Annotated in this window: 47 protein-coding genes, 1 other RNA gene and 1 pseudogene (2 of these 49 cut by a window edge); 11 read left to right on the plus strand and 38 right to left on the minus strand. The window is 67.2% G+C overall.

Going from position 1 to position 56153, the window contains the following annotated elements; translation table 11 throughout:
- Positions 1-1132, minus strand: the 5' portion of a protein-coding gene (locus OOB33_RS08165) for a hypothetical protein (RefSeq protein WP_271008323.1). It extends 203 nt beyond the left edge of the window; only the first 1132 of its 1335 coding nucleotides appear in the window; its start codon is at positions 1130-1132; its stop codon lies beyond the left edge, outside the window.
- A 214-nt stretch (positions 1133-1346) separates the two neighbouring features.
- Here OOB33_RS08165 and OOB33_RS08170 point away from each other — a divergent pair, with 214 nt between their 5' ends.
- On the plus strand, positions 1347-2210 hold the full coding sequence (locus OOB33_RS08170; protein WP_102768054.1) for an alpha/beta hydrolase: 864 nt from the start codon (positions 1347-1349) through the stop codon (positions 2208-2210).
- Between the two features lie 50 nt (positions 2211-2260).
- Here the strand turns inward: OOB33_RS08170 and OOB33_RS08175 are convergent, their stop codons facing one another.
- The 4 genes from OOB33_RS08175 to OOB33_RS08190 form a co-directional block, all read right to left on the minus strand.
- On the minus strand, positions 2261-3259 hold the full coding sequence (locus OOB33_RS08175; RefSeq protein ID WP_271008324.1) for an AraC family transcriptional regulator: 999 nt from the start codon (positions 3257-3259) through the stop codon (positions 2261-2263).
- Positions 3260-3273: 14 nt separating this feature from the next.
- Positions 3274-3921: a UPF0149 family protein gene (locus OOB33_RS08180; RefSeq protein ID WP_102768053.1), complete on the minus strand. Its 648-nt coding sequence runs from the start codon at positions 3919-3921 to the stop codon at positions 3274-3276.
- A 59-nt stretch (positions 3922-3980) separates the two neighbouring features.
- Positions 3981-4208: a hypothetical protein gene (locus tag OOB33_RS08185; RefSeq protein ID WP_102768052.1), complete on the minus strand. Its 228-nt coding sequence runs from the start codon at positions 4206-4208 to the stop codon at positions 3981-3983.
- Positions 4209-4293: 85 nt separating this feature from the next.
- Positions 4294-5220, minus strand: a complete 927-nt coding sequence (locus tag OOB33_RS08190; protein WP_271008325.1) for a DUF808 domain-containing protein — start codon at positions 5218-5220, stop codon at positions 4294-4296.
- A gap of 108 nt (positions 5221-5328) precedes the next feature.
- Here OOB33_RS08190 and OOB33_RS08195 point away from each other — a divergent pair, with 108 nt between their 5' ends.
- Both OOB33_RS08195 and OOB33_RS08200 read left to right on the plus strand, forming a co-directional pair.
- Positions 5329-5835, plus strand: a complete 507-nt coding sequence (locus tag OOB33_RS08195; RefSeq protein ID WP_271008326.1) for a thioredoxin family protein — start codon at positions 5329-5331, stop codon at positions 5833-5835.
- 136 nt (positions 5836-5971) lie between these two features.
- Positions 5972-6910 carry an REP-associated tyrosine transposase gene (locus OOB33_RS08200; protein ID WP_271008327.1) on the plus strand — a complete coding sequence of 313 codons (939 nt, stop codon included), beginning with the start codon at positions 5972-5974 and terminating at the stop codon, positions 6908-6910.
- Between the two features lie 163 nt (positions 6911-7073).
- Here OOB33_RS08200 and OOB33_RS08205 read toward each other — a convergent pair whose 3' ends face one another.
- The 13 genes and pseudogenes from OOB33_RS08205 to OOB33_RS08265 all read right to left on the minus strand — a co-directional run bounded on the left by OOB33_RS08205 (position 7074) and on the right by OOB33_RS08265 (position 20146).
- On the minus strand, positions 7074-7613 hold the full coding sequence (locus OOB33_RS08205) for an SRPBCC family protein (RefSeq protein WP_271008328.1): 540 nt from the start codon (positions 7611-7613) through the stop codon (positions 7074-7076).
- Positions 7614-7750: 137 nt separating this feature from the next.
- Positions 7751-8221 carry a hypothetical protein gene (locus OOB33_RS08210; RefSeq protein WP_171827505.1) on the minus strand — a complete coding sequence of 157 codons (471 nt, stop codon included), beginning with the start codon at positions 8219-8221 and terminating at the stop codon, positions 7751-7753.
- Positions 8222-8360: 139 nt separating this feature from the next.
- Complete coding sequence (glmU, locus tag OOB33_RS08215; protein ID WP_271008329.1) at positions 8361-9752, minus strand: bifunctional UDP-N-acetylglucosamine diphosphorylase/glucosamine-1-phosphate N-acetyltransferase GlmU; 1392 nt, start codon at positions 9750-9752, stop codon at positions 8361-8363.
- Between the two features lie 119 nt (positions 9753-9871).
- Positions 9872-10495 carry a DUF4136 domain-containing protein gene (locus OOB33_RS08220; RefSeq protein ID WP_171827507.1) on the minus strand — a complete coding sequence of 208 codons (624 nt, stop codon included), beginning with the start codon at positions 10493-10495 and terminating at the stop codon, positions 9872-9874.
- Between the two features lie 85 nt (positions 10496-10580).
- Entirely contained in the window at positions 10581-11564 is a 984-nt protein-coding gene (gene ttcA, locus OOB33_RS08225) for a tRNA 2-thiocytidine(32) synthetase TtcA (RefSeq protein ID WP_442953040.1), read from the minus strand.
- Between the two features lie 154 nt (positions 11565-11718).
- Complete coding sequence (locus OOB33_RS08230) at positions 11719-12087, minus strand: dihydroneopterin aldolase (protein ID WP_223696736.1); 369 nt, start codon at positions 12085-12087, stop codon at positions 11719-11721.
- A 237-nt stretch (positions 12088-12324) separates the two neighbouring features.
- A pseudogene (locus OOB33_RS08235) lies at positions 12325-13074 on the minus strand (NAD(P)/FAD-dependent oxidoreductase); the annotation flags it as partial.
- 36 nt (positions 13075-13110) lie between these two features.
- Complete coding sequence (locus OOB33_RS08240) at positions 13111-13734, minus strand: sulfite oxidase heme-binding subunit YedZ (protein WP_271008331.1); 624 nt, start codon at positions 13732-13734, stop codon at positions 13111-13113.
- Between the two features lie 11 nt (positions 13735-13745).
- Positions 13746-14744 (minus strand): protein-methionine-sulfoxide reductase catalytic subunit MsrP, encoded by a 999-nt coding sequence (msrP, locus tag OOB33_RS08245; protein ID WP_271008332.1) that lies wholly within the window; start codon positions 14742-14744, stop codon positions 13746-13748.
- A 133-nt stretch (positions 14745-14877) separates the two neighbouring features.
- A complete protein-coding gene (locus OOB33_RS08250) occupies positions 14878-15612 on the minus strand; it encodes a substrate-binding periplasmic protein (RefSeq protein WP_165794572.1) in 735 nt (244 codons plus the stop codon).
- A 133-nt stretch (positions 15613-15745) separates the two neighbouring features.
- Positions 15746-17131, minus strand: a complete 1386-nt coding sequence (ccsB, locus tag OOB33_RS08255; protein WP_271008333.1) for a c-type cytochrome biogenesis protein CcsB — start codon at positions 17129-17131, stop codon at positions 15746-15748.
- Positions 17128-19233, minus strand: coding sequence for a cytochrome c biogenesis protein ResB (locus OOB33_RS08260; protein ID WP_271010023.1), 2106 nt, complete (start codon positions 19231-19233; stop codon positions 17128-17130). The genes ccsB and OOB33_RS08260 overlap by 4 nt, the downstream gene beginning before the upstream one ends.
- Before the next feature lie 283 nt (positions 19234-19516).
- Positions 19517-20146 (minus strand): c-type cytochrome, encoded by a 630-nt coding sequence (locus tag OOB33_RS08265; protein WP_102768038.1) that lies wholly within the window; start codon positions 20144-20146, stop codon positions 19517-19519.
- A gap of 71 nt (positions 20147-20217) precedes the next feature.
- On the opposite strand from OOB33_RS08265, the gene yihA reads away from it, so the two are divergent.
- A complete protein-coding gene (gene yihA, locus OOB33_RS08270) occupies positions 20218-21009 on the plus strand; it encodes a ribosome biogenesis GTP-binding protein YihA/YsxC (RefSeq protein WP_102768037.1) in 792 nt (263 codons plus the stop codon).
- An 8-nt stretch (positions 21010-21017) separates the two neighbouring features.
- Here yihA and OOB33_RS08275 read toward each other — a convergent pair.
- From OOB33_RS08275 to asd, 8 genes are all read right to left on the minus strand, one after another.
- Positions 21018-21092: non-coding RNA, sX9 sRNA (locus OOB33_RS08275), on the minus strand.
- Between the two features lie 62 nt (positions 21093-21154).
- The gene (locus OOB33_RS08280; RefSeq protein ID WP_271008334.1) at positions 21155-23404 is read right to left on the minus strand and encodes a patatin-like phospholipase family protein; all 2250 of its coding nucleotides are present in this window, start codon (positions 23402-23404) and stop codon (positions 21155-21157) included.
- Positions 23394-25412 (minus strand): DUF1631 family protein, encoded by a 2019-nt coding sequence (locus tag OOB33_RS08285; RefSeq protein WP_165794571.1) that lies wholly within the window; start codon positions 25410-25412, stop codon positions 23394-23396. The genes OOB33_RS08280 and OOB33_RS08285 overlap by 11 nt, the downstream gene beginning before the upstream one ends.
- A 260-nt stretch (positions 25413-25672) precedes the next feature.
- Positions 25673-27322 (minus strand): chaperonin GroEL, encoded by a 1650-nt coding sequence (gene groL / locus OOB33_RS08290; RefSeq protein ID WP_171827516.1) that lies wholly within the window; start codon positions 27320-27322, stop codon positions 25673-25675.
- Between the two features lie 58 nt (positions 27323-27380).
- Positions 27381-27671 carry a co-chaperone GroES gene (gene groES, locus OOB33_RS08295; RefSeq protein WP_102768033.1) on the minus strand — a complete coding sequence of 97 codons (291 nt, stop codon included), beginning with the start codon at positions 27669-27671 and terminating at the stop codon, positions 27381-27383.
- A 211-nt stretch (positions 27672-27882) separates the two neighbouring features.
- The gene (locus tag OOB33_RS08300) at positions 27883-31434 is read right to left on the minus strand and encodes an EAL domain-containing protein (RefSeq protein ID WP_271008335.1); all 3552 of its coding nucleotides are present in this window, start codon (positions 31432-31434) and stop codon (positions 27883-27885) included.
- Positions 31435-31579: 145 nt separating this feature from the next.
- Positions 31580-34354, minus strand: a complete 2775-nt coding sequence (locus OOB33_RS08305) for a TonB-dependent receptor (protein ID WP_171827518.1) — start codon at positions 34352-34354, stop codon at positions 31580-31582.
- 430 nt (positions 34355-34784) lie between these two features.
- The gene (gene asd / locus OOB33_RS08310) at positions 34785-35693 is read right to left on the minus strand and encodes an archaetidylserine decarboxylase (protein WP_271008336.1); all 909 of its coding nucleotides are present in this window, start codon (positions 35691-35693) and stop codon (positions 34785-34787) included.
- A gap of 88 nt (positions 35694-35781) precedes the next feature.
- On the opposite strand from asd, the gene OOB33_RS08315 reads away from it, so the two are divergent.
- On the plus strand, positions 35782-37431 hold the full coding sequence (locus OOB33_RS08315) for an aminotransferase class III-fold pyridoxal phosphate-dependent enzyme (protein WP_271008337.1): 1650 nt from the start codon (positions 35782-35784) through the stop codon (positions 37429-37431).
- A gap of 63 nt (positions 37432-37494) precedes the next feature.
- On the opposite strand, the gene OOB33_RS08320 is transcribed toward OOB33_RS08315, so the two are convergent.
- The gene (locus tag OOB33_RS08320) at positions 37495-38127 is read right to left on the minus strand and encodes a hypothetical protein (RefSeq protein WP_271008338.1); all 633 of its coding nucleotides are present in this window, start codon (positions 38125-38127) and stop codon (positions 37495-37497) included.
- 233 nt (positions 38128-38360) lie between these two features.
- Between OOB33_RS08320 and OOB33_RS08325 the strand changes: the two genes are divergently transcribed.
- Complete coding sequence (locus tag OOB33_RS08325; protein WP_102768028.1) at positions 38361-39620, plus strand: glycosyltransferase family 4 protein; 1260 nt, start codon at positions 38361-38363, stop codon at positions 39618-39620.
- Between the two features lie 39 nt (positions 39621-39659).
- On the opposite strand, the gene lplT is transcribed toward OOB33_RS08325, so the two are convergent.
- The 4 genes from lplT to OOB33_RS08345 form a co-directional block, all read right to left on the minus strand.
- Positions 39660-40943, minus strand: a complete 1284-nt coding sequence (gene lplT, locus OOB33_RS08330) for a lysophospholipid transporter LplT (protein WP_102768027.1) — start codon at positions 40941-40943, stop codon at positions 39660-39662.
- Between the two features lie 583 nt (positions 40944-41526).
- A complete protein-coding gene (locus OOB33_RS08335; protein WP_102768026.1) occupies positions 41527-42354 on the minus strand; it encodes a hypothetical protein in 828 nt (275 codons plus the stop codon).
- Positions 42351-43364: a Kelch repeat-containing protein gene (locus tag OOB33_RS08340; RefSeq protein ID WP_271008339.1), complete on the minus strand. Its 1014-nt coding sequence runs from the start codon at positions 43362-43364 to the stop codon at positions 42351-42353. Before OOB33_RS08340 ends, OOB33_RS08335 begins: the two co-directional genes overlap by 4 nt.
- A 185-nt stretch (positions 43365-43549) precedes the next feature.
- Complete coding sequence (locus OOB33_RS08345) at positions 43550-45817, minus strand: winged helix-turn-helix domain-containing protein (RefSeq protein ID WP_271008340.1); 2268 nt, start codon at positions 45815-45817, stop codon at positions 43550-43552.
- A 219-nt stretch (positions 45818-46036) separates the two neighbouring features.
- Here OOB33_RS08345 and OOB33_RS08350 point away from each other — a divergent pair, with 219 nt between their 5' ends.
- The gene (locus OOB33_RS08350; protein ID WP_333780321.1) at positions 46037-46915 is read left to right on the plus strand and encodes a ThiF family adenylyltransferase; all 879 of its coding nucleotides are present in this window, start codon (positions 46037-46039) and stop codon (positions 46913-46915) included.
- A gap of 108 nt (positions 46916-47023) precedes the next feature.
- On the opposite strand, the gene OOB33_RS08355 is transcribed toward OOB33_RS08350, so the two are convergent.
- Together OOB33_RS08355 and OOB33_RS08360 are read right to left on the minus strand one after the other, a co-directional pair.
- The gene (locus OOB33_RS08355) at positions 47024-47764 is read right to left on the minus strand and encodes a hypothetical protein (RefSeq protein WP_271008341.1); all 741 of its coding nucleotides are present in this window, start codon (positions 47762-47764) and stop codon (positions 47024-47026) included.
- Between the two features lie 63 nt (positions 47765-47827).
- A complete protein-coding gene (locus tag OOB33_RS08360; RefSeq protein WP_271008342.1) occupies positions 47828-48838 on the minus strand; it encodes an alpha/beta hydrolase family esterase in 1011 nt (336 codons plus the stop codon).
- Positions 48839-49163: 325 nt separating this feature from the next.
- On the opposite strand from OOB33_RS08360, the gene OOB33_RS08365 reads away from it, so the two are divergent.
- The 4 genes from OOB33_RS08365 (at position 49164) to OOB33_RS08380 (ending at position 52558) form a co-directional block, all read left to right on the plus strand.
- Positions 49164-50198, plus strand: a complete 1035-nt coding sequence (locus OOB33_RS08365; RefSeq protein WP_271008343.1) for a tetratricopeptide repeat protein — start codon at positions 49164-49166, stop codon at positions 50196-50198.
- Between the two features lie 13 nt (positions 50199-50211).
- Positions 50212-50622 carry a hypothetical protein gene (locus OOB33_RS08370; RefSeq protein WP_102768018.1) on the plus strand — a complete coding sequence of 137 codons (411 nt, stop codon included), beginning with the start codon at positions 50212-50214 and terminating at the stop codon, positions 50620-50622.
- Between the two features lie 71 nt (positions 50623-50693).
- Positions 50694-51803: a sensor histidine kinase gene (locus OOB33_RS08375; RefSeq protein ID WP_271008344.1), complete on the plus strand. Its 1110-nt coding sequence runs from the start codon at positions 50694-50696 to the stop codon at positions 51801-51803.
- Positions 51785-52558 (plus strand): LytR/AlgR family response regulator transcription factor, encoded by a 774-nt coding sequence (locus tag OOB33_RS08380; protein WP_271008345.1) that lies wholly within the window; start codon positions 51785-51787, stop codon positions 52556-52558. The genes OOB33_RS08375 and OOB33_RS08380 overlap by 19 nt, the downstream gene beginning before the upstream one ends.
- Before the next feature lie 30 nt (positions 52559-52588).
- Here the strand turns inward: OOB33_RS08380 and OOB33_RS08385 are convergent, their stop codons facing one another.
- The 5 genes from OOB33_RS08385 to OOB33_RS08405 form a co-directional block, all read right to left on the minus strand.
- Complete coding sequence (locus OOB33_RS08385; RefSeq protein ID WP_102768015.1) at positions 52589-53593, minus strand: GlxA family transcriptional regulator; 1005 nt, start codon at positions 53591-53593, stop codon at positions 52589-52591.
- Positions 53594-53621: 28 nt separating this feature from the next.
- On the minus strand, positions 53622-54200 hold the full coding sequence (locus tag OOB33_RS08390; RefSeq protein ID WP_271008346.1) for a cysteine hydrolase family protein: 579 nt from the start codon (positions 54198-54200) through the stop codon (positions 53622-53624).
- 129 nt (positions 54201-54329) lie between these two features.
- Positions 54330-54926 (minus strand): DUF1415 domain-containing protein, encoded by a 597-nt coding sequence (locus tag OOB33_RS08395; RefSeq protein WP_271008347.1) that lies wholly within the window; start codon positions 54924-54926, stop codon positions 54330-54332.
- 15 nt (positions 54927-54941) lie between these two features.
- Positions 54942-56063 (minus strand): M14 family metallopeptidase, encoded by a 1122-nt coding sequence (locus OOB33_RS08400; RefSeq protein ID WP_271008348.1) that lies wholly within the window; start codon positions 56061-56063, stop codon positions 54942-54944.
- Positions 56064-56077: 14 nt separating this feature from the next.
- Positions 56078-56153, minus strand: the 3' portion of a protein-coding gene (locus OOB33_RS08405) for a M20 aminoacylase family protein (protein WP_271008349.1). 1121 nt of this gene lie beyond the right edge of the window; 76 of the gene's 1197 nt are visible here — the last part of the coding sequence; its start codon lies off the right edge, out of view; its stop codon occupies positions 56078-56080.

Genomic DNA, 56153 nt, shown 5'->3' on the forward strand with positions numbered 1-56153 from the left:
CTTTGGCATCGGCCAGTTTGCTGAGCGCGTCAAGACGTTCGGCGTCGAAGGCAAAGGCATTGCTGGTGAAGCTGTTCTCGATCAGCTTTTGATGCAGGCGAAAGCCGCCCAGGGGGTTGCCGCCGAGCTTGGCCACGCGTTCGAACGCCCAGGCGTCGGCGCGATCAAAGACCGTGGCGCCCACGCGTGCCACGCCGGACAGCGAGCCCCGGTTGGCGGCCGCCGCCTGCAGGGCATTGACCACCTGCTGCCGGGTCAGCTTTTCGGCGGCATCGGTCAGCCCTTCGCGCAACTTCTGCGCCGCCAGACTCTTGCCTTGCTCGATCAGCTGTTGTTTGAGCACTTCGGTCACCACGTTCTGCGCCGCGCTCTTGGCGGCAGTCACGGCAGCTTCGGCCGCCATCGCCGCCCCCTTCAAACCCGAGGCCAGGGTGACCAGGTTGTAAAGCGTGCCGACGATCTTGCTGCCGTAGTGAAAGGTCTTCATGCGCGCGCCGCCCTCTTCGGACAGGCCCTGCGTCCACAGCACGGCCCAGAGCGCCTCGTCTTCGGTCAGCTGCACCTTGGGCACTTCCAGCGAATGCATGCTGAGCAGCCAGTGGTAATCCTGCACCTCGGGCGTGCTGGGCGGGGCAAAGCGCGTGTAGCCGCGGCAGACTTCGAACGGTGTGATCACATGCTGCTTGCCGGTGGACAGCACCACGGAAAAGGGCTGGCCGCGGTCGCGAATCTCGGCCAGGCCGTTGAGCATCTGTTCGGTGTCCTCGGTTCTGAGGCCGGCCAGCACCACCACCTTGTCACCCAGTTGCAAGGGCGAGCCGGGCGCCACGGCCACCACGGTCAGGCGCTCGTCCACATTGAGGGCCCGCACCCAGGCCACGCGGTCGTTCTCGGCCCAGCCGTTGCTGGTGGCCAGGGCGAAGGGCAGCTCCCATTGCTTGTCGCAGTCGGGGTCCTTGAGGGCGGCGCTGCGGGCGATGGCCGGGCGCACCGCTTGCTCGCCGGCACCAAAGGCGCGGATATTGCCGAGCAAGGTCTCATTGACCGGGCGACCATCATCCACGGTGTACTTGGGCGCCGACGCGCAGGCCGTCAGCAGCAGACAGATGAGCAGAGACAGCAGATTTCTCATCGCATCAAATCCGGGTCAAGGAGTAACAAAAGTTTGCAGTGTAGGGGGCCGAGCTGGCGTCAGAATCGGGGCCGCCCTGCCCTTGAGCCATTGTTCATCGGCCTTGGGGCGCGGACGGCATGCTCGCCGAGTTTGATGACGCTTCCCAGGTAGTTTTACCGCCCCGGGCAAGCCCTGGGGTGGCCTGCGTGGGGCCCTGCCTACACTGAGCCGCATGCGAACTCTGAGAACCGATGATGGCATCCCCCTGCACTGGCGGCAGTGGAGCAAGCTGGGCCTGGAGCCAGCCCGTGGCACCGTGCTGTTGGTCCATGGTCTGGGAGAGCATGTGGGGCGCTACGAAACTCTGGCGGCCAAGCTCAACCACTGGGGTTGGCATGTGGCCGGTTATGACCAGCGCGGTCATGGAGCTTCCGGCGGCCCGCGTGGCGATGTGCCCGATGCCGAAAGGCTGCTGCAAGACCTGGGCTTGGTGATCGACGAGCTGCGCGCCGATCGGCAACTGGGCCGCGGTCCCTTGATCCTGTTGGGACACAGCATGGGTGGCCTGGTGGCGGCGAGATTCGTCGCTGGAGGTCTTGCGGCCAGCAGCGGCGGTCAGCTGCCCATGTGGTTCCGCCCGGTGGATGCCCTGGTGCTTTCTTCGCCCGCCTTGGATCCGGGCATGTCGGCTTTCCAGCGCCTGCAACTGCTGCTGGGCGAGACCCTGGTGCCGCATCTGGCCGTGGGCAATGGGCTCAAGACCCGCTGGATTTCCCGCGATGCCGTCGTCGTGCAGGCCTATGTCGACGACCCGCTGGTGCACGACCGCCTGACGCCCACCTTGGCTCGCATGATTGTCGATGCCGGTGAATTGGTGCGTCAGCACGCCGCCGATTGGGTGGTGCCCACTTTGCTGCTCTGGGCTGGCAGCGACCGTTGCGTTGCGCCCTCCGGCAGCGCCGAGTTTGCGGCCGCGGCCCCGCCCGCCATCCTGCGCGCCCAATGCTTTGGCCCGCTCTTCCACGAAATCTTCAACGAACCTGAGCGTGAACAGGTATTCGCGGCTCTGGAGTCGTGGCTGAGCGGCCGCTTCTGAGTCGCAGACGCCCGGCGCGCTGCGGACGGCCGGGCCTCAATCCGCCGGTTTCAGGCAGCCTTCACAGGCAGGCACAGTTCGCAGCTGAAAACGCCAGTGCTGGGGTCGTACTCGGCGCCGGGCGGGTAGCGTTCAAACACGGGGCGCCCGTCAATTTGCAGGCCGCTGCCGGGCAGCCATGCGCGCAGAAGTTCGGTCCAGGCATGGCTGAAATCAGCCAAGGTGCCGCGGAACTGGGCCACGGCATAACGTCCGCCGGGCAGGTTCTGGATGCTGGCCGGGCTGCGCGGCACAAAGTCGGCGTCGACTTCGACGCAGGCGTCGTAGCGGCATTTGTCGGCCTTTGTGACGTGCGGGTCGTCATGGCCGATGCCGTAGCAGGTTCGGCCGATCAGACCCTGCGCCTGCTGCCAGGGCAGCACGGTATTCATCCAGAACTGGTGCACGCCGAGGCCGTAAGGGCCGATGTGACGCAAATAGGCAACCCGGCTTGCGGGCAGTTGTTGGAGACGGACTTGCATGGTGCTCTCTGAAGTGAAACAAGAAGAGCCTGCATCATCTTCAGCATGCGCTGTGTCGGCCTGATTGAGATTGCGCTCCCACTGATCCAGATTGCTCTGCAGCGCCGCGGGCGGTCGATGACGGCGCGTCTGCTGCTCTCTGGAGGATGCCAGGTCGCGCGCCCAGCGCTGCGGGCTGTCCAGGCGCCAGGCGCTGGGCGTCTGGCCGAAGCGCAGCTTGAAGGCGCGTGCAAACGCTTCGCTGGAGCCAAAGCCCACGGCCAGGGCGACTTCCAGCACCGAGCGCGGCTCGGGCTGGGCCAGCATCAGGGCGGCCACGTCGAGGCGGCGGCGGCGCAGGTAGTCGCCCAGGGTTTCGCCCATCCAGGCCGCGAACACGCGGTGGAAATGAAAGGGCGAGAAGTGCATGCGCTCGGCCAGGCTGCTCAGGTCCAGCGTTTGGTCGAGGTGTCGGTCGATGTGATCGAGCAGCGCGTTCATGCGCTGGGCGTGGCGCAGCCGGTGAGCGGCGCTGGAGTCGCTGGGCATGCCGAAGCGGTGGTTCAGCCCTGGCGGGCCTTGCGCAGTTCCCAGAGCTTGAGCACGTTGTCGAGCACGGCGCGGCTCAGTTCGTCCTTGTGCTTCAGGTCGGCCAGCTGGGCGCGCTGGGCCTCGCTGAGCGTGGACTCGTCGCCCCCGAGCAGGGCGATGGGCTCCAGCAGCGGGCCACTGACCGCATCCTCGAACAGCGGTGCCCAGGATTCCGGCGCCAGGTCTACCGCGGTCAGGAAGCCGATGGCCCATTCCTCGGCATCGACCAGATCACCGTCCTCGTCTTCTGCGACGCTGAAGATGGGCTCCCACAGTTCGGGCTTGGCATTGAGCTGCCATTCGATCGACTGCAGATGGCGCAGCACCAGCAGGGTCACGCGCTTGCGCTGCTTGCCGCTGACGAAAGGGTAGTTCTCGGATTTGCTGCCGGCTTCGAGGTCATCCCCGTCGCCGCCCCAAACGGTAGGCAGCCACGCGGCGCCGGGCAGGTCGGCCAGGCGCTGCGGGCTCAGCAGCAGGCCGGCCAGATAGCCGTCGAGTGCTTCGATGTTCATCGCCGCCTCGACCGGCAACTTGATCAGCATGTCGTCCAGCGTGGACAGCTCCTCGTCGTTGAGGGGCAGGTGGTCGGACTGAGGCTTGTATTGGGGATATTCCATGGCGCGATTGTCGCTGCTTCGGCTGCGCTGCGGCAGCCGGCTTCAGTGCGGGCCTGGAATCAGAAGCGGCTGCGCGCCTTCTTGCTGTCGAACTCCAGCAACTGGGCTTTGAGCAGGGCCATGAGCACGCGAGCATTGGCCTCGGTCAGGGTCAGGATGGTGCTGGGCTCGATGCCTTCGACCGGGGCCTTGGGGCTCACCAGGGCGTCGACCTTGAGCAGCATCTGGCCGTGGATGTTGTTGGAGGCGGCCTTGAATTTCTGGATTTCGATGGTGTACGTCTTCATGGGGTCGAATCCTAACCGGCGGGGCGGAAGCTGGATGATGCCAGCCTCGTACCCGCTGCGCGACCCGTGCGGTCGAGGCCGGCGATCAAGCCTGGTTTTTGGCGCTGAAGACGGCGCGCAGCCGTGTCACGACCGTCACCCCGGCCAGGCACAGCGCACCGGCCGCCAGGCCCACAGCACCATCGAACAACAAGGGGCCCAGCCAGGACAGGGCGCCCAGGCTCTGCGCCAGGGCTTCTCCGGCATGGTGCAGTGCGGGCAGGCCGTGGCTGAGAATGCCGCCGCCGACAAGGAACATGGCCACCGTGCCGGCCAGCGCCAGGCCTTTCATGAGCCATGGGGCGGCCGAGAGCAGCATGCGGCCCACGCTTTGCTGGAAGGCACCCGGCCGGCGGCTCAGGTAAAGGCCCGCGTCATCGATCTTGACGATGCCCGCGACGAGACCGTAGACCCCGGCCGTCATGGCCAGGGCAATGCCGCTGAGCACCAACACCTGTGTGCTGAAGCTGGTACCGGCCACGGTGCCCAGGGTGATGGCGATGATTTCGGCCGAGAGGATGAAATCGGTCCGGATCGCCCCCTTGATCTTGTCGCGCTCGAAAGCCACCAGGTCCTGGTCCGGGTTCAGGGCGGCTTCGCTCAATGCCTGGTGCTCCGCCTCCACCTCGGCGGCGCTGTGCAGGAACTTGTGAGCGAGCTTCTCGAAGCCCTCGAAGCAGAGGTAGGCGCCGCCCAGCATCAGCAGCGGCGTCACGGCCCAGGGCGCCCAGGCGCTGATGGCCAGGGCGGCCGGCACCAGGATGGCCTTGTTCAAGAAAGATCCCTTGGCCACGGCCCAGACCACGGGCAGTTCGCGTTCGGCCGAGACGCCGGCCACCTGCTGGGCGTTCAGCGCCAGGTCGTCGCCGAGCACGCCGGTGGTCTTCTTGGCCGCCACCTTGGACAGCAGGGCCACGTCGTCGAGGATGGTGGCGATGTCATCGATCAGTGCCAAAAGGCTGGAAGCGGCCATGGGTGCAAAGTTGCCTTGTGTTGGGTTGGGTGCAGATACGGCGAGGCCGCTTTGTACCGCATTTGCCGTGGCACACTGCGCCCTTTTCTAGCACAGGGATTGCCCACCATGAAAAAGACCGCCTTCGCCCTCGGCCTCTTGAGCAGCCTGATGTTTGCCTCGGCCGCCCATGCCCAAGCTGTGGCGCCTGCGGCCACGGCGCCAGCGCCCACCGTGGCCAAGCTGGTTTACAACGAGCTGGCCGATGCCCGCGCCGAGTTGAACCAGGCCCTGGCTGCCGCGCAGGCCCAGCGCAAGAACGTGCTGGTGGTGTTTGGCGCCAACTGGTGCGGCGACTGCCTGGCCCTGGACCGCAAGATGAGCGCCGGCAGCCTGTCCGAGCATGTGGGCAAGCGCCTGGTGGTGCTCAAGGTCAATGTCGGTCGCTTCGATCGCAATGTCGACCTGGCGGCACAGATCGGCGTGTCGCTCAAGAAGGGCATCCCGGCCGTGGCCGTGCTGGCCAACGACGGCAGCGTGATCAAGGCCACCAACGGCGGTGAGCTGGCCGACGCCCGCAATATGGGCGACGAGGCCGTGCTCAAGGTGCTGGAAGGCCTGCACAGCAAGACCTGACCCCGGCGCCTGCCGGGCGGTGGCGCGTGAGTCCGGTGGGCTGTTTTCGAAGCCAGCTCACTGGCCTGTCACCGGCTTGGGGGTCAAGCCTTGCCTGCCACCTTGTCTTCTGCACCATGCTCACCTAAGTTGATGCATGGCACGTCCTCCCCGCATCGAGCTCGCTGGCGCTGTGTACCACCTCAGCTCACGCTGCGATGCAGGCGTGCGCGCCTTCGAAGATGACGCCGACCGCCGCAGCCTGCTGGCGCTGATCGCGCAGACCATGCAGCGCTTTGATGCCCAGGTGCTGGCCTACTGCCTGCTGCCCGATCACTTCCATCTGCTGCTGTTCACCCGCCAGGCCAATCTCTCGCGCCTGATGCGCCATCTCAACGGCGTCTACACCCAGTATCACAACCGCCGTCATGGCAGCGAAGGGCCGCTGTTCCATGGCCGCTTCAAGGGCGTGCTGGTCGATCGCGAGGCGCATCTGCTGGACGCCTGTCGCTACGTCGAACTCAACCCCCTGCGCCTGGGCCTGGTTCGCGAGCTGGCCGACTGGCCCTGGTCCAGCTACCGGGCCCATGTGGGCATGGAGCCGGCACCGGCCTGGCTCGACGCCGATGGCCTGCATGCCTATGTGCTGGGCCGCGAGCTGCGCGGCGCCCTGGACCGCCGCCGCGCGGCCGACCGCTATGCCCAACTGCTGGCCAGCGAGCCCGATCTGGCTTTGTGGCCGGGTCGCTTGCGGCAGCAGATCTTTCTTGGCGATGCTGCCTTTGTGAAGCGCATGCGGGCCGCGGTTCGTGCCGCCGATCAGGCTGAGCGGGCCCAGGCGCGCGCCAAGCCTGCGTCCCAGGGGCGGGCTGATCCAGCGGCTCGACTTCCATCCACTGCGCGCTCGAGAGCCGCCACCACGGATCGGCCGCCCTGGGCCGAGGTGCTGGCGCACAGCGGCTCGCGCGAGCAAGCGCTCTACCGCGCTCACACCGAGGCCGGTTGGAGCATGAGCGCCTTGGCGGCCGAGCTGGGCTTGTCGGTCTCGCGCGTCAGCCGTTTGATTTCAGGCGTGGAGCGCGGCCTGCTGTCGTGACGGTCGCGTGGCGGCTTCCGCGCCTGATCAGACTATCCCCGCCTGCTGTGGATAAGTTCGTGGGCAAGCTGCCCATAGCCCTGCCAAGTGATTGATCTGTCAGGCGTTTCCTTGGTCTGCTTCATTTTTGAGCATGGTGCATGACGGCCGTCCGGCCGCGCGCTCAAGCGCCGGACCCGCGTTCAGCCACCTGCTTCAGCCGCGCCAGGCCGGCCTCGAAATCGGGGCCCACCATGCCATCGGCGAACAAGGCCAACCAGTGGAACAAGGGGTTCTTGCCCATGTCGCCGTCCATGGTCCAGATCAGCTCGGTGCCGCCGTTGCGAGCCTGCAGGCGCAGCTCGCCATATGAGGTGGTGCCGAAGTCGGGAAAGTAGAGCGCGTAGGCCACGCGCTGGCCGGGCTCGGCGGCCGTGAAGCTCATGGTGCCATCGCCCTCGGTCTTGCTTTTCCAGGCCCAGACCGCGCCGGCCCCGGATTCCGGGCCGCTGTACTCGATCTGCATGGCTGGGTCGCGCTGGTTCCAGACACTCCAGAGCTTCCATTGCCGCGGGCTGGCCACCAGGGCATAGACGGCGTCAGGGCTGGCCTGGATCTGCACGGTGCGGCTGACCTGGAACTTCGGCGACAGCAGCAAGCCGCCCAGCAGCAGACCGGCCAGCAGCGCGATCAGGGCGAGCGCGATGAATTTCAGGGCTTTCATGGCAGAGGCTCCTTGGCAAGCCCGATGCGGGCGGAACGAAAAAGCAAAAGGGCGCGGCACGGAAGTGCGGCGCCCTTGCGGGGGGTGTGGCGGTGCTCGCCTCAGTGGGTGACTCAGTGGATGACTCTTTGGATGACTCAGTGAGTGAGGGCCTGGCGAGGGGCCGCCAGCTCGGCATCGACCCAGGCTTCCTGGCTCAGTTCACGCGCGGCCGACAGCTGTTGGCAGAGCTCGAACACGCCCAGGTTGTCGGCGCCTTCGGCCTCGGGGACTGGGGCGCTGCTGATTTCGGCGGGCAGATCGGCCAGGGCGCCCAGCAACTGGAACAGCAGCTCCAGCGTGGGCTCGCCGTCGGCCTCCATCTGGCGCGCCAGACCGAGGCTGCGGCAGAGGTACCAGCAGGCGCTGGCGGCGTCATCGCATTTGGCTTGGTACAGGGCCTGGGTTTCCAGGGCTTCGGCACGCGCGTTCTGTTCTTCGCGCGCCTGGATCTCGTCCAGGGTCTGCCAGGAGCTGTCGATCAAGAATGCCTCTTCGCCGAGGGAACTGGCCGCGTCGGTCGAGTTGTCGGCCAGACGTCGTGCGGATGCTGCGAGATTGCGCGCCATGATGTGCCCTTTGAGACTGCTGAAGGAACCTGTTGCGAAATCCTAGGCGCTGGGCCCGGGCGGCGCGCCCCCGCAGACGGGGGTGAAGCGCCGGGCCAGGCTCGGCCTGCGTGCGATTATCACGCCCGCTCGGCCGATCTCAGCGTTTCTTGAGCGGCCGGCTCCAGCCGGCGATGGCCACCTGTTTGCCGCGCGCCACACTCAGCTCGCCGGCTGCCACCGGCTTGGTGATGGTGGAGCCGCCGCCGATGGTGGCGCCGGCACCGATCTCGACCGGCGCGATCAGCACGCAGTTGCTGCCCACATGCACATCGGCGCCGATCACGGTGCGGTGCTTGTTGGCGCCGTCGTAGTTGGCGGTGATGGAGCCGGCGCCGTAGTTGACGCGCTCGCCCACGGTGGCATCGCCGAGATAGGCCAGGTGGTTGGCCTTGGCGCCCTTGGCCAGGGTGGAGTTCTTGACCTCGACGAAATTGCCGATGTGGACCTCGTCACCGAGGTCGGCGCCGGGGCGCAGGCGGGCGAAGGGGCCGATCAGGGCGCCGGCGCCGACCTGGGCGCCGCCGGCCTTCTCGCCGTCGATGTGGGTGAACTCATGAATGCGGGTGCCGGCACCGATGCTGGCATTGCGGATCACGCAGTTGGCGCCGATGCGAACGTTGTCGCCTAGAACGACGGTGCCTTCGAACACACAGTTGACGTCGATCTCTACGTCCTGGCCGCAGCTCAAGGTGCCACGCACATCGAAGCGGCGCGGGTCGGCCAGGCGCACGCCGGCTTCCAGCAGGGTTTCGGCTTGTTCCAACTGGAAACGACGCTCCAAGTCGGCCAGCTGCACCGGGCTGTTGACGCCCAGCACCTCGGTCTCGTTCGGTGCGGCAATGCCCAGCACCGGCACGCTCTCGGCCACAGCCATGGCGACGATGTCGGTCAGGTAGTACTCGCCCTGGGCGTTTTCGTTCTTCAGCTGGCTGACCCAGCGTTTCAGCGCGCCGGTGGGGGCGGCCATCATGCCGGTGTAGCCCTCTCGGATGGCGCGCTGCTCGGCGCTCGCGTCCTTGTGCTCGACGATGGCCAGCACATTGCCGTCCGCTTGGCCACCTTGGCGCACGATGCGGCCGTAGCCGGTCGGGTCGCTCAGGTGGATGGTCAGCAGCACCAGGGCCTTGCCATCACAAGCTTGGACAAGGGCTTGGGCGGTGGCCTGTTTGATCAGGGGCACATCGCCGTTCAGGATCAGGGTCGTGCCTTCGTCCTCGGGCAGCGCCGGCACGGCCTGCTGGATGGCGTGGCCGGTGCCCAGCTGGGGCATCTGGCGCACGAACTGCACGCCGGGGCCGGCGACGGCGGCTTCTACCGCCTCGGCACCATGGCCAGTGATGACCACATTGCGCTGGGCTTGCAGGCCCTGTGTCATGTCCAGCACATGGCGCAGCAAGGAGCGGCCGGCCAGCTTGTGCAAGACCTTGGGCAAGGCCGATTTCATGCGGGTGCCCTTGCCCGCGGCCATGATGACAATGTTCAGCGCCATGTGAATGCAAGCGGGGCGGTGACCGCCCCGTGAGGTTTCAGTGAAGCGCTGATTATCAGCCGGCCTGGATGACAGCCCGCTGCGGGCTTGCCATGAGTAGTCCGGCGGGGCGACGGTGCTCAGCGGATCGCTTGCACCACCACGCGGTGCGGCTCGGGCCGCACCTTGGGGAAGTCGCTCAGCGCAGCTTCGAACAAGGCGCCGGCCAGTTCGCTGGGACCCTGGGTCATGCCTTCATTGCTGGCGCGGGCTTCGTAAAGCGGCTCGGCGGTCCGGCGGTCACGCAGCAGCACGGCGACCGAGCGGTCGTAGCGGCGATCCAGCATGTCCGAGGGGTGGTAGAAGCCGATGCGGCCCAGGCCGCCGTAGCGCCAGTGGGCATAGCTGCCCTGCCAGCGCCACCACAGCGGGTCGTCCCAGGGCGCGCGCTCTTGCGGATCCACGCGCATGCCCAGGGACACCAGCACATCGGCACTCTTGGCGTCAGCGGCTTCGGTGAATCCGGCCTTCAGCAGAGCCGCGCGCGCTGCGGCTTCGATGCGGGCCTGGGCCTCGGCCACTGCGCCCGCCTGTGCTTGCGAGGGCAGTCGCTCGAACGCAAAGCTGCCCGGCTTGCGGCTCTCGGGCCAGGTGCCGAAGCTGGAGACTTCGCTGCTGATGCTGTAGGGGCCGCTGCAGGCACTCAGGCCCAGCGCGGCCACGGCACCGAAGACAGCCAGAAGGGAACGACGAGGAATGTGCATGGCGGGCTCCTAACGTATTGTTCTGATGGCTTTGATTGTGAACCGAATCCAAGCCCGCTTTGTTGTCCTTGTGTTGTCGAAGGATTTACGTTTCTTGACGGTGGATGCTGATCACCGAGGGGCTGGCGCTGGCTTGCGGCGTGCTGCAGGCCTCGTCCTCGTCGAAGGCGATGTCGCCATTGGCGTCGGGCTTGCCATCGGCCTTGATGGTCTGGAAGGGGAAGAGGTCCCGGTCCATCATGTGCGAGGGCACGATATTGCCCATGGCGGTGAACATATTCTCGATGCGGCCCGGGTACTTCTTCTCCCACTCGTTGATCATGGCCTTGACCTGTACGCGCTGCAGGTTCTCCTGGCTGCCGCAGAGGTTGCAGGGAATGATGGGGAACTCGCGGTGCGCGGCCCAGCGCACCAGATCGGGCTCGGCCACATAGGCCAGGGGGCGGATCACCACATGCTCGCCTGAATCGCTGACCAGCTTGGGCGGCATGCCCTTCATGCGGGCGCCGAAGAACATATTCAGCAGCAGGGTGACGATGATGTCGTCGCGGTGGTGGCCCAGGGCGATCTTGGTGGCACCCAGCTCGCTGGCCACCCGGTAGAGGTTGCCGCGGCGCAGGCGCGAGCACAGGCTGCAGGTGGTCTTGCCCTCGGGCACCAGGCGCTTGACGATGGAGTAGGTGTCCTGCTCCTCGATGTGGAAGGGGATGCCGCGCGACTTCAGGTACTCGGGCAGCACATGCTCGGGGAAACCGGGCTGCTTCTGGTCGAGGTTGACGGCGACGATGTCGAACTGGATCGGCGCGCGCTTCTGCATGTTCAGCAGGATGTCCAGCAGCGAGTAGCTGTCCTTGCCGCCGGACAGGCAGACCATGACCTTGTCGCCGTTCTCGATCATGTTGTAGTCGACGATGGCCTGGCCCACCTGGCGGTGCAGGCGCTTGGACAGCTTGTTGATCTCGCGCGAGGCCTTTTTGTCTTGCGCCGCGCTTTCGTCGCTGGCCGGCGCGGCCGCTTCCAGCTGGCTGGGCAGATCGAGGTTCAGGGTGGGGGCGTCTTGGGTGTTCAGCATGATGGGGTCTGTCCTTGCTATCGCGGCAGTCTGTGTCATTGAGCGCCCCGCCAGGGGCTGCGAATCTTCGCGTGGCGCGCGTGGAGCCGGCTCTGCCGGGCCACCGGGCGCTGCCCCTTGAGGGGTGCGCGAAGCGCGTCGGGGTGGTCCACTACCACTGGCCGCATTCGGCGCTGATGGCAACCTGGCAGTCGGGGAAGATTTCGAGTTTGGTGACCTTGATGCGCACGCCGGCCACGCCGGGCAGCTTCATCAAGCGGGTGCATAGCTTGCCGAGCAAGGCTTCGAGCAGGTCGGTGTGCTCGGCCGTGCACTCGTCGATGATGATGGCGCGCACGCGGCGGTAGTCCAGCACATGGCCGATGTCGGCATCGCGCGAGACGATTTGCTGGGCACCGAGGTTGACCTCGGCATCGACCTGGATCGGTTGCGGGCCTTCGCGCTCGAAGTCCAGCACGCCGAGGTTGGCGCCAAAGCGCAGGCCGGTGATGTGGATGATCTGGCGGTTGTTGCGGCGCAGGGCCAGGCTGGGCTGACCCTCTTGCAGAGGGCGCAAAAAGGCCTCGACGGCCTTGGCCGCCACCACACCGTCGCCCAGTGCGGTCTGCACGCAGGGGTGCTGGCGGCCGCTGGCGTCGCCGGCCACGAACAGGCCCAGGGGCGCAAAGCGCGGCTCGTCGCGGAACGGGTGAGACGGTGCCGTGATGCCGGCGCGCTGCAGGGCGTCACCCACCTGCAGCCAGGCGCTGGGCTCCGCTTCGAAGCCGAGCAGCACGGCCACATGGTCAAAGCGTTCCTCGCCAAAGGCCTGAGATTGCACCGTGACACCGGCCTCGTCCGGCAGCAGCCGGCTTGGCATCGGGCTGGGCAGGCGGGTCTGGACGGCACCGGCCAGGCCCTGGATGCGTTCCACCAGCCGCTGCTGGGCGCGCCAGTCGCTGCGCGACCAGAGCGTGACCTGGTGGCCGCGTGCCTGCAGGTAGAGCGCGTTCTCGGCCGCGTTGTCACCGCCGCCGAGCAGCAGGATGCGCGCCGGCGCCAGTTGTTCGCGGCAGGCGGTCAGGCTCAGCGCATCGAGCACACGCGGGTGGGGCAAGGGCGAGGGGAAGAAGGCTTCGGGGCGCAGCGGCTTGAGGCCGGTGGCCAGCAGGAGGGCGCGGGCCTGAACGCTGCTGCCGTCCTCCAGGCGCAGGCGCCAGCCTTCGCCGGCCAGCCAGTCCAGATGGGCGCAGCTCTGGCCCAGCACCGTGTGCACCTCGCTCAGCCCCTCAACCTGTCGCGCGTACTGCTGGCCCAAGTCGGCCAGCTTTTGGCCCGGTGCCCCCAGCACCCAATCCTGGTTGAACTGCAGGCTTTGCAGGCCGGCGCAGAGCTGCGGCGCCCGCTCCACCAACAGCACGCGCAGGCCCAGCTGCTGCAGCCAAGAGGCCGCGCTGCAGCCGGCCGGCCCGCCACCAAGGATGGCGACATCGAGCTGCGGAGGGAGTGCGTTGGAGGTGTGGGGCATGGGGGGAGGCTGCGGCGCGAGGATCAAGGCGCCGGATTATCCCAGTTCACGCCTTGCGCCGCTCCGCCAGGCCCGCCACAGCCGCCAGCCCAGCAGCAGGCCGAGGATGGCGCCGTAAAGCGCCGGCTCGGCAAAGTTGTTCTTGCCCGCGCGCATCCAGATGAAGTGGGCCAGGGCGATCAGGCTGAGCACATAGACCGCGCGATGCAGGCGCTGCCAGCGCGCTGCGCCCAGGGCCTTGATGGCGCGGTTGAAGGAGGTCAGGGCCAGGGGCAGCAAGAGCAGCCAGGCGACAAAGCCCATCAGGATGAAGGGCCGCTTGAGGATGTCGCGGCCGATGTCGCCGAGCTCCAGTCCCATGTCCAGCCAGCCGTAGGCCAGCAGGTGCAGGCTGGCGTAGAAAAAGCTGAACAGGCCCAGCATGCGGCGAAAACGGGCCAGGGCCGGCTGGCCGCTGAGCACGCGCAGCGGCGTCACGGCCAGGGTCAGGCAGAGGCCGCGCAAGCTCCAGTCACCGAGGCCCCGGATCAAGGCCTCGGCCGGGTTGGCGCCGAGCCGGTCGGTGGCGGCGGCCGCGATCAGCCAGGCCAGAGGCGCCAGGCAGATCAAGAACAGCAGGGGCTTGGCCGCGGGGTGCAGCCAGAGGGAGCGGCGCGCCATGCAGGGCGGCCTCAGTAGAACTTCTTCAGGTCCATGCCGGCGTAGAGCGAGGCCACCTGCTCGGCATAGCCGTTGAACATCAGGGTGGGGCGTTTCTTGGCGAACAGGCCGTCTTCGCCGATGCGGCGCTCGCTGGCCTGGCTCCAGCGCGGGTGGTCCACCTGCGGGTTCACATTGGAATAGAAGCCGTATTCGCTGGCCGCGGCGCGGGTCCAGCTGGACACCGGTTGCTTTTCAACGAAGCGGATCTTGACGATGGACTTGGCCGATTTGAAGCCGTACTTCCAGGGCAGGACCAGTCGCACCGGTGCGCCGTTCTGGTTGGGCAGCACTTCGCCGTACATGCCGAAGGCCAGCAGGCTCAGCGGGTGCATGGCTTCATCGATGCGCAGGCCCTCGGTGTAGGGCCAGTCCAGCACGCCCGAGCGCAGGCCCTGCATCTGGCTGCGGTCGGCCAGGCTGATGAACTCCACATACTTGGCGCGCGAGTTGGGCTCGACCCGCTTGATCAGCTCGGCCAGCGAATAGCCCACCCACGGAATCACCATGCTCCAGCCTTCGACGCAACGCAGGCGGTAGATGCGCTCTTCCATGGGGCTGAGCTTGAGCAGCTGGTCCAGATCGAAGCTGCCGGGCTTGCCGACTTCGCCTTCCACCGCGACCGTCCAGGGGCGCGGCTTCAGGCTGCCGGCCGTGCGGGCCGGGTCGGATTTGTCGGTGCCGAATTCGTAGAAGTTGTTGTAGCTGCTGGCGTCTTCATAGCGGGTCAGCTTGTCCAGGCTCATGGCGCCGGCCACCGTGCTCTTGGCGCCGGGCAGCTTGGCCAGCTTGCCGGGGCCGGCGGTCTGCGCCAGGGCCTCGCGGCCGGCCCAGGCGGCCAGGCCGGCGCCGGCGGCACCGCTGGCCATCAGCTGCAGCCAGTGGCGGCGCTGCTGGTAGACCGCCTGTGGCGTGATCTCCGAGGCCAGGATGGGCGTGCTCGGGGCAAGGTGGCGGTCGGTGTGGCGCATGGCGGGCGGCAATCGAGGAGGAGGTGGGTCTCTGTCGCGAGAACGAGCCTTGAGCTTACGGGCTGCCGCAAAATTTTGCCGGGCCCGGGGCCAATGTCCCGCGGGCGGGTGGCTGTGGCGCCAGGCGCCAGCCTCAGTTCCAGCCGGCGGGGCAGGGCAGGGCCCGCAGCAGGCGGCCGTGTTCGCCACTGTCCTTGAGCTTTTTCAGGCCGAGGTTGAAGTCGCGCAAAAGCTCGGCGCTGCGTGCCACCTGTGGCGGCAGGATCAGGTGGGTGCTGAAGCTGTCGGTCAAGAGGCGCGGGTGGGCGGCGAACTGGGCCGCTTCGGCCGGCTTGAAATGATGGCCGAGCAGATCGCAAGCGACGTTGCGCTCCATGGGCAGCACATCGATGCGGCCCAGCAGCATCTTGCGCAAGCCGGCCAGGTCGGTGGGCGTGGCGTCACCGTCGAGCTCGCCGCTTTGGATCTTGGACCAGAACTCGGGCGTGTAGGTGTAGTCGCGCACATAGCCGACCTTGTAGCCGCGCAGATCGGCCAGGGTGGTCCAGTCGAGCTTGAGTTCGCGGCGGTAGACCAGCAGCCATTGCTCGGTCAGCACGTTGTCGCTGAGCAGGAAATCGCGCCGCCGCTCGGCCGAGGCCCCCCAGTAGGCGGAGGCGTCGTAGAGGCCCTGGCGGGTCTCCTGCTGGGCGCGGGCCCAGGGCAGGAAGTGGTACTGCACCTGGTAGCCGGCGAGGGCAAAGGCACGCCGCACGATGTCCAGGGCAATGCCCTGGTCCTGGCGGTTCTGGGTGGCATAGGGCGGCAGTTCACCGGTGGCGATGCGCAGCGGCGTGGCGACGGCGTGGCCGGCTGTGCTGGCCAGCATTCCGCAGAGGCTGAGCTGCAGTGCCCCCCACCCCAGCGCCCATCTACCCAGGGGCCCTCTACCCAGCTCTGCCAGCATCCTTCGCAGTGTCATGGCCGGGGCGGGCTGGCGACGCATGGGGGGGCTTAGGGTCTCAGAGCGTGCCGTAGGAGTGCAGGCCGGAGAGGAACATATTCACGCCCAGGAAGGCGAAGGTGGTGACCACCAGGCCCGCCAGCGCCCACCAGGCGGAGACGGCGCCGCGCAGGCCCTTCATCAAGCGCATGTGCAGCCAGGCGGCGTAGTTGAGCCAGACGATCAGGGCCCAGGTTTCCTTCGGGTCCCAGCTCCAGTAGCCGCCCCAGGCCTCGGCAGCCCAGAAGGCGCCCAGGATGGTGGCGATGGTGAAGAAGGCAAAGCCGAGGGCGATGGCCTTGTACATCAGGTCGTCCAGAGTGCTCAGCTCGGGCAGGCGGGCCGTCAGGCGGCTGCGCAAGGCCACGGCCATCACGAAGAAGACCAGCAGGCCGGCCATCTTGCGCGCCCAGCCGTCCAGGCCGGCGATGGTCTCGGCTGGCAGATCGGCACCGAAGCGGGCGGCCAGAATCATGGCGATCAGGGCCAGGGGCATGGCGATCAGGCCCAGGCTCAGCGCGCGCAAGCTGGCCGTCTTGAGCAGATAGGCCAGGGCCACCATGGCGGCCAGGGCGAAGGTGCCGTAGCCCACGAAATTGGCCGGCACATGGATCTTCATCCACCAGCTTTGCAGGGCCGGCACCAGGGGTTGGATCTCATGCGCCTCGCGCGCCACCGTGTACCACAGCAGGAAGCTGACCGCCGCGCTGATCACCAGCAGCACATAGGCGCCCAGGGCCCGGGTCTTGAACTTGGCTTCGTAGTACAGGTAGAACAGCGCCGTCATCCAGGCGAACAGCACGAAGACCTCGTAAAGGTTGCTGACCGGGATGTGGCCGATGTCCGGGGCGATCTGGTGGCTTTCGAACCAGCGCACCATGGTGCCCACCAGGGCCATGAAGACGGCGCCCCAGGTCAGACGCGAGCCGATGGCTTCGGCGGCACTGTTCTCGCCGCTCTTGGTGAAGAAGCCGCCCCAGTAGAACAGGGTGGCCATGTAGAAGAGCACGCTCATCCACAAGATGGCGCTCTGGCTGGACAGGGCGTATTTGAGCCAGAAGACCTTGTCGGCCGCGGCCAGATCGGCGCCAAAGGCATCGGGCGTCTGGACGTAGAGGCCGATGGCCAGCAGGCTGGCCGCGCCCACGCCGGCGCACAGCCAGCGCAGCGGCGCCCAGAACCAGCCCAGCGCGATCAGCGAGGGGATGGCGCAGACCAGGATGCCTTTTTCGTAGCCATCCATCGAGGCGCCGTAGCGCGAGAAGGCGAACAGGCCGCCGATCAGGATCAGGGCGGCGAAGCTCCAGTCGAGGGCGTCCCGGCCTGAGAAGTAGCCCAGGTCCTGGCTGCGCACCGGCCGACCGGTGCTGCGGAGGGTGCCGCTGCTGCTGCTTGCGCTGTTCATACGCCTTCTTCCTTGGAGAGATAGCCTTGCAATTGTTCGAACTCGGTGGCCATATCGGGCGATTCTCGGGTGCTGGCCATGGCCATGCGAACCCGGGTGGTTTCCGGCTGGCCCGGGCTGGGCTCCAGCCACAACCAGAGGCGGCGCTCGCGGATGTAGAGCATGGCAAACACGCCCACGATCAGCAAGACCGCGCCCAGATACACCAGCTTCTGGCCCGGTGCGCGCGTCACCTGGAACACGCTGGCCTGCACCTGCTTGAAATCCTGCAACTGCAGCAGCACCGGCGCCGGGTAGAACATGCTGTCCGACAGGGACAGCACGGCCTGGGTCATGAAGGCCTGGGTGGCACTGTCTGTCGGGGCCGAGGCCTGGCCGGCTTGCTCGCGGCCCAGCTTGTAGAGCTCGAACAGGCTGCCGTTGAGGATGCGCAGCAGCACTTCAGACACGCGCTGGCGCTCGCCCTCGGGCACTTCGCTTTCGATGAACTGGCTCAGGGCCGGCAGGCCGCCCCAGCCGTTGCTGCTGTCCACCTTGGCGCTCTCGGCGCCGGCAAACAGATTGAGTGCGCGGCGGGCGGTGGCCTGCAGCTGCGGCGTCATCTGCGGCTTGTCGTTGGGCGTGGCGGCCACGGCATAGCGGCGGGCGGCGCGTTCGCGCAACTCCGGGTCGAGCAGGTTCTGGCGCAAGCGCATCCAGCTGTCCATGCTCAGATCCGAATCCGCCGGAATGCGCAGGTAGCGGAAGGCTTCGGACGGGGTTTCGCGCACGCCGGCGAGGAAAACTCTTTGCCCGTCCAGATCGACCGGCAGCATGTAGTTGTTGTACTCGCGGGCCTGGCCGGCCGCATCGCGCAGGCGGTAGCTGAACGAGGGGCCGACATTGCGCAGCTCCTTGTCGGCGCCAGCGCGGGCGCCGCTGCCCATGTGGTTCTGCAGCTTGTTGACCAGATCGACGGCGCGCACATCGGTGCTGTCGGCCTTGCCCGCGCCTCCGCCGCTCATGTTCTCGACATTGATGACGCGCAGCCCGGCAAACTCCAGGCGCAGGCTGTCGCTGGGCTTGCCGCCATCTTGCGGGGCGAAGCCATCCAGCTGTGTGCTGCCACCGACCACCCCGTCGATCTCGAAGGGCTTGGCCGCTGCTGCAGCGGCTTTGCGGCCCATGGGCAGGGCTTGCAGCTTGAGGCTGGATCCACCGTCTTCAAAACTGCTTTGGTAGATGGCAATGCCGCGGTGCTGGGCCGGCTCGTTGACCTTGACCCGCTTTTCGGTCGTCAACCCGGTCTCGCGATCACGGATCACGATGTCGCTGGCGAACAGCTTGGGCATGCCGGTGTCGTAGTACTCGACGATGAACTTCTTCAGCTCCACATCGAAGGGCAGGTCCTGCAGCACCACGCCGCTGGGCATGGACAGGATGGCCGTGCCGGCCGTGGCGCCCTCCGGCACCATCAGGTTGCCGCGGAAGCTGGGGTTGTTGGGCGGCAGGCGGTGCTCGGGCTTGACCTCGCTGATCAGGCCGCCACCTTCATAAATCGTCTTGCCCTGGGCCCACATCAGGCCGCGCACCAGCAGGTCGCCGTCCAGCAGGCCGCCGATGCAGACCAGCACGATGGCCGAATGCGCCGCCAGATAACCGATCTTGTTGCTGGCGCCGCGCCGTGCCGCCAGCATCACGCCACGGTCACGCACCTGCACTTTGGTTTTCCAACCGCCTGCCGCCAGGCGGCTCTTCAAGTCAGCGAGCGCGGCTTCGGGCGCGCGGCTCAGCTGCAGGATGGCCTTGTGGTGGTGGGCTTGCAGGGACTGCTCGCGCACCGACTCCTTGAAGTTCCGAATGTCCTGCAGGATCTTGGGCGTGTTGCGTGTGATGCACAGGCTGGTGGAGACCACCAGAAAAGCCAGGATCAGCAGAAACCACCAGGCGCCGTAGACGGTGTAGAGGTCGAACTTGCCGAACACCTCAGACCAGAAAGGTCCGAACTGGTTGACGTAGTTGTTCAGCGGTTCGCGCTGCTTGACCACGGTGCCGATCACCGAGGCGATGCAGATCACGGTCAGCAAGGCGATGGCGAAACGCATCGAGGCCAGCAAATCCATCAGCTCCCGGGCAGCGGAATGCGGCGCCACGGCCACCGGGGCCAGGGCAGGGGCTGGACCAGCCTGAGGCGCGGGGGCCGGCGCCGCCGCTTCGGTCGGGGCCGCTGGCGGCGGCTCGGCCGGCACGGTGTCGTGCGCGTACTCGCTGGAAGGTAGGGTGTCGCTCATGGAAGCAGGATTGTCGGTGGGCGAGAGGCGTCGAGGGCGAGACCATGAAAAAAGGCCGGTGAAATCCACCGGCCTTGTTTGTGATCAGGTGCAGCGGCCGAAGGCTCGCTTGGGCTCAGCGCAGGCCGGCGATGTAGTCGGAGACGGCCTTGATCTCGCGATCGTTGAGCTTGGCGGCCACGCCGATCATCTGGGCGTTGTTGCCGCGGGCGCCGGAGCGGAAGGCGATCAGCTGCGCTTCGGTGTAATCCGAGTGCTGGCCGGCCAGACGCGGGTACTGGGCCGGCATGCCAGCGCCGTTGGGGCTGTGGCAGCCGGCGCAGGCCGGGATCGAACGCTCGGCAATGCCGCCGCGGTAGATCTTTTCGCCCAGCTCGACCAGGGTCTTGTCCTTGGCGAAGCCCGGCTTGGCTTGCTTGGAGGCATAGAAGGCGGCGACATGCTTGATGTCTTCGTCCGATACGGTGGCGGCCATGCCTTGCATGACGGCGTTCTTGCGGATGCCGGCCTTGAACTCGGTCAGCTGCTTGGCCAGGTATTCGGGGTGTTGGCCTTGCAGGATGGGGTTGGCCGGGCTGCCGCGCGAACCGTCTGCCGTGTGGCAGGCGGCGCAGACCTGGGCCGCAATGGTGCCGCCTTTGGCCAGGTCGGGCTTGGCGGAGGCCTTGGCTTCGCTGGCTTGTGCCGCCGAGAAAGTGGCGAATGCAAGCACGAGGCTCGTGGTCAGGACAGCAGCAGTCTTCATCATGAATTTATTGATTCGGTAAGCGCAACCCATAGATTTTACAATGGCAATCCATCAAGCCTGAATACTTCATGACCAACACCACTTCTGAGCCGCAAGAAATCGCGCCAAATCCGGTTGCCGCGGCCGCCCCCACCGACAAGGTGGTGTTGGGCTGGACCCACACTGCGCGCTTCCTGACCACCGCCAGCCAGCTGGTCCATCTGCCGCCCAATGAGCTGCCCGAGATCGCCTTCGTCGGTCGCTCGAACGCCGGCAAATCCACGGCCATCAACACTCTGGCCCAGCAAAAGCGCCTCGCCTTTGCGTCCAAGACACCGGGTCGCACCCAGCACATCAATCTGTTCCATCTGGGCCCCAAGGACGCGCCGAACGCGCTGTTCGCCGACCTGCCCGGTTACGGCTATGCGGCGGTGGCCAAGGCCGCCAAGCTGCGCTGGCAGAAGGTGATGGCCGACTATCTGGAGGTGCGGCGCAGCCTGTCGGGCGTGGTGCTGATGGTGGACTCGCGCCTGGGCCTGACCGATCTGGACAAGCAGCTGCTCGAGTTCGTCACTCCGCGCGTGCGCAATGGCGAAATCAAGCTGTTGGTGCTGCTGACCAAGGCCGACAAGCTCAATCGCAAGGAGGCCGATGCAGCCTTCTTCGCCACCCAGGATTTCCTCGGCGACATCGTCACCGAAGAGTCGGATGTGCGCGTGACCCTGTTCTCCGCGCTCAAGAAGCAGGGCGTGGCCGATGTCGCCCACATCCTGTACGAGTGGGCCCACAGCGCCACCCTGGTCAAGGCCAGCTTCAACCCCGAGGACCTGCCCGACCCGGCGGCCCAGGTGGACGAGGCCGTGCGGCCTGCTGCCGAGTAATCGGCGCTGGCGTACTGTCTGTTGCGAGCCGCCGTCAGGCAAGGCGGACGGCGCGCAGGAACCGGAACGTACTTGAGGTACGTGAGGATTCCGAGCACCGGCCAACGCCGCATGGCGGTGGCGCAGCAAGACAGCGCGCAAGCGCTCAGGGCCGGCCGATGAAGAGGTAGATGGCCTTGCTGCCCTGTGGGGCCATGCCCACCGCCAGGTAGAGCGGGCCGATGCCGGTGTCGGCGCCGATGAAGAGGCTGGCGGCCGTGCGCAAGTCCTTGCTGGAGACCTTGTCGTTCTGCCCCCAGGCATTGCCGATCTCCAGCGAGCCGCCGTAAAAGAAGCCACGCGTCAGCAGCGGCGTTTCACGCAGGCGGCGGTAGTAGGTGGCGCGGCCGAAGATCAGGGTGTCGCCGATCAGCTGCCCCGGCTGGTAGCCCGAGAGCTGCTGGAATCCGCCCAGCGAATACGGCCCTTGCGCCGAGTCTTCGGGCTGGCGGGCCAGGAAGGTTCGGGCATGCAGATTGAGCGTGTGCGTGCCCCAGCTGCGCACCCAGCTGCCTTGCAGCTCGGCACGGTGGAAGGCCGCGTGGCGCACGCTGCCGCCGCTTTGCTGGCCGGCAATCGCCTCGAACAGCACCCGGTAGCCGCGCTGTGGGAAGTTGGCGAAGTCCAGCTGGTCCACCACCGCCTTGAGGCGCAAGCCGGTTTCACTCCAGACCTTGTCCAGGCGGTTGTCGCTGAGCAGGGCCGGCGCCAGCTTGGGTGTGACCCGCCAGTTCTGGTGCTGCAGACCCAGGCGCAGCTCACCAAGGCGGCCCCAGGGCTGACCCAGATCGGCGCCGAAGGTCGCGGCCTGGCGCTGCAGCCGCGCCACGGCCACATCACTGGTGTCCTGGTAGAGCGTGAAATTGCGGCGATCGAGCTCGGCCCAGCCGGAGACAAACCAGTCATTCGAGCGGCCGAGCTGGAAGCTCAGCGGCTGGTAGATCTCGCTGTAGAAGCGCGGCGTCTGGCCAATGGTCAGCTGGTTGCGCCACTCGGTGCCCAGCGGGGTCAGCCAGTGGCGGTTGTGGGAGATGCGCAGATTGAAGGCGCTCTCGCCGTCGAAATCGGTGCTGAGGTCCAGGCCGATGCGGAAGTAGTTCGGGCCCCAGTGCTTGTCGTCCATGGTGAAGACAAGCGCGTCGCCGCCGGCGCGCTGCTCGACGTGGTAGTCGACTCGCTCATAGTCCCCCGAGGAGGCCAGCAGGCGCGCATCGCGCTCGGCCCGCTCGGTGTCGAAGATCTGGCCTGGCGCCGATTCCAGCTGCGCCTTGAAGCGCTCAGGGTTGGTGATGCTGCTGCCTTCGAACTGCACCGCTGCCAGCATGGCCTTGGGCTGGTTGCGGCGCACGCGTTCCAGCTGCCATTCGGCATAGGCCTCGGGCGACACGGCCAGGCTGCGCAGGCGCGGCAGCATGGCTTCGGCCGCGGCTTCGCCGGCGGCGATCAGTTCGCGGGTCTTGTCGAAATCGCTGGCGCCCAGCGGGCCCAGCTGCGGCGTGATCAAGAGATCGCTCGGCGCCAGCGTGGCCAGGCTGCGCTGGACGTTTTGCTCGGTCAGGATGTTGATCATCTGCCCGGTCACGCCGACGAGGGAGTTGAGTGCCGAGCGGCCCGACAGCGGCGTGCCGACATTGACGGCGATCAGGCGCTGCGCACCCAGGCTGCGGGCCACATCGACCGGCAGGTTGTTGACCAGGCCGCCGTCACCCAGGATGCGCTCCTGCCACTCGGTCGGCGCGAACACGCCGGGCACGCTCATGCTGGAGCGCAGGGCCAGGGCCAGATCGCCCCGGCTCATCACCAACTGGGCGCCAGTCTCCAGATCGGTGGCCACGGCCCGGAAGGGTGTGGGCAGATCGTCGAAGTTCTGCACATTGCGCACCGGCAGGGTGAAGCGGCGCAGCAGGATTTCCAGCCCGCGGCTGGACAGCGTGCCTTGCGGCAGGCGGATCTCGCCGTCGCGCATGCCCACCTCCACCGCCGGGGAGAACTCGAAATCCTCTTCCTTGCGGCGCTGCGAGAGCTGCTGCCGGTCGACCCGGCTGTTGAACACGGTGCCCCAGTTGACGGCCAGCAGCTCGCGCTCGAGATCGCGCGCACTCATGCCGCTGGCATAGAGGCCGCCGATGATGGCGCCCATGGAGGTGCCGGCCACCATATCGGCCGGGATGCGCTCGCGCTCCAGTACCTTGAGCACGCCGACATGGGCCAGGCCGCGCGCGCCGCCGCCCGAGAGCACCAGGCCGATGGGTGCTCGCTCGGCCGGGCCGGTGGTCTGTGCCTGGGCTTGGGCAAGCGGGCTGCCGATCAGCAGCGCCAGGGCCAGCAACAGGCCGGATCGGGCCTCAGGCCTCATCGTCCAGGTCTTGCATCAAGGTATCGACGGCGCGTTGCACCAGGCTGTTTTCATCAAGGGCGGTGATCAGGCCATGGGTTAGCAGGCGTTCCAGGGCCGCGCGGGTCAGCGAGTGGCGCTGGTCGGGGTCCTGGCCGACGAAGAGGAAGAACTGCCCGCTCTCGCTGATCCAGGCGACCTGGGCAGTCAGCCAGTGGCTTTGCACGAACAGGTGGTACCAGCCGCCGATGTGCAGGGCGTCCAGCCAGGCGCTGAGCGCGCTGCGCGCCTCGGCCGAGTCGTTCTGGTCGTAGAGCTGCACCGGCACCGTGGGCAGGTGGCCGCGGTTGACCCGGGTGTGGGCCCATTGCGTGGACATCTGCGATTCGCGTTCGACCAGCAGGCGCTGCAGCAGTTCCTCGGGGCTGAGCTCCTGCTTGCCGGCGCTGCGCTGGGCCGCCTCGATGGCCTTGGCCGCTTCGGGCAGGGCGTGCTGGCCGCGCAGCACGCGGCCATGCTGGAACATCAGCTCCTGCAGCACCGATTCGCGCTGCGCCTCGGGCAGGGCGATGGCATCGCAGCCGCTGCGCAGCCCGTCGATCAAGGCGGGCAGCTTCTGGCGCAGACGCTGGCGCGAGCGCTCGTCGGGCGCGTCGTGCAGGCTGTCCAGCAACTGGTCCACCCATTCGATGCGGGTCAGGGCCTGGCTGGATTCACGGCCGTGCAGCACCATGGCCTGCACGATCACCTCGGCCCAGGCCGTGCCCAGGAAGCGGCGCAGCTTGGGGCCCAGCGGGGCTTCGGCCGTCTGTTGCGCCAGCTGCTCGCGCAGCAGCTTGAGCCAGGCCTCGCGCATGGATTCGCGCTCGAGCGCACCCAGGGCCTGCGCGCTGCGCTCGCTGCGTTGCTGGGCCTGGCTGCTGATGTGGGCGTCGACCCGGCTCAGTGCCTGCTGGAACAGGGCGGCGCTCGGCAGCGCAGCGTCGATCAGGCCCTGGACTTCGCCTTCGACGATGCGCAGAAAGCTCTGCAGGCGCTCGTCATCGGCGCGCTCGAAGGCCATGCCATGCGCGGCCACGCGGTTGAGCAGCTGCCAGGTCGGATGGTCCTGCTTGTGCAAGAGATTGGCATCGCTGCGGGCCAGGCGCACCACGGCGACCTGCAGTCGGGCCAGCAAGGCCTTGAGCGGCGGCAGCAGGCGCGGGTCGGCCAGGATCTGGTCGTAGAGCCGGCTCAGCAGATCGGGGCCGGGGCCAGCGCGGAACACCGGCGCGGCGGCCGCTTGGCTTGGGCTGCTGCCGGCGGGCGGCAGCGGCATGGGCCGGCTGTTGTGCTCGTGCACGCGGCGGGCCAGGCCGTCCAGGGTGGCGGGCTGGGTGCTGCGCCGCGCCAGGGCCAGGCGCATGTCGGACTCGGGGCTGCTGCGCTGCGCCGCATGGCTGGCGACCATGGGGCTGAGGTCGGCCGCACGCACCTGGGCGCACAGGGCGCTGTAGACGCGCAGCATGCCGCTGGCCATGGGTTGCGAGGCCGCCTGCATCAGCTCGTAACGCGCCTGCGGCTCCATCTCGACGCTGGACAGAGCCACCAGCAGGGCCTGGGCAAACAGGGCCGGGCGCACCGGGTTCTCGTTCTTCAAGGCCCGCGCGGTGCCGCGCAGGGCGGCGAAGACATTGCCGAGCTGGTGCAGCTCGGCGCGGGCGTGCTCTTCCACGGCGTGGATCACATGGGCCACGGCCACGTCCTGCAAGGCCTGGCGGTCGTCGACCAGGCTCAGGGAGTTGATGTCGTCCAGCTTGCGCTGCAGCGGGTCTTCTCCGCGGGCCGAGGCCTGCAGCAGGGGCAGCAGGGCGGTTTCGAAATCGTTGGGGAAGCGCGCACGCATGCGCCGCCAGCCGTCCAGCAGGTGGAAGTGCTTGGGGCGGCTGTCCAACTCGTCCTGGATGGCGTTGAGCAGGTGACGACTCAGGCCCGGCGCCTGGGTCATGGCTTCGGTCAGCAGGGAATGCAGGGTAGGTGCGTTGGACATGCGAACGGGGTGCCGGATTTGGCGCTGATTATCAGCGTGCGCGGGCCGGCTGGCGCAGGCTTGTGGCGCCCGGGCTGCAAGAGCAGGTTCAGCGCCGGTGCCTGGTGTGCGGATTGGCACGCTGCCGCGCGGTCGACCCCTCGGTTCGCGGGGTGCCTGCGGCCGGCCTGAAGCGATGGATCGACCATGAAAAAAGGGGCACCTTGCGGTGCCCCTTTCGGAGGTCAGCGTGACAGGCCCTGGGGCCTGCCGGGCAGGCATTACATGCCCATATCGCCCATGCCACCCATGCCGCCCATGCCGCCAGGCATGCCGCCGCCGGCAGCTTCTTCCTTCGGCGTTTCGGCGACCATGCACTCGGTCGTCAGCATCAGCGAAGCGACCGAAGCGGCGTTTTGCAGCGCGGTGCGGGTCACCTTGGTCGGGTCCAGGATGCCCATTTCGATCATGTCGCCATAGGTGTCGTTGGCGGCATTGAAGCCGTAGTTGCCCTTGCCGGCCAGCACGGCGTTGACGACGACGGAGGCTTCGCCACCGGCGTTGTAGACGATCTCGCGCAGCGGGGCTTCAATGGCCTTCAGCACCAGCTTGATGCCGGCGTCTTGATCGGCGTTGTCGCCCTTGATCTCGCCAGCAGCTTGCTTGGCGCGCAGCAGGGCCACGCCACCGCCGGCCACGATGCCTTCTTCCACGGCAGCGCGGGTGGCGTGCAGGGCGTCTTCCACGCGAGCCTTCTTTTCCTTCATTTCGACTTCGGTGGCAGCGCCGACCTTGATCACGGCCACACCGCCGGCCAGCTTGGCCACGCGCTCTTGCAGCTTTTCACGGTCGTAGTCGCTGGTCGCTTCTTCGATTTGGATGCGCACTTGCTTGACGCGGGCTTCGATGTCGGCAGCAGCACCGGCGCCATCGATGATGGTGGTGTTTTCCTTGCCCACTTCGACGCGCTTGGCTTGGCCCAGATCGGCCAGGGTGACCTTCTCCAGGGTCAGGCCGACTTCTTCGGCGATGACCTTGCCGCCGGTCAGGATGGCGATGTCTTCCAGCATGGCCTTGCGGCGGTCGCCGAAGCCAGGCGCCTTGACGGCCACGACCTTCAGGATGCCGCGGATGGTGTTGACCACCAGGGTCGCCAGGGCTTCGCCTTCGACTTCTTCAGCAATGATCAGCAGCGGACGGCCAGCCTTGGCCACTTGCTCCAGCGTGGGCAGCAGGTCTCGGATGTTCGAGATCTTCTTGTCGAACAGCAGGACGAAGGGGTTGTCCAGCAGCGCGGCTTGCTTCTCGGGGTTGTTGATGAAGTAGGGCGACAGGTAGCCGCGGTCGAATTGCATGCCTTCGACGACGTCCAGCTCGTTGTTCAGGCTCTTGCCGTCTTCAACGGTGATCACGCCTTCCTTGCCGACCTTGTCCATCGCGTTGGCGATGATCTGGCCGACGTCAGCGTCGCTGTTGGCCGAGATGGTGCCGACTTGCGCGATTTCCTTGGAGGTGGTGGTGGCCTTCGAAGCGGCCTTCAGCTCGGCGACCAGGGCCGTGACGGCCTTGTCGATGCCGCGCTTCAGGTCCATCGGGTTCATGCCGGCGGCCACGTACTTCATGCCTTCGCGCACGATGGCTTGGGCCAGCACGGTGGCGGTGGTGGTGCCGTCACCGGCGTTGTCGCTGGTCTTGGAAGCCACTTCCTTGACCATCTGCGCGCCCATGTTCTGCAGCTTGTCCTTCAGCTCGATTTCCTTGGCCACGGACACACCGTCCTTGGTCACGGTGGGGGCGCCGTAGGAGCGCTCGAGCACCACGTTGCGGCCCTTGGGGCCCAGGGTCACCTTGACCGCATTGGCCAGGATGTTCACGCCTTCAACCATGCGAGCACGAGCTTCGCCGCCAAAGATCACGTCTTTTGCTGCCATGTGTATTTCTCCGAATTCTTAGAAAAGGGTCAGAACTTGTTGCGGGTCGGGCGAAGAATTACTTCTCGACAACCGCAAACAGATCTTCTTCGCGCATCACCAGCAGCTCATCGCCGTCGACCTTGACGGTCTGGCCCGAGTACTTGCCGAACAGAACGCGGTCACCGACCTTCACGTTCAGAGCAATCAGGTCGCCCTTGTCATTGCGCTTGCCGGCGCCGACGGCCAGCACTTCGCCTTGATCCGGCTTCTCAGCAGCGGCGTCAGGAATGACGATGCCCGAAGCGGTCTTGGTTTCTTGTTCGAGGCGCTTAACGATCACGCGATCGTGCAGAGGACGCAGTTTCATCACATCTCCTTGAGATTTTCGGGGCTTGATCGGGTGTGGCGGCCGGGCCGTTCACACCGTCATGGGGGTAAAACCTGGACTCGCGCACCGGCCTGGGCCGGTTTTGGAGTTCGTTAGCACTCGACCTTGGTGAGTGCTAGCAGGAGGATTATAGGGGTGGCCCTCGGGCTTTCAAGAGGGGGCGAGGCAAGAAAAGCGGGGGCGGTGCCGCTCAGTCCGAGCCCAGGTGCAACCAGGCCTGCCCGGCCTGCCACTGGGCGCGCCAGGCCGGCAGCGCCTCGGCCGGCATGGGCCGGGCGATGCCGTAGCCCTGGACCTGGTGGCAGCCCATGGCGTGCAGGCGGGCGCCATGCTCCAGGCTTTCCACGCCTTCGGCGATCACCTCGCGGTGGAAGGCGTGCGCCAGTTCGATCACGCCCTTGACGATGCTGAGGTCGTCGGGGTCGACCAGCATGTCGCGCACAAAGCTCTGGTCGATCTTGAGCGTGGCCACGGGCAGCTTGCGCAGGTAGGTGAGGGAGGAGTAGCCGGTGCCGAAATCGTCGAGCGCGAACTGCACGCCCAAGGCCATGCAGCGCTCCAGCACCGCCACCGCCTGTTGCATCTCGCCCAGGGCCGAGGTTTCCAGCACCTCCAGCTCCAGCCGTGCCGGCGCCACCCGCGGGTGGCGCGCCAGGCTGTCCGCCAGATGCTCGCTGAAGCCCGGCTGCAGCAGGTGGGTGGCGCTGATATTGATGCTGATGGGCAGGTCCATGCCCTGGTTTGCCCAGGTTTCGAGCTGATTCAGGGCCGCCTCCATGACCCATTCGCCCAGCGGGCGCTCCAACTCGCCACCATGCACCTGGCCCAGGAACTCGCCCGGCGGCAACAGGCCGCGCTCAGGGTGCTGCCAGCGAAGCAGGGCCTCCACGCCCACCACCGCGCCGTGGCGCAGATCGACCTTGGGTTGGTAGAACAAGCAGAACTCGTCTTGCTGCAAAGCCTGTTGCAGGCGGGCCAGTTGCTCTCGGTGTTGGCGGGCAGCGCGGTCGATCTCGGTGTCGAAAAGCTGGTAGCGATTTCTCCCGGTTTGTTTGGCCAGGTACATGGCCTGATCCGCATGGCGCATCAAGGTGTCCGGATCGGCGTGGTCCAGAGGATAGAGGCTGACACCGACGCTGGCCGAGATGCTGAGCTCACGGCCCTCTACCGACACCGGCGCCTGCACCGAGCGCAGCAGGCGCTCCAGCACCAGGGCGCATTCCTCGGGGCTGTCCAGCTCGGTCAAGAGGATGACGAACTCATCGCCACCGAGCCGGGCCAGGGTGTCATCGACCCGCAGCACCTGTTTGAGGTTGTGGGCCACGCCGATCAGCAGCTCGTCGCCGGCGGCATGGCCATGCTGGTCGTTGATGGCCTTGAAGCCATCGAGATCCAGGAAGCACACGGCAGTCATGCGGCCGCTGCGGTCAGCGCGGTGGATGGCCTGATTGAGCCGGTCGGACAGCAGGCGGCGGTTGGGCAGCAGGGTCAGGGGGTCGAAATTGGCCACCCGGTTCAGCTCGGCTTCGTGGGCCTTGAGCTGGCTGATGTCGGTGAAGACGCTGACATAGTCGCTGACGCGTCCCTGGCGGTCGCGTACGACCGAGACCGATTGCAAGGCCGCGAACAGGTCGCCGTCCTTGCGGCGGTTCCAGATCTCGCCGCGCCAGAAGTCCTGTTCCTTCAGCGATTGCCAGAAGTCCTGGAAAAAGCTCGCCTCATGCCGACCCGAAGACAGCACCCGCGGTGACTGGCCGAGCACCTCCTCCTGGCTGTAGCCGGTGATGCGGCTGAAGGCCGGATTGACCTTGGTGATCAGGCCGTCGGCCTGGGTCACCATGATGCCCTCGTAGCAGTTCTCGAACACCACGCGCGCCTCGCGCTGCGCCAGCTCCAGAAGCTTGCGCTCATGGATGTCGGTGTGGGTGCCGGACATGATCCAAGGCGTGCCGTCGGCGCCGCGCTGGACCACGCCGCCGCGGGTCAGGATCCAGTGCCATTCGCCGGCTTTGGTGCGCACTCGAATCTCGAACTCGTGGGTGGCAATCTCGCCGTTCAGGTGGCGCTGGATCGATTCGAGTGCGCGCGGCAGGTCCTCGGGGTGAACCAGTTGGGACCAGTTTTCGGGGGCCACCTGCATCTCACCGCGCTGGTAGCCCAGCATGGTCTCCCAGCGCGCACTGACCTGGAAATGGTTGCTGCGCAAATCCCATTCCCAGTAGCCCTGGTCCGAGCCCTCGATCACCCGGGCCAGCTGTTGCTGGCTGTACAGCAAGGCTTGGCGGGCCTCATGGCGCTCGGTGATGTCAACGCCCAGCACATAGCAGCCATCGACACGGCCTTGCTCGTTGAAGCGCGGCAGGTAGCGCAAGGCCTGCCAGCGCTCGGGGCTGGGCTGCCAATCGAGCTCTTGTGCCGCGCCCAGCAGTGCGCGCTGGACCAGGGGCGCGACGCTGGCGAAACCCGCCTCGCCCAGCACGGCCTTGAGCTCCAATCCGGCCAGCTCGTCCAGATCGGGGGCGAAGCTCTCACAGTAGCGCTTGTTGGCGTAGACGAAACGAAGCTCCGTGTCGATGAAGGCGATCAGCGCCGGCACATGGCCCAGGATGCTGCGCAGATGCTGCTCGCTGTCGTGCAGGCGCTGGCTGTGCTCCTGGGCCTGACGCTCCAGTTCCGCGCGTTGATCCAAGGCTTGTTGACGGGCGAGGCGCGCCCGTTCGTCCTCACGCAACACGAGGATCAATCCGCGCACCCGGCCATTGCCATCGCGGATGGGGCTGAGGTGCAGGCTCACCGGCCGTTCGCCGCCTTCGCGCGGGCAAAGCAGGGGCGCCTGGCCCACGCTGTGAGTGCCCCCGCCTGTCATCACCAAGGCCAAGGGGATTTCCAGCGGCAGGCGGCTGTCTTGTTCGATCAGGGGGAGCAACTCGCGCACGGGTCGGCGAAGCGCTTGGTTGACAGGCCAGCCGCAGAGTTGTTCGGCCACCGCGTTCATCCGTGTGACCCGACCTTCGGTGTCGGTGGCCAGCACTGCATCGGCCATGGACTGCCAGAGGCAGGCCAGGCTCTCTTCGCTGTCCGCCAGGGCCAGGCGACGCGCCTCGTGGTCACGCAGTTCGCGGCGCAGCAGGTGGAAGCTGCCGCCGAGCAGACCCAGCAAGACCAAGCTCAGCGTAGCCACCGAGGCAAGCAACTGCGCGCGCAGCGCTTCGTGGGTCCGCTCGCGCGCGGCCAACTGCTCGCGTTCCGCGGCCTCCATATCCCCCAGCAAGCGTACAGCGCGGCGCCGGGTTTCCGCGAGGCTGGATCGGGCGACCAGGGCTTGGGCCGCGGCGGGGCCGTCCTGCTTCATGCGGGCTTCGATTTGGCGGGACAAGGCGATGCGCTCGTTCACCACCTCGCGCAGTTGCTGCCAGCGTGCCTGCTGCGCGGCGTGCTCGGCATTCTGAAGGTGCAGGCGCTCGAGCAGCGTCTCGCGCCGAGCCAGTGCCTGATCGCGCTCCTGCAGCCGGGCGCTGTCGCCGCTGCTGCGATAGGCCAGGGTGTGCAGCTCGACCTGGGCGGTCTCGGCACGCACGCGTGCCAGATCGGCCAGCACCGACTGGCTGTGGCCGAGCTCTTGTGCCGCATCGGCCGCCTGACCCGCGATCCGCCAGGCCTGAAGCATCAGGCTCAGCACGACCACGGCAGCTGCGGCAAAGGCCAGCGGAACTCGGCGTTCAAAGCGCGAGGCGGGCTTCATGAATGAGAGAACCTCCCGGAGCCTGGCACCTGTCTGCCGGGAGTTTCGGCATGCGGGCTGGGCTTTGGGGCAGTCTAGGGCCTGGCGCGCCATGAAAAAAGGCCCCCGAAGGGGCCTTTTGGAGGCTAGTTGCTGACGGTGAGGATCAGAACTTGTAGCCAGCCGTCACGTAGACGAAGCGGCCGCGCGGGTCGTACTGGGTCACGTCGTAGCCCGTTTGGAACTGGTTCGATGCCGGAGTGAACACAGCGGGCTTCTTGTCGAACACATTGCGTGCACCCAGGGTCAGACGCAGGTTCTTGAAGCCGCTGTAGCTGACGCTGGCGTTGTACAGAGCCATGCTGGGCATGAAGTGCGGCTTGTCGTTCAGATCGTGGCCGGCTTCGTAACCGCTGGCGTAGTCCTGCACCAAGGTGCCGGCCCAGTTGCCGGTGGTGTAGGTGGCTTGCAGGCTGTGCTTCCAGCGCAGCACCACACCGCCTTGGTCGGCGCCAAGGACCGGGTTGCCGGCCTTGTCGACGATGGTGCCGACCTTGTGCGACATCACGCCGCCGGGGCTCATCTGGTCGAACTTGGTCATGTAGGTGCCGTTGAAGCCCAGGTCCAGGCGGCTGCCTTCAAAGCGCAGACGGTAGTTGGCTTCCAGGTCCACGCCCTGCACATCGGCGCTGCCGGTGTTGGACTGCACGACGTCCACTTGCTTGATCGAGCCCGAGGGGTTGAGCTTGACCAGGTTGACGTAGGAGGCATCACCCTTGCGGAAGCCCGAGACGATTTCCTGCACCGAAGCCAGCGACAGGATGTCCGTCATCTTGACGCGGAACACGTCGGCCGACAGGGTCATGTCCTTGATCGGCGAGACGACGATACCGAAGCTCGATTGGGTGGACTTTTCCGGCTTCAGCAGCGGGTTGCCGCCGGTCAACGACGGCACCTGGATCTTCTTCTCGCCCGTGCCCGGATCGTCAAACTGGGCGCTGGTGCCCAGCACCTGCGGATCCCACAGGTCCACCAGGGTCGGAGCCCGGAAGCCCGAGCCTGCCGAGGCGCGCAGCATCAGCTGTTTGGTGGGCTGGAAGCGCACATTGACCTTGTAGTTGGTGGTCGAACCTGCGTCGTTGTACTTGTCGTGACGCAGGGCCAGGCCGGCTTCCAGGGTCTTGATGATGGGCGCGTTGAACTCGGCGAACACGGCCTTCACGTTGCGGCTCTTGTCCAGGGGCTTGGTGGCACCACCGAGGCCGGCGATGTCGCCGCTGAACATGGCGGGAGACGGCGACTTGGAGTAGCTTTCCTTGCGCAGCTGGGCGCCCGCAGCGTACATCAGCGAGCCAGCCGGCAGGGCCATCAGATCGCCCGAGACCTTGGCTTCCACCACATCGACCTTGGACTTGAAGGTCGTGGTGTCACCGATGTACTTGGCGCCTTCGATGGCCTTGCGGAAGGTCTCCGATTGGGTCAAGGAGAAGGGGTTGTAGTCGCTGTTCTCGGCGTTCACGGCCTTGACGAAGGCCACTTGCGAGAAGTAGCCGTCGGTCACCTTGCCGTGGGTCTTGCCTTCGTTGTGCGAGGCTGCCAGCTCATAGTCGTGGCCAGCGAATTCGCCGCGCACGCCGACGACATAACGGCTTTGGTCGGCGGTGGACAGCTCGGTGCGGTCACCGAAGTCGTAGACGCGGGCGGTCACGCCCAGGGGCTGGCCCACCAGAGCGCCGAAACCGTTCTTGGTCAGGTAGTCGGCGGCGATCTTGTAGTTGGGGTTGTTGGGGCGCAGCAGCATCACAGGATCGACGCCCTGCTTGGCGAACTCTTCGTCGCTGACCAGGAAGCCGTTGCGGATGGGGCTGGGCTGGAACTGTTGCTGCACCTTGCTTTGGCTGTACAGCAGGTCACCGAACAGCTCAGTCTTCTCGTTCAGCTTGACGGTCAGGTTGGCGCTCAAGGTGGTCAGGTCGCGCTTGGGAACCAGGCCCACGAAGGGGGCCGAGTCATAGGCGCAGAACGGCATCTTGGAGGTGCCGTTGACCGTCGGGTTCTTGAACATCTTGATGTCGGCGCACTTGTCGGCCTGGGCCAGGGGGTTGCCGTAGCCGGAGCCGCCCAGGAAGTCCGTACCGGCGGTACCTTCCACCCACTTGCCGTTCACCACCTTGCCGGGGGTGTAGGGGCCCTCAATGTTGCCGTGGCCAGTGGCGCCCGACACGATGTAGGGGTCGATATTGCCGGTCTTGGCGAAATCGCGATCACGGCCGAACAGGGCGGTTTCCTTTTCCAGGCTGGCCGAGGCGGTGATGTTGAAGCGATCCTTGTCCAGGTCGCCATAGCCGGCCACGATGCTGGCGCGGTTGTTCTTGCCGCCGCCCTTGGCAGTCGGCGAGCCCGCGGTGGCGCTCAACTCCACGCCCGTCGTGCTCTTGGAGAGGATGAAGTTGATCACACCGGCCACGGCGTCAGAGCCATACACGCCCGATGCGCCGTCTTTCAGCACTTCCACGCGCTCGATCGCGGCCAGCGGGATGGCTGCGACGTTGACGGTGGCGCCGCCACCGCCAGCGAAAGGCGCCACACGGCGGCCGTTCACCAGCACCAGGGTGCGGTCCGAGCCCAGGCCGCGCAGCGACACGGACGACAGGCCGTAGGTCGAGCTGCCAGCGCCGGCTGCGGTATTCAAGCCGCCGGCGGAGGCGATGGAGGCGATCGAAGCCAACAGGGCTTCCGTGCTGGCCACGCCACTGCGGCGAATCTCTTCCTTGGTGACCACGGTGACCGGCAGGGCCGATTCCGAATCCACGCGCTTGATCGAGGAGCCGGTGACTTCCACACGCTCCATCTGGGTCGGTGCCTGAGCTTGGGCCGATGCGGCCACAGCCAGGAAGACAGCAGCGCTGATGGCGCTGAATTTCGGTTGTTGTTTCAACATACGGGGAATCTCCTGCGAGGTTGGGTATCCATAACGCGGCAAAACCGTGCCATCACTTCGGCATCTGGCACGGTGTGCGCTGCGACGCAGGTCAGTCTAGGAGTGGGGTTCTTGGGGCTTGAGAGGGTCAATCCTTGTCAGGCTGCTGCGACAAACTTTTCGTGTGACCCCTGAGCTTCGTGTAACTGCCCCAGGTTTGGGCGAATGGCGCATCGCTAGTGCATCTTTTGGATTTGCTGGGTGACTTTTGGCCCTTGTGTTTCATCGTGCGGCCGCCGTGGTCTGCTAGGGTTTACTTGTAGGGGCAGTGCCATTGGTCATGATTGCTCGGGTTCGCTTGTGCGATAGGCGTTCGTTTCGTAAGTTCTTGAGTCAGTTTCTCGGGATTGATTGTTGAGTGTGCGCATATCGCGCATGGATACGGTGAGTTTCAGTCGGCGCGGCAGAGCAAGGCCTGGCCCATGCGCAGGCGCTGTCCGGTGCTGATGCCCTCGCACAGGCGAAAGCCCGGCGGCACGAACACCAGGATGGTGGAACCATGCTGAAACCAGCCCATTTCCAGGCCCTTCTGGAAGCTCGCCTGGCAGGGCAATTCGTTCGCGCCGCGGTAGCCCACATGCAGCAGCAGGTCGAGGAAATGCAGGCGCAGGCTGGCCACCAGGATGGCCGCCACCGGCACCAGGGCGATCGGCGTGCGCTCGGCATCGTCGAGGCGGCAACGCAGCACCGCGCGCTCGTTGCGGCAGAACAAGCGCTCGACCCGCTTGAGCGCGATCGGGTTGACGTTCCAGGTGTCGCCGGCGATGTGGGTCACATGCTCGACCTGGCAATCGGCCGGTGCGTGGAAGCGGTGGTACATGGCCGAGGTCAGGCGCAGGGTGAGGAACAGCCCGCCCTCAAAGACGCGGGTGTCCTGGGTCGGGCCGAAGAGATCCTGCAGCGCGTAGGGGAAGCCCTTGGCCTGGTAGACCTGGCCGGCTTCCACCCGGCCGCAGGCGCCGACGATGGCGTCGCAGGGGCTGCTCAGCACCTCGGGCCGCGGGTCGATGCTGCGCGCACCCTCGCGCAGCTCGCGGGTGAAGCAGTCGTGCAGGCTGTCGAAGCGCTGCTTCTTGGCGTCGCTGAGGTCCAGATCGGTGAACAGGCGCCAGACCGCAATCGAGGCGCGTGCTAGCAGCGGCTGGCGCAGCTGGCTGAACCAGCCCATGAAGCGGGTCAGGGCGATGCGCGGGATGCGGTTGGTGAGCAGGAAGTTCAGGTCTTCCTGTTGCAGCAGGCGCTGCACCCACAGGCGCGGTGTGAGAAATGCCCGAGTGCGGGCTTGAAGGCTGCTTTTCATGCGTCTGTCAATTCGGACTGTTAGACAAGAGGTCTGCGCAACAAAGCTCGCTCACCCCGGGGTGGCGAGGACAAGGTAGGCACGCTGAATGAATGAAACTTTTGCTCTCTCGGCCCTGGCTCTGGCCGCTCTGGCCTGGACCCTGCCGAAGGCCAAGCGGCGCCTCGAGCTGTCGCGGGCCAAGCACCGCTCGCTGGCGGGCCACTCGCGCATGGCCAAGCGCCTGGCGGGCTGGATTCCCGGCTACGCCTACGACGAGGCCCGTTTTTTTGGCTCGGACGGTGCGCCCGATTCGGTGCAGGCGCAGCGCCGCGTCGGCTTCCAGCGCCTGAGCGGCGTGTTTGCCGAGCGCTATGCCCAGAGCATCGCCATGACGGCGCGCGCGCGCGAGGGCATCTCGGACCTGCAGTTCACCGGCAGCTACCGCGTGCCCTTCCAGTACAGCCCCTACCTGCGCGAGCATCTCAAGACCGGCAGCTTTCTGCAGGCCTCGAGCGGCGTGATGGTGGAAGACCTGGATGGCAACCGCTTCTACGACCTGACCGGCTCCTACGGCGTCAACGTCTTTGGCTATGACTTCTACCGCGATTGCGTGGACCAGGGCATTGCCCTGACCCACAAGCTGGGCCCGGTGCTGGGCGCCTACCACCCCTGCGTGGCTGAGAACGTCGAGCGCCTCAAGGCCATCTCCAAGCTCGACGAGGTGTCCTTCCACATGTCCGGCACCGAGGCGGTGATGCAGGCCGTGCGCCTGGCCCGCTATCACACCGGGCGCCGCCATCTGGTGCGCTTCTGCGGCGCGTACCACGGCTGGTGGGAGGATGTGCAGCCCGGCCCGGGCAACCCGCTGCCGCCGCGCGAAACTTACACGCTCGAGGATCTGGACCCGCGCAGCCTGCAGGTGCTGCGCACGCGCCGCGACATCGCCTGCGTCCTGATCAATCCGCTGCAGGCCCTGCACCCCAACCAGGGCGCGCCGGGGGATTCGTCCTTGCTGGACAGCGGCCGCCGCGCCGGCTTCGACCGCGAGGCCTACACCCGTTGGCTCAAGGCCTTGCGCGAGGTCTGCACCGAGCGCGGCATCGTGCTGATCTTTGACGAGGTCTTCCTGGGCTTCCGCTTGGCCGCCGGCGGCGCGCAGGAGTATTTCGGCGTGCGCGCCGACATGGTCACCTACGGCAAGACCCTGGGCGGCGGCCTGCCGGTCGGCGTGGTCTGCGGCCGGCGTGATCTGATGAAGCGTTTCCGCGAGCAGCGCCCGGCCGACATCTGCTTCGCCCGTGGCACCTTCAACTCGCACCCTTATGTGATGGGCGCGATGAAGGTGTTCCTGGACCGGCTGGACAGTGCGCCGGTGAAGGCCATCTACGCCCAGGCCGATGAGCGCTGGGATCAGCGGGCCCAGCACTTCAACGAAGCCCTGCAGGTGGCCGATGTGCCGGTGCAGATTGCTCACCTGCAATCGGTCTGGACGGTGTTCTACACCCAGCCTTCGCGCTACAACTGGATGCTGCAGTTCTATTTGCGTGAACAAGGTCTGGCTCTCAGCTGGGTGGGGACCGGGCGGCTGATCTTCAGCCTCAACTACAGCGACGCGGATTTCGAGGCAGTGCTGCAGCGCTTCGTCAAGGCTTGCAAGGCCATGCAGGCCGATGGCTGGTGGTGGGAGGATGAGGCGCTGACCAACAAAGCCATCCGCCGCTCGGTGCTGCGAGAGATGCTGCAGCAGCGTTTCTGAGCTGCGACGGCGGAGTGCAAAACAGGGCGCCCTCGGGCGCCCTGTGCTTGCTCCGCCGATGTGTCAGCGGCTTTGCGGGTGTTGCACGTGGTCCATCGGGTCGATCAACTCACCGCGCAGCAGGTAGAGCGGCGCCTTGTGATACAGCCAGATGTCGTGGAAGGGGTCGGTGATGATCTTGGTGGCCCAGGTCAGGCCGGTCATCAGGCTTTGCTGCTGCCAGAGCTGCAGCACGCGGAACAGCAGACCGGCCACACCCAGCGACAGCCAGGAGATGCCCACATCGTGCAGGAAGCCGCGGAAATCCGTGGCCGGCTCGATCAGGCCGAACAGCGAGGGCTGCAGCCACAGCAGGGCCGGCAGCGCCACCCAGACGGCCAGCAGCACGATCTTGCGGCGGATGTTGTAGCCGATCTTGATCGCTTCCTTGTGCTCGTCGGTGGCCTGATTGACCTCGTCGTAGCCGCGTGGCTCGAAGAAGAAATGGCCGGCCTGGCGGCTGGTCATGGAGACGCACCAGGCCAGCAGTGCGGCCATGGCTGGGTCCACGAAGAGCAGGCCGTAGGAGATCACAAAGCTGATCGCGCTGAGCAGGTGCAGGCTCTGGTTGATGCGGCTGTGGTGGTAGTAGCGGTGGTCGTCCCAGCGCTGCACGCGCAGCTCTTGGGCAAGGTTCTTCAGGAAGTTGTGGCGCACGCGTCACCTCGGCGGTGTGATGGTGAAGGGGAAGAGGCAACCAAGCAAGGAGCCGGCCGCCCAGGCGCAGCCCCGATCGGCTTGCGTGACGCGATGGTGACGCTGCTGCATGAAAACTGCGTGACCATGGCCGCGCCGAAGGAACCAGGCGGCGCCCGCCCCGTGCCCATCGGCCGACGCGCGCGCCGGTCACTGTCATTGAACTGTTATCTGTCCTAGGCAAGATGCCCTGCATGGAACCCACACCCAGCGCGGACAGCATCGTTGTCGACAACTATCCCGCTGCCCAGCGGTCACTGCGGATTGCCTTCGTGACGGAGACCTATCCGCCCGAGGTCAATGGTGTGGCCATGACACTGGCCCGCATCGTCGAAGGCTTGCACCGTCGCAACCACGATGTGCAGCTGATCCGCCCGCGCCAGGACGCCAGCGATGCGGCCGAGCGCAGCGTGCGTTTCCACGAGGTGCTGATGCGCGGCCTGCCCATCCCGCGCTATCCCAATCTGCGCATGGGCGTGCCGTCCAAGAAGGCGCTGGTCCAGCTCTGGTCGCTGAACCGGCCCGATGTGGTGCACATTGCCACCGAGGGCGCGCTGGGTTGGTCGGCCCTGCAGGCGGCCCTGCATCTCAAGCTGCCGGTGTGCTCGGACTTCCGCACCAATTTCCATGCCTACAGCCGGCACTACGGCATTGGTTGGCTCTACAAGCCCATCATGGCCTACCTGCGCAAGTTTCATAACCGCACCCAGTGCACCATGGTGCCGACCGAAGCGCTCAAGCGCGATCTGGAGGCCGGCGGCTTCAAGCAGCTGACGGTGGTCTCGCGCGGTGTGGACACGCAGCAGTTCTCGCCCAGCCGCCGCAGCGCCGCGCTGCGCACCGAGTGGGGCGTGGCGGACGATGATCTGGTGGTGGTTTATGTGGGCCGCATCGCGCCCGAGAAAAACCTGGCCGCGCTGACGGCTGCCTTCGAAGCGATCGCGCAGCAGCAGCCACGTGCCCGCCTGGTGGTGGTGGGCAGTGGCCCGCAGCAGGCGGAGCTGCAGGCGCGCTGGCCGCAGGCCATCTTTGCCGGCCAACGCAAGGGCGAAGACCTGGCGGCGCACTATGCCTCGGGCGATCTCTTCCTCTTCCCCAGCCTGACCGAGACCTTCGGCAACGTCACCACCGAGGCCATGGCCAGCGGCCTGCCCGTGGTGGCTTTCAATTACGCCGCCGCCGCCCAGCTGATCCGCAGCGGCGAGAACGGCCTGCTGGTGCCCATGGACGACCAGGCCGCTTTCGTGCGCGCCGCCCTCAGCCTGGCCGACCAGGCCGCGCTGCGCCGCCAGATGGGCGCGGCCGCCTGCCAGACGGCTTCGGAGCTGGACTGGAGCGCCATCGTCGCCCGCTTCGAAGGCGTGCTCGACTCGGTCATGCACCGCGCCACGGTGCCCAGCAGTCTGGGTGCCGGTCTGCTGGCCAAGGCGAGCAAGAAGCGCCCGGCGGTGTGAACCTGCATTCGCGGCGCTGAGCGGCCGCGCAGCGCCGGCTCAGAGCAAGGCGCTGTCGGGCAGATCTTGCAAGGTGCGCCGCCGCTCCGCGCCGCTGCGCCGGCGTTCGCGCCGCCACAGCAAGGCCATGGTGGCCGCAATGCTCAGGCCGAATCCGCTCATCACCGTGATGATGGGCAGCTCCAGCTTGAGCAGCAGGGCGTACAGGGCCAGCATGCCCAGCACGCTGGCGTTCTCATTGAAACCCTGCACGGCGATCGAACGACCGGCCGTGAGCAGGCAGTAGCCGCGGTGCTGCAAGAGTGCGTTGAGCGGCACCACCAGCAAGCCGCCCACCACGCCCACCACCACGAGCAAGGGCAGGGCCAGGCCCAGCGAGGGCATCCAGGCCACGGCCGGCACCAGCAGGCCTAGCAGCACGCCAAATCCCAGCATCTTCTTGGCCGCGCGCAGCGGTACCCAGCGCCCGGCCGCTGCCGCGCCGCCCACCACGCCCACGGCCACGGCCGCTTGCAGGTAGGCCGCCTGGTTGAGTGGCAGCTGCAGGGCATCGGCCGCCCAGCGCAGCACGGCGAACTGCAAGGTGGCACCAAAGCCCCAGAAGATGGTGGTCACCGCCAGCGAGAGGCCGCCCTCGGCATCGCGCCAGAGCTTCATATTCGCCTCGCTGAAGTCGCGCAGCAGGGGGCCCAGGCGGAGGTGGCAGGCCGGATAGCGCGCACCGCTGTCCGGCACCCCCAGGTTCAGCCAGCTGGCGCTGCCGTACACCGCCATCAGCGCCAGGATGGACAGGCTCAGGCCGCTGGCCTGGGTCAGCCCCAGGGTTTCCAAACCCTCACGTGCGGCGGCATACAGGCCCGATCCCTGCAACCAGGGGCTGACCAGCAGCCCACCCAACACCGTGCCCAGCAAGGCCGCGCCCACCACCGAGACTTCCACCCAGCCGTTCGCCTGCACCAGGCCTTGGGCCGGTACCAGCTCGGTCACCAGGCCGTACTTGGCCGGCGCATACGCCGCCGCGCCAAAGCCGATCAGGGTGAAGGCCGCCATCGGGTGCACGCCGGCCAGCAAGCCCAGCACGCCCACCATCTTCACGCCATTCATCCAGGCCATCAGACGCGCCTTGGGCACGGCATCCGCCAGCGGCCCCACGAAGGGCGCCAGCAGCACATAGGACAAGGTGAAGCCGAACTTCAGCAGCGGGGCCCACCAGCCCGGGAACCCCTGCTCCACCAAAAGGGCAATCGTGACGATGAGCAAGGCGTTGTCCGCCAGCGCCGACGCGAACTGGGCCGCGATCAGCCGATGAAAGCCTGGAGGCATGGGGTGGGCTCGCCGCGCTGTCGCGGGCGATCAGAAGAAAGACGGCAGCGTGACAGGGGGGTGTGAAACCGTGGTGACAGGGCCGCCCGGGACATCTTCGGCGACACCTGCATGAGCCGCGGTGATGCGCAATCATCTTTCCGTACGCGGGTCAAACTGTCAGTTCTTACAGGCTGACAAAAGTCCCTCGTTGTGTAGTCTGCGCCGCGCACCCATTTGCGTTCTTCATGGGGGCGCAGAACTTGAAGCTCTACTTGGACAACGCTGGGCGACCGTTCAAGGAGAGCTGCCCGCATTGCACACGCCGGTCAAGTTCCCTCTCTTGCTACCGCTTGCTTGAGGACGCAAGCGGTGGATACGGGCGAAAGGGGCCCCTCTTCGCCGCCCCGTCAAGCCGCGCGCAGGCTCTGTCGCTCGCTACGCCGAGCTGTGGCGTTTGCCTCTGGTGGGGCAGACGCTGCTATCGCGGCGCTATACGTGGTCGGCCGGGCTGAGCTAGAGCTGCCGCTGGGCCTGGGCTCAGAGTTGCGGTGGATGCGAACCCATCGCGGGCTCCTTGCCGCCGCAGAATGGCTGGGGCAGCTTACAAGGGTCCATCCTTCGGGCAATGCTGGCGCGGCGGGACCCGGGCCGCCGTGTCGGCCGCAATCTGGCGCAGCTGGGTTTGCAGCGCGGTGCTGATGCCGTGGAGCTCGGGCAGCAGCGGCAGAAGAGCCAGGGCCGAGTCGCCGGTCAGGGTGGCGTAGAGCATGAGCGCAGCCAGGTGCGCGCCAGCAGCGGCCGAATGGTTGCCGTCGCTGGCATGCAGGCGCAGCTCGGGATGGCGTTGCAGGGCCAGGTCCCAGGCTTGGCCGATGGGTGCCACGCAGGCTGGCTGCTTGCGGGCGATGGACACATGGAGCTCGTAGATCCGAGCGGTCTCGTCGATGCCGCGCCGCGGCCATTCGGGGAAGAGCAGGGGCAGCGCCTGTTGGCGGCGCACCGCCTGCACCCATTGCTCGGCGGCTGCGGTGCTGTAGTGGTAGGCACCGCTGCTGCTGTACTTTTGCGCCTGCAGCACCACGGCCCGCCAGGGCTGGCTGCTCAGCAGCTTCTGGCTCAGCGGGTCGCTCAGGCGCTCGTCGAGAAACAGCCAGTTCGGCGCCTCCACCACAGCCACCGATTGGCCGGGAAATCGGGCCCGCAACAGGCCCTCCAACTGCTGCGGCAGGGCCTGGGCCGAGGTGTGGCTGTTGCCCAGCATCAGCACCGAGATCTCGGCGGCCGGCGGCGCGGAGCTGGGCAGCGCCGGCACCTCCAACCCGGTTTCCGGGTGGCGCTGCGTTCCGCCACAGGCGCTGAGCCCGCAGCAGGTGGCGGCGGCCAAGAGCCAGCCCAGAGCCGGGTGTGAGTGCGGGTGCGGGCGCTTCATGGCCGGTAGCGGTAGAAGGCGGCCGATTCACTGCCCACCGCGTCCGAGGGCTGGCCGAAGCCGCCCATCACGTAGAGGGCGCCTCCTGCCGCCACCGCGCCCAGGCCATGGCTGCGGTAAGGCATGTCGGCCAGGGTGGTCCAGGTCTGGCGGCTCGGCTCGTAGCGCTCCATCGCCGCGCTGACCTCCCCGCCCGGGCCCTCGCCACCCAGCGCGTACAGGCGCCCGTCCAGGGCTACGGCGGCCAAGCCGGCGCGTGCCCGGGGCAGCGGGGGCGCGGAGCTCCAGCGGTCTTCGGCGGGCGAATAGACATCCATGCGGGCCAGGCTGTGCTGGTCGTGGGCGCGTATGCCGGGGGCGCGCCCGCCCAGCAGGTAGAGCTGGCCGCCCAGCGTCACGGCGGCGGCGGCATTGCGCGCCAGCGGCAAGGGGGCGGCGCTGGACCATTGCATGCGGCTCGGGTCCAGCACCGAATGGCTGTCCAGTGAGGCGCTGTTCTGGTTGTTGTAGTTCCAGCCCCCCAGCACATGGACCTGCCCCTCCAGCACGGTGGCGGCCGAAGCAAAGCTGACCCGCGGCAGAGCGGCCGCCAGGCTCCACTGGCCGCGGCCTGCATCCAGCACCTGCAAGGCCAGGCGAGCTTCGCCGCCGATGGCCAGCAAGCGATCGGCCAGGGCAATGGCGGCGACGTTGTCGGTGCCGCGTGGCAGCTCGGGCCCATGGCTCCACTGCTGGCTGGCGATGTCGTAGACCAGCACGCTGCGCCGCGTGTCGTAGCCGCCCAGCACATGGATCTTTCCGCCCAGCACCGCCACACCGAACTTGGCCAAGGGCAGGGGCATATCGGGCAGGCGGGTCCAGCCGCGTGTGCGTTCGCCAGCTGCGGCCTCTCTTTCGGCACCTTTTTCGGCACCTCTTTCGGCGCCCGGGGCCGCTTGGGCCCGGGCAGCGCCCCACAGTGCGCTGTCGGCCCAGAGCAGGGCGCTGGCGTTCAGTTGTCGTCGGTTCATGGGGTCTCCTGTCTGTGGCTTTGCGAGCTGTTTTGCTGCGCTGCACCTCAGTAGGCCCAAGCCGCGCCCTGCGGGCAAGACGGCGGCGCGCTCGGCGCGCTCCAATCCATGTCTAAAAAATATTTCCTGAACGCTGACAAGCATTTAGTTGCGCTGAAGCTCGGCCTGGCGAGCCGGGCCGGGCCTCAGCGCAGGTGCATCAGATCCGCCACGGCCGTGTTGGACAGCTCCACCCAGGCGCTGCCGTCGGCGGCGAGGCTGAAACGCGCCAGCTCGGGGAAGGTGCCCAGCGGGTGAGCGCTCAAGACCGTTTGGCGCCCCTTGCCGAGCTCGAAGCGCCGGAAGCGCTCTCGGCTGCCACGGCTCAGCACGAGCAGGGCGCCGTCCGGGCTCAGCTGCCAATCCACCAGGCTTTCTTCCGGCGGCAGCCCCGGCAGGTCTCGCTCCTGCCCCTCGGCGCTGCGCAGGCGCAGGCCTTGGCTGGCGCGAGCCTGGTAGACCAGGCTTCGGCCATCGGCGGCCCACTGCACCTGGGGGCCAGGGACCTGCTCGGTGCGCAGCGCTTGCGGCGCCTGGCTGCCGTCGGCACGGAAGCGCCACAGCTGCCAGCTGCCACCCCGGTCGCTGGCGACGACGAACTCCCGCCCCCCAGGGTGCCAGCTCGCCCGGCCGTACTCGGCCGCATCGGCCGTCAGGGCTTGCACCTTGGTCCCGGCCCGCTCGAGGCGGCACAAACCCATGCGCTTGCCGGGCCCGCAGCTGCCGGCGAAGACCAGCTGGCTCGCGTCCGGCGAAACGGCCGGGCTGCTGCTCAGGCCTTCCAGCGCGGTCAGGCGGCGGGGCGGGGCCGAGTCCGAGTCGGCCCACCAGATCTCGGGGTGGCCGGTCCGGTTCGAGACAAAAGCCAGGCCCTGACCCGCGGCCGTGGGGGCGCGGTCATTGGCGACCGAGCTGATGGCGCGCTCCGGCACGCCCGAGCCCCAGCGCAGGCGGGCAATGCTGGTGTGCGCCCGCAGCAGGGCATAGACGATGCTGCCATCGGCATTGCGTTTGGGCGCACTGCCCTCCAGACCCAGCGGCCGGGCGCTGGCGCGGGCGGTATCCCAGTGCAAGAGCATCCGGCGGTCTTGCTGGGTGGCGGAAAACACCAGCTCTCGGCCCTGGCCGCGGTAGCTGATGCCATGCAAGCCGTAAAGCTTGAGCTGGCTGAGGCGTGTGAGGGCGCCTGAAGCCAGCGTCAGCTCATGGAGGTCTCGGCTGCCGTCGGCCGGGTCCTGGCGGGCAAAGGCGAGATGGCGGCTGTCGGCCGACCAGGCGGGCTGGTGGTCGGCCATGGCGGCAGGCGGCGCGCTGCTCAGGCGGCGCAAGCCGCTGCCATCCGGGGCAATCAGGAACAGGCCGCCCACGCCCTCGGCCGTGGCGCTGAAGGCCAGCCAGCGGCCGTCGGGCGACCAGTCCAGGCTGGGCGTGAACAGGGCCTGGCAAGCGGCCAGCGCCTGCCGGCTCTGCGTCGGCAGCCGGTAGATCCAGAGTGTGCAGCTGCCGCTGGACTGGGTGGCCACATAGGCCAGGGCCTGCCCGTCCGGCGCCCAGGCCAGGCCGCTGACCTCTTCGTCGATCGGGCTGATGGCCCGGGCCTCGGCAGCGCCGTCGGCCGCCGCTCGCAGGTACAGGCGACCCACGCCCTGACCCTGCCACCAGGCAAAGGCCAGCTGGCTGCCATCGGGCGAGAGCTGGCCCAGATACTCCTGCCCCGGGGCTTGGGACAGTGGCTGTGCCTGGGGCAAGTGCGATGGGGTCTCGGGCGTCTGGACGGTGTTGCTGCTGCTGGCCGTCAGGGTGCTCCAGGCCCACCCGCCCAGTGCGGCGAGGCTGGTGACAAGCAGGGCAGCCGCCCACCTCGGGCCGTGGCGCGGGCCGGTGGGTGGGGTGATTGCGGGGGCCGGGTCGACCGCTGCGACGGGTGGCATGGAGGCGGAAGGGGCAGCCACCGTGGCGGCTTCCTCCTCCTGGGGGATGGCCGATACCGGTGCGATCAAGCGGTAGCCTTTCTTGGCCACCGTCTCCAGATAGCGCGGCGAATCGGGGTCGTCGCCCAGCGCCTGGCGCAGGGTCCAGACCGCGGTGTTGATGGCCTTGGGAGCGACAAACTGATTGCCGTCCCAGATGCGGGCCACGATCTCCTCGCGGCTGACGGTTTCGCCCGGGTGGCGCGCCAACAGCACGAGCAAGGCCATGGCCTTGTGCCGCAAGGCGCGCGTCTCCTCGCCGCGTTGCAGGCGGTTGCCGGCGGCGTCGACGATCCATTCGCCCAGCTGGAATCGCTCGTGTTCGGGGTTCTTCAGCATGCTCAAACGTGGTGTCAGCGCCGTGGGCGCGTGCGTGCCGCGGACGGGGCGCTGCGACTTGGGCCCCGCATCCGGTGTGGTGGTCTCGCGCAGGATTATGGCCACTCGCCAGCTCGCCTTGGCCACGAAGGGCAGGGCGCTGTTCGGCCCGGCCGGTGTCAGACAGGCTGCACAAAATCGGCCAGACGCCGTAGAGTTCGAGCGCTAGCAGGCGATGCCAGGCAGGGGGGCTTTGAGCCCGCCGTTCGGCACGCCTCGACGCTCCCGTTCTGAGCAAGCCCAGGGTCGATCCCCGTGGGCTCGCACTTTGACAGGCAGGTGGCTATGGCTGTGATCTCAGACACTTTCGACTACCGCGAGGCCTTCTCGCGCAATTTGGGCTGGTTCAGCGAGGCGGAGCAGCAGCGGCTGCGCAGCTGCCGCGTGGCCGTCGGCGGCCTGGGCGGCGTGGGCGGCAGCCATGCGATCACGCTGGCGCGCCTCGGGGTGGGGCAGTTCACGCTGTCGGATCTGGATGTCTTCGACTGGCCGAACATGAACCGCCAGGCCGGTGCCTTTGCGTCCACCATCGGTCAGCCGAAGCTGGACGCTATGGCCCGCACGCTGCAGGACATCAACCCAGAGGTGCAGTTGCGTCAGCTGCCCGGTGGCATCAACGAGGGCAATCTCGAGGAGTTCCTGGCGGGCGCCGATCTGTATGTGGACAGCCTGGACATCTTTGCGCTGCCCCTGCGTCGCCAGGTGTTTGCGCGCTGCCGTGCCCTGGGCATTCCGGCCATCACGGCGGCGCCCATGGGCATGGGCACGGCGTTCCTGGCCTTTCTGCCCGGCGGCATGAGCTTCGAGGACTACTTCTGTCTCGATGGCCACAGCTTCGAAGACCAGGTGTTGAAGTTCATCGTCGGCGTTTCGCCCTCCATGCAGCAGCGGCATTACCTGCTGACCGCTCGCACGGTCGATCTGTTTGAGAAGAAGGTGCCGTCCACCGCCATCGGCATCGAGTTGGCGGCCGGGGTGGCGTGTGCCAATGCTGTCAAGCTGCTGCTGGGCCGTGGTGATGTGCTGAGCGCTCCGCGCGGCCTGCACTTCGATGCCTATCGCAACAACTTCACAAGCACCTGGCGCCCCTTCGGCAACCGCCACCCGCTGCAGCGCCTGATGTTCTGGGCCATGCAGCGGCGGCTGCGTCAGGCGCGGGCCTGAGCGGCGGGGGGCGACGCCCCGTTCGCACGCGCCAACCACGTTCTCCCGACACAGGGTTGGTGTCTCACCTGATCCGTCAGGCCGAGCTGAGGTCAAGCGGCGCGGGTCTCACGCAGTCTGCATGCGGCGCGCGCGTTGACGCCGATGCGCGCCCCAGGCCGTGTGGCCCAGCCAGAACAGCAGCAATGCCAGGATCACCAGCGCCGGCACAAACAGCAAGCCGGACTTCTGCACCGCTTTCGGGAAGACCTGGGGCTGACCCAGGAACAGCGAGTTGGCGGCGATGAACAAGGCGATCGTCATGCGCCAGAGATGGCGCGCCAGGCGGGTGGCGCCCGTGACGCCGCGCTGGATGATCAGGCGCAAATCCCCCACCGCCGCCAAGCTGCCGATGATCGCGAACAGGGCGAACGCAGCGCCCGGCTGGCCGTCCAGCATGCCGCGCGGGCTTTGCATGGCGAGCCAGAAGAAGTAGGCACCCGCGCCGGTGATGCCCAGCGAGGTCAGCAAGAGGCCGTGCTCGAAGCTACCCACTTCACCTGGCTTGCGTTTGACAGCCAGCCACGAACTCAAGACCAGATAGAAGGTCAAGACGCCCGCAATCAGCGAGGCGCGCTCGGGCGTGGGCAAGAAGGGCGCCACGCAGGCGCCGATGCCGGACATGATCAGCATCGACGCGACAAACACCTTGCCGATCAAGCGATGCTGCGCCGTGCCCTTGCGGAACACAAAGGCCGCCGCGCCCGACGCGATCCCGAGGCTGCCGGCGCCGATATGCGCGTACAACAAGGCCGCTGCGGCGGCATGGACCAGGGGGGAGCTCTCGGGGCTGATGTAGAGGGTGGCCATGTTTGAAGAACGCTCAGTTGAGGTGTTTGGAGGAGGGCAGGAGGGGCTGAGGTGATCGGTCTGTCAGTGCTGCCGCGCGAAGAATTCCCAGATCAGGGCCGGGCCGTTCGGCGCCATCGGCGAGGGGCCCAAGAGCCGCGGGCGCTGCGCGTAGGGCTGTGGCAGGCCATGCCCGCCGCCATGAATGGTCACCAGTTCCACCTCGGCCTTGCCTTCGCCGCCCTGCTTGCCGCTGCCCGTGTGGGCGGGGCTCCAGCGCTTGTGTTCGACACGAACACCGCCGGCGACCACGGTTTCCAGGGTCTGGGGCACGCCGCTCAGACGCGCCCAATCGGCGAAGAACTGTGCCGATGCGCGCGATGAAATGACCGGGCCGCCTTGGTAGAACAGGCCCAGCAGATTGATCTCGCCGCCGGCGTAGGGAACCAGCGGGTCCTCGCTGCCGTTCATGATCATCACCGAGGTGGCCTTTTGCGCCGCCGGCTTGCACTGGAAGTTCTGCGGCGCAGGCACATTGGCGACCACGGCTGCCACCGCCTTGTAGCGCTCCGGCTGCTCGAGCGCCAAGCGCATCACCATCGAGCCGCCGTTGGACACGCCGGCCGCAAACACGCGCGCCGGGTCCAGCGCCAGCTCGGCGACCAGGTGGTCCACCAGGCTGGCCAGAAAGCCCACATCGTCGCTGCTGACGCCGTTCAGCTCCTTGTCGCCGATGCGGCTGCAGTCGTTCCAGTCGAAGGCGAAGGATTTGGGGTAGACGAGGGCGAAGCCGTGCTGGTCGGCCAGGCGCTCGAAGGCGTAACCCGTGGCGACGCGGATCTGACCCGGGCCCTCGCCCGAGCCGTGCAACACCAAGACCAGCGGCGCGCCCGGTGGCAGGTCTTTGGGCACATAGCTCCGGTAGCTGCGTTTGACGCCGGCCACGTCGAGGGTGCCCTGGCTCAATTGGCCGGACAGCGGCGGCAGTTCGGGTTCGGGCGTGTAGAGGAAATAGGCGAGCAGGCCGGCCAGCAGGGGCAGCAGGGCCAGGAGGATCAAGCTGCCTCGCAGCAGCCAACGCAAAACTCTTTTCATGACAAGGTGCTCGCATGGGTTCAGGGGGCGACTGTGCCGGCAGGTCGGAGCCGCGGCCAAGCCATGCGGGATCGGCGACGCCCCTACCAGGATGAGTGACGCCCCGCCGCGACGAGTGGCGCCGGCGGCCACCGAGCGGCGCTTCGCGTCATTCATCCCCTCTCAGCGGGCTTGAAAACCCGCAGCCCGTCGCTCGTCGGAGCGGCCGTCGGGGCGCTTGGGTCGCTCAACACAATGGCCCCGCCTTCTTGCATCCAGCAGCAGCAGCAAGCGTTGCCGCGGCCTGCTGCTCGTCGAACTCCGAAACAGCGAAGTCTCAGCCGATATGAACATCCATTTCCTGGCGCCACGCCAAGCCCTCTCGATTCGCGCCTCCTTGCTCACGCTGGCCCTGGCCGCGTCCCTGGGCAGCGCACAGGCCGCCGTCTTCAAGGATGCGCAGCTGGAAGCGCTGCAAGACGCTGGCAAGTACAGCGAGCTGGAGCAACTGGCCCAAGCGCGCCTGAGCACCCATGCGGCCGACGCTGAGGCCAGCGCCGCCCTGTCCTTGGCGCTGAGCCTCAGCGCCGCCGGTGAGGCCAAGCGGCTCGACGCCGGCGCCAAGCAGGCCAGGCTCTGTGTAGAGCAGCATCCGAATGTGGCGGTCTGCCATCTCGCGATGGCACAGAACCTGGGTCAGCAGATGCTCAGCGTGGGCATGTTCAAGGCCATGCGCATGGTGGACAGCTTGAAGGCGTCCTGGATGCGCAGCTTGGAGCTGGACCCGAGCAGCTTCACCGGCCGCGTGCAACTGGCCAAGCTCTACCTGACGGTGCCTGGCATGATGGGCGGCAGCGTCAGCAAGGCCAAGGAGTTGGAGGCCGCCGTGCGCAGCAGCCAGCCCGAAACGGCGCGGCTGATCCGTGTCTTCATCGCCGCCGAGGCCAGGAAATGGGACGAGATGGAGCGCGAGTTGGCGCTGCTCAAGCCCAGCAAGGAGTCGGCCGTGCAGGACGAAGTGCGCGAAGCCACCCTGCAGCTGGCTCAGCAATTCCTGAAGGACGGCAAGGACCTGGACAAGGCCAGGCGCTTGTACGAGGGCCTGCTGCGTGATCAACCCAGCAAGGCTGGCGGCCACTACGGCCTGGCCCGCGTGCTGGCCGCGCAGGGCCAGACAGACGAGGCGATTCGCTACCTGGAGCGGGCCAGGACGCTGGGCGGCGCTGACGAACTGCCCGTCGATCACCGCCTCGGCGATGCCTATCTGGCCAAGGGCGACAAGGCGCAGGCCAAGGCGGCGTACGAGCGTTTCATTGCCAACAAGCGTGCCAACCCGGCCAATGTCGAGGACGCTCGCAAGAGCCTGGCCAAGCTCGGCTGAAGGAGAACTGAAAATGACCGACCAAGACGTCCCCCTCTGGCGCCTGAACCTGCTGCGCGCCTTCTATGTGCTGATCACGGTGGGCCTGGCCGTCACCTGGGGCCCAGGCATGTTGCAGCACACCGACCCATGGGCGCAGCGCAACGGTGTGTTGGGCTCGCTGATGATCGCCGTGTCACTTGTCTGTCTTTTGGGCCTGCGCTACCCCCTGCAGATGTTGCCGCTGCTGATTTGGGAGCTGACCTGGAAAACCATCTGGGTCTTGGTCATCGGCTACCCGCTGTGGCTGAACGACGCAGCCACGCCGGCCGTGACAGCGAACTTGTATGCCTGCTTGATGGGCGTGGTGCTGACGCCGCTGGTGCTGCCCTGGCGTTACATCGCGCACCACTACTTCCGCAAGCCCGCTCAACGCTGGCGCTGATCGCTGGCACTGACGACCGCGCGCCATTGCCGCTCAAGGCCGCCAGCCATTCACTCGAGTATTCTGCCGTGATGTCACCCACCACTCCCTTCGAAGCAGCGCCGCTGTCGCCGGTCTTCAATTGGCGGGCGCTGTTCGGCTGGCGGCGCGTGCGCACCGTCATCATCATCTGCACCCTACTGACTCTTTTGCTCAACCTCACCTACGCGAGCTTCAGCTTTCGTTTGCCGATGCGGGTGTTCGGCACCGGCTTGGTTGTGCTGCTGGCTTTCGGTCTGACTGAGCAATGGCCACGCCGATTGCCGGAGTGGCTGGCGCGCTGGGCGCTGCAGGTGGTGGCAGTCGGCTTGGTGGTGCCGGTCACGGTGTTTCTCTTTTACAAACTCGGCACCGACGCGGGCGCCCCGGATTTCTGGAAGGAGGAAAAGCGCCTCTTTGGCTTCATGCTGATGAGCCTCTCCGGCATGCTGGTGGCACCTTGGACCGCGCTGACCGCCCTCTTGCGCCAACGGGAGGCAAAAGTGGAAAAACAAGCCAACGACTTCGAGTTGGAACGCAGCGAACTGGCCCGCCAGGCGCTCGACGCGCGCATGCGCCTGCTCACCGCTCAAGCGCAACCGCATTTTCTGTTCAACACCCTGGCCAATGTGCAGGCCCTGGTCGAGGCCGGCTCGCCGCGCGCCCCGCAGCTGCTGCAAAGCCTGACCGACTATCTGCGCGCCGCCGTGCCGCGCCTGGACGGCTCGGCCAACACGCTGGGCCAGGAGCTGGAGCTGGTGCGGGCCTATCTGGAGCTGATGCAGATGCGCATGCCGGACCGCCTGGCCTTTGCGCTGCACATCGGTGCCGGGGTGCATCTGCTGCGCTGCCCGCCGATGACGCTGTTGACGCTGGTGGAGAACGCGGTGCAGCACGGCATCGACCCGAGCGAGGAGGGCGGCCGCATCGACGTGCATGCGGAGCGGCTGGACGGCGGCCGCTGTCGCCTGCGCGTGGTCGACACCGGCCTGGGCCTGCAAGCCACCGGCGGCGGCCTGGGCACCGGCCTGGCGGCCTTGCGCGAACGCCTGCTCTGGGCCTATGGCGGCAGCGCCAGCCTCGAGTTGCGCGAGGTGGCGCCCCATGGTGTGGAAGTGACCATTGAATTCAGCGAGCCCAAGCCATGCCCCCCACTGCTTTGATTGCCGACGACGAACCGCTCCTGCGTGAGATCCTGGAAGCGCGCCTGGCCGCCGTCTGGCCCGAGCTGCAGATCGTTGCGCAGGCCCGCAACGGCCGACAGGCGCTCGAACTGTTCGAGCAGCATCGCCCCACGATCTGCTTTCTGGATGTGCACATGCCGGGCTTGAGCGGCGTCGATGTGGCCCGCCAGATCGGCAAGCAGGCGCATCTGGTCTTCGTCACCGCCTTTGATCAATATGCCCTGGAGGCGTTTCAGCATGGCGTGCTCGACTATCTGGTCAAGCCGGTCACCGCAGCCCGCCTGAGCGAAACGGTGGAGCGCCTGAAAGCGCGCCTGCAGCAGGCCCAGCCGGCGGTGCACACCGAGGCGCTGCTGGCGCAGCTGGCCGAGCGCCTCAAGCTCGACTCCAAGCCCGAGACGCTGCGCTGGGTGCGCGCCAGTGTCGGCGCCTCGCTGCGCATGATCCCGGTCGATGACATCGATTACCTGAAGAGCGACAGCAAATACACCTTGGTCGCCTACCGCGACGAAGGACAGCTCGCCGAGGCCTTGATCCGCATGCCGCTGAAGGACCTGCTCGCGCAGCTGGACCCGCAGCAGTTCGCCCAGGTGCACCGCTCGGTGGTGGTCAATCTGCGCTCGATCCGCCGCGTCACCCGCGGCGACAACGAGACCGCCGACATTGAGCTGAAAGGCCGCAGCGAGCGCCTGCCCGTGAGCCGCAGCTATCTGCAGCTGTTCAAGGAAATGTAGACAGAGCCTGGGCTGGCTCCATGCGTCGGCTCAATGTGTCGGCCGGGTGCCCGCCGCCGCCCGCGCCTGCCGCGTGCGCCGCAGCTGCTGGTCGGAGCTGAAACCGGCCGCCAGGGCCGCATCGCTGGCGCTGGCGCCGCGGGCCAGGGCCTGTTCGGCGCGCTCCAGACGGATGCTTTGCAGATAGCCCAGCGGGCTGATGCCGGCATGTTCTGCGAACAAGCGGCTCAGGTGGCGCGGCGTGACGTGGGCGCGGGCGGCCATGGCGTCCAGGCTCCAGTCGCGCGCGGGCTCGGCGCAGATGGCGTCTTGCAGGCGGTGCAGGGCTGCGTGCAGGTGGTGGCGGTGGGCCAGCAGGGGCGAGAGCTCGGGGTCCTTGCTGCTGCGGCGCAGGTAGACCACCATGGTCTGGGCCACGCTGGCGGCCAGGGCCTCGCCGCATTGCTGGGCGATCAGGTGCAGGCTGAGGTCGATGCCGGCGGTGATGCCGGCGCTGCTGGCGATCTGCTCCTCGGGGCCATCGAGCACGAAGACGCGGTTGTCCACGACCTGGGCCTCGGGCGCCAGCGCGCGCAGCTGGTCGAGCATCTCGTGGTGGCTGGTGCAGCGCACGCCGCGCCCCAGCAGGCCGGCGCGCGCCGCCAGCAAGGTGCCCGAGCAGATGCACACCAGGCGCCCGCCCTCGCGCAGCAAGACCTGACCCTGCCGGGCCAACCAGCGCTCGCCGGCCAGCTCTTGCGCCAGTTGCTCGCTGCTCGGCGCCGGCTCATCGGGCGCCTTGCTGCGGCAGCCGCTGAGGATCAGCCAGCTGCCCGGCGCCAGGCTCTCGGGCGGCGGCTCCAGGCCGCTGAGCTGCAGGCCGACCGAGCTGGCGCACTCGGCCTCCATGCCGATGAAGCGCAGGCGAAAGGCCTCGGGCTGCTGGCGCCGGCGCAGGGCCTGGTTGGCCAGGCGAAAGGCTTCGGCCGGCCCGGCCAGATCGAGCAGCAAGGTGCCGGGCTGCACCCACATCAGGACATCAATCGGTGTGGACATGAAGCGAGCTTAGCGCCTGGGTCCGGTCTCAGGCCGGGACGGCAGCAGCCGCCGCCGCGCGCGCCAGGGCCTGGTCCACCGTGCAGATCTCGGCAAAGCGGTCCTGCAGCACGGTCTCGGTGCGCAGCTTGATCTCGGCCGGGCTCAGCGTGGCGCCGCTGGCGTGTTGCATGGCAAAGGTCAGCGTGGCCTCGGTCACGTAGTCGACCTGCCAGCCTTCGTCGCTGGCGTGGCGGGTGGTCGTCTCGCAGCATTGCTCGGTGCGGATGCCGCTGACGATCAGGCGCTGCATGCCCTGTTGATGCAGCCAGATGGCCAGGCCCGTGCCGGCCAGGGCGCTGTGGCGGTGCTTGAGTACCTCCAGCGCCGGCTGCAGAGCCGGCAGCTCCTCCAGCGGCCGCACCAGGCCCGAGGCCAGGGCGAAGGGGTTGTCGGCCGTTTCGGGGCCATCGCTGTGGAAGACGCGCACGATGGGCAGGCCTTGGGCCTGCGCGCCTTCGATCAGTCGCCGTGTGGCGTCGAGGAAAGCGGGCAGCTCGGCCGTGCTCCAGTAGGGGCGTTGACGGAAAGATTCTTGAACGTCGATCAGCAGCAGGGCGGTTTTCATGGGCAGAGGCTCCGGGTTGAAGGGCTGGGTTTCAGTGCCTCCACTGTGCCGCCGTCGCAAGGCCGCGTCGCGCCCGATCCGGTCCGGTTTCGGTCAAATCCGGACATGGCGCTTCATGCCCTGCGGAGCTCAGCCGCGCGCCTTCAGGCCGAGAGCTTTCCAGCCCTCCAGCCCCAGCTTTTCCAGTGTGGCCATATTCGCCTCGTAGATGGCGTCGGTGTCGGCCATGGTCTCTGTCGCTCGTTCGATGCTGCTTTCGCGCAGCAGGTGCAGGGTGGGGTAGGGCGAGCGGTTGCTGTAGTTGCTGATGTCGTCGATGTCGGTGCCGGCGAACTGGTAGTCGGGGTGGAAGCTGGCGACTTGCAGGATGCCGTCCAGTTCCAGGTCTTCGACCAGGGCGTCGGCGGCGCCGAGGAAATCGTTGAAGTCCAGGAAGTCCGTCAGCACGCGCGGGTGGATCAGCACGGCGGTTTCGATCTCGTCCGGGTCGGTCCGGTTCAGGGCCAGCAGCTCGCGGGCCAGCTCTTTCAGCAGGTCCTCGGGCGTTGCGGCCTGGCTGACCACATAGCGCAGCCGATTGTTGACATGCACGCTCTTGGCGAAGGGGCAGAGGTTGAGGCCGATGACGGCCTTTTCCAGCCAGTGCTGGGTCTCCTGGTGAATGGTCTCGATCTCGGCGTCGCTGAGTGCGGGGAGAGGGTTTTGGGTTTGGGCTGGGTCGCTCATGGGGTCTCGGTCAAATCAAGGAAGTGGGGCTGCGCTCAGACCGGCCAGGGCCTGCTGCGCCGCCTCACGGGCTTGCGCCAGCAGCTGGGTTTTCCAGGCTGGGGTGTCGATGTAAAACGCGTCGCGGATCTGGCGTTTGATGGCCTGTGCCTGCTCGGGCGGCGCCTCGGGGTGGGCCTCCAGCCAATGGTCGGCGCGCAGGGCCAGGATCATCTCGTCCAGGGGCAGGGTGCCGAACTCCAGTGCGATGCCGGTGCAACGCGCGCCGGGCGCCACCTGGGCGCACACCGATTCGGCGACTGACCACATCAGGCCCTGCAGCGGCGCCGAGCTGGAGTTGCCCTCGCGCAGCGAGGTCACGCCGGCGCCCCACCACTGGCGCGCTCGGGCCAGGCCTTCGTCCGCGCCCAGGCCGGTGTCGATGCGCTCGCCATGGCCGCAAGGCCCCAGGCCCGTGTGCAGATCGATCCAGGCCAGCTCGCGCACGCCGGCCAGGTGTTCTTCCAGCACATGGCGCAGGGTGATGTGGCTCCAGGTCGGCGCGTGGCCGCCGTAGAACAGGCCCAGCTCATGCGTGTACTGGCCGCCGCTGACGGCTTGCTGCCAGGCGGCCCGGCCGTGGCGGGCGATGTAGTCGCTCAAGCGCGCCTCATTCTCGGCGCTGGGCGGCCACTGGCGGGGCAGCAGGGCGCTGGCCAGCTCTTCGTAGCCCGGGTTGGCGGGCAGGGGGCGTTGGTGGAAATCGACGAAGTTGCGGTTCAGATCCACGCCTTCCTGCGTGACCCGGCGCCACCAGGAAAAACCATGCGGGTTCAGGCCGTGCAGATAGAGCACACAGACACCGCTGGCGCGCACGGCGGCCAGCCATTCGGTATCGGCCAGCAGGCCGCACTGGATGCCCGAGCCGGCAAAGCCCTCCACGCCGTGGCAGGCGCTGCTGAGGATCAAGAGGCGCTCGGCCCGGCCGCGAGCCAGGCCCTGGCGCAGCACATCAAGGGCCAGGGTCTCGCCCTCGCGGCCCAGCAGCGGGTGGCGATGCGGCTCCGGGTCCAGGCCGGCGGCCTCGGCCGTAGCCAGGAACTTGGCACGCGCCTCGGCATAGCTCTGCGCGAAAAAGGATTCGGCCTGCTCTGCCATGGCAGCGTCCCCCCTCAGGTCCGCGGCTGCTTCAGCCAGGCCTCGGCCAGCTGCACCCACATCGAGCCGCCCAGGGGGATCAGCTCGTCG

It is taken from the genome of Paucibacter sp. B51 (assembly GCF_027863535.1).
GTDB classification, from domain to species: Bacteria; Pseudomonadota; Gammaproteobacteria; order Burkholderiales; family Burkholderiaceae_C; genus Paucibacter_A; species Paucibacter_A aquatilis.

Coding starts and splice junctions, on each gene's coding strand:
- yihA (WP_102768037.1), top strand. CDS start 20,218: ATGACCAACACCACTTCTGAGCCGCAAGAAATCGCGCCAAATCCGGTT.
- OOB33_RS08260 (WP_271010023.1), bottom strand. CDS start 19,233: ATGGATTTGCTGGCCTCGATGCGTTTCGCCATCGCCTTGCTGACCGTG.
- OOB33_RS08220 (WP_171827507.1), bottom strand. CDS start 10,495: ATGCACATTCCTCGTCGTTCCCTTCTGGCTGTCTTCGGTGCCGTGGCC.
- OOB33_RS08195 (WP_271008326.1), top strand. CDS start 5,329: ATGAAAAAGACCGCCTTCGCCCTCGGCCTCTTGAGCAGCCTGATGTTT.
- OOB33_RS08250 (WP_165794572.1), bottom strand. CDS start 15,612: ATGCTGGCCAGCACAGCCGGCCACGCCGTCGCCACGCCGCTGCGCATC.
- OOB33_RS08380 (WP_271008345.1), top strand. CDS start 51,785: ATGCCCCCCACTGCTTTGATTGCCGACGACGAACCGCTCCTGCGTGAG.
- OOB33_RS08385 (WP_102768015.1), bottom strand. CDS start 53,593: ATGTCCACACCGATTGATGTCCTGATGTGGGTGCAGCCCGGCACCTTG.
- OOB33_RS08360 (WP_271008342.1), bottom strand. CDS start 48,838: ATGAAAAGAGTTTTGCGTTGGCTGCTGCGAGGCAGCTTGATCCTCCTG.
- OOB33_RS08315 (WP_271008337.1), top strand. CDS start 35,782: ATGAATGAAACTTTTGCTCTCTCGGCCCTGGCTCTGGCCGCTCTGGCC.
- OOB33_RS08180 (WP_102768053.1), bottom strand. CDS start 3,921: ATGGAATATCCCCAATACAAGCCTCAGTCCGACCACCTGCCCCTCAAC.
- OOB33_RS08350 (WP_333780321.1), top strand. CDS start 46,037: ATGGCTGTGATCTCAGACACTTTCGACTACCGCGAGGCCTTCTCGCGC.
- OOB33_RS08200 (WP_271008327.1), top strand. CDS start 5,972: ATGGCACGTCCTCCCCGCATCGAGCTCGCTGGCGCTGTGTACCACCTC.
- OOB33_RS08210 (WP_171827505.1), bottom strand. CDS start 8,221: ATGGCGCGCAATCTCGCAGCATCCGCACGACGTCTGGCCGACAACTCG.
- glmU (WP_271008329.1), bottom strand. CDS start 9,752: ATGGCGCTGAACATTGTCATCATGGCCGCGGGCAAGGGCACCCGCATG.
- ccsB (WP_271008333.1), bottom strand. CDS start 17,131: ATGAACAGCGCAAGCAGCAGCAGCGGCACCCTCCGCAGCACCGGTCGG.
- OOB33_RS08185 (WP_102768052.1), bottom strand. CDS start 4,208: ATGAAGACGTACACCATCGAAATCCAGAAATTCAAGGCCGCCTCCAAC.
- groES (WP_102768033.1), bottom strand. CDS start 27,671: ATGAAACTGCGTCCTCTGCACGATCGCGTGATCGTTAAGCGCCTCGAA.
- OOB33_RS08395 (WP_271008347.1), bottom strand. CDS start 54,926: ATGAGCGACCCAGCCCAAACCCAAAACCCTCTCCCCGCACTCAGCGAC.
- OOB33_RS08400 (WP_271008348.1), bottom strand. CDS start 56,063: ATGGCAGAGCAGGCCGAATCCTTTTTCGCGCAGAGCTATGCCGAGGCG.
- OOB33_RS08240 (WP_271008331.1), bottom strand. CDS start 13,734: ATGGCGCGCCGCTCCCTCTGGCTGCACCCCGCGGCCAAGCCCCTGCTG.
- OOB33_RS08375 (WP_271008344.1), top strand. CDS start 50,694: ATGTCACCCACCACTCCCTTCGAAGCAGCGCCGCTGTCGCCGGTCTTC.
- OOB33_RS08305 (WP_171827518.1), bottom strand. CDS start 34,354: ATGTTGAAACAACAACCGAAATTCAGCGCCATCAGCGCTGCTGTCTTC.
- OOB33_RS08340 (WP_271008339.1), bottom strand. CDS start 43,364: ATGAACCGACGACAACTGAACGCCAGCGCCCTGCTCTGGGCCGACAGC.
- OOB33_RS08265 (WP_102768038.1), bottom strand. CDS start 20,146: ATGAAGACTGCTGCTGTCCTGACCACGAGCCTCGTGCTTGCATTCGCC.
- OOB33_RS08205 (WP_271008328.1), bottom strand. CDS start 7,613: ATGAAAGCCCTGAAATTCATCGCGCTCGCCCTGATCGCGCTGCTGGCC.
- OOB33_RS08175 (WP_271008324.1), bottom strand. CDS start 3,259: ATGCCCAGCGACTCCAGCGCCGCTCACCGGCTGCGCCACGCCCAGCGC.
- OOB33_RS08365 (WP_271008343.1), top strand. CDS start 49,164: ATGAACATCCATTTCCTGGCGCCACGCCAAGCCCTCTCGATTCGCGCC.
- asd (WP_271008336.1), bottom strand. CDS start 35,693: ATGAAAAGCAGCCTTCAAGCCCGCACTCGGGCATTTCTCACACCGCGC.
- OOB33_RS08390 (WP_271008346.1), bottom strand. CDS start 54,200: ATGAAAACCGCCCTGCTGCTGATCGACGTTCAAGAATCTTTCCGTCAA.
- OOB33_RS08280 (WP_271008334.1), bottom strand. CDS start 23,404: ATGAGGCCTGAGGCCCGATCCGGCCTGTTGCTGGCCCTGGCGCTGCTG.
- OOB33_RS08335 (WP_102768026.1), bottom strand. CDS start 42,354: ATGAAGCGCCCGCACCCGCACTCACACCCGGCTCTGGGCTGGCTCTTG.
- OOB33_RS08355 (WP_271008341.1), bottom strand. CDS start 47,764: ATGGCCACCCTCTACATCAGCCCCGAGAGCTCCCCCCTGGTCCATGCC.
- msrP (WP_271008332.1), bottom strand. CDS start 14,744: ATGCGCCACACCGACCGCCACCTTGCCCCGAGCACGCCCATCCTGGCC.
- lplT (WP_102768027.1), bottom strand. CDS start 40,943: ATGCCTCCAGGCTTTCATCGGCTGATCGCGGCCCAGTTCGCGTCGGCG.
- OOB33_RS08190 (WP_271008325.1), bottom strand. CDS start 5,220: ATGGCCGCTTCCAGCCTTTTGGCACTGATCGATGACATCGCCACCATC.
- OOB33_RS08170 (WP_102768054.1), top strand. CDS start 1,347: ATGCGAACTCTGAGAACCGATGATGGCATCCCCCTGCACTGGCGGCAG.
- OOB33_RS08370 (WP_102768018.1), top strand. CDS start 50,212: ATGACCGACCAAGACGTCCCCCTCTGGCGCCTGAACCTGCTGCGCGCC.
- OOB33_RS08300 (WP_271008335.1), bottom strand. CDS start 31,434: ATGAAGCCCGCCTCGCGCTTTGAACGCCGAGTTCCGCTGGCCTTTGCC.
- groL (WP_171827516.1), bottom strand. CDS start 27,322: ATGGCAGCAAAAGACGTGATCTTTGGCGGCGAAGCTCGTGCTCGCATG.
- OOB33_RS08325 (WP_102768028.1), top strand. CDS start 38,361: ATGGAACCCACACCCAGCGCGGACAGCATCGTTGTCGACAACTATCCC.
- OOB33_RS08285 (WP_165794571.1), bottom strand. CDS start 25,412: ATGTCCAACGCACCTACCCTGCATTCCCTGCTGACCGAAGCCATGACC.